Raw genomic sequence first — 57,671 nt, 5'->3', positions numbered from 1 at the left:
ATTAAAGGTCTCTTCATCATAGTTGCCCTTAATGTGGATCAACGAGGCCTGCGACAGCGCGGCCAGCATCTTATGCGTCGACTGCGTCTCGAAGATGACTTTACCGGGGATCCGCTCACCGCTCATGCCGCTTTTCCCCTGATATATCGGATGGAAATGGGTATACGGCACCCAGGCGGAATCGAAATGGATCGACGGGACGTCGAGCGTCTCTTTAAGCCAGGTGGTGTTGTAGAGCAGGCCATCGTAGGTGGAGTTGGTGATCACCGCATGCACGGGCCACTGCGCCCCGCCCGTGTCGCGCACTTTCTGCTGAATACTGTCGCGGGTAAACTCGCGCCGGGGGATACCGCCGAGGATCCCCAGCGCGTTGCGGGTCGGCTTCAGCCACAGGGGAACCACATCGCTCATCATCAGCAGGTGGGCCAGCGATTTGTGACAGTTACGGTCAATCAGCAGCGTGCTGCCGGCGGGCGCCGAGTACATGCCGACAATTTTATTGGACGTTGAGGTACCGTTGGTCACCATATAGCTTTGCTCGGCGCCAAAGGCGCGAGCGATATACTCCTCCGCCTCCAGATGCGGGCCGGTATGATCCAGCAGGGAGCCCAGCTCGGTGACCGAAATCGAGACATCCGCCTTCAGCGTATTCCCGCCAAAAAAGTCATAGAACAGGCAGCCCACTGGGCTTTTCTGATAGGCGCTGCCGCCCATATGACCCGGCGTACAAAAGGTATATTTACCCTCCTGCACATAGTTAAACAGCGCGCGGGTAAACGGCGGGGTGATATTGTCCAGGTACTCGCGGGTATACTGCCCGATGCGGGTGGCGATCTCTTCGGAGAGTCCCAGCGCATATTCGAAGAACCACAGCGTCATGCGCAGATCCTGACTGCTGACATCCATCGTCGAGTGGGCGTTAATAAAGGCGTACAGAGGCAGATATTCATTGAGCTGATTGATATCGCTGCACAGATCGACGCTGTACTCATCCCAGTCGAAGATCACGCCGCAGATGCGCGGGTTGTGCTCGATAAACTGCAGCAGGTCGGCGCTGTTTTGCGGCCAGATGGTCTGAAAGCCCTGGCGCTGCAGCGCCGCTTCCAGTTCTTTGATCGGCTCGTCTTTGTGATAGACGCCGTGAGGCCCCATGATGGCGATGATATTCACGCTTTCCTCCTGGTATTCACCTAAGTCCAGCATCATAGCAATCCCCTGGGCGCATCGCACATAAAAAAAGGGCCGGAAAATCCGGCCCTTAGTCTTTTGCGCTAGCGGAATACTTAGGCGTAACCGTAGCTCATCAGACGTTGATAGCGGCGGTTAAGCAGCTCTTCTTCGCTGAGAAGATCGAGATCGGCCAGGTCCGCCAGCAGCTGCGCTTTCAGGTTTGCCGCCATCGCTTCCGGGTTGCGGTGGGCGCCGCCCAGCGGTTCCGGAACGATAGAATCGATCAGCTTCAGCTCTTTCAGACGCGGGGCAATAATGCCCATCGCTTCCGCAGCCAGCGGCGCTTTATCCGCGCTCTTCCACAGAATGGAGGCACAGCCTTCCGGCGAAATCACCGAATAGGTGCTGTACTGCAGCATGTTGACCTTGTCGCCCACGCCGATAGCCAGCGCGCCGCCGGAGCCGCCTTCGCCGATCACGGTGCAGATCACCGGCACGCTCAGACGCGACATTTCACGCAGATTGCGAGCGATCGCTTCCGACTGGCCGCGCTCTTCCGCGCCAACGCCCGGGTAGGCGCCCGGGGTGTCGATGAAGGTGATGATCGGCATTTTAAACCGCTCAGCCATCTCCATCAGGCGCAGCGCTTTGCGGTAGCCTTCCGGGGCCGGCATACCAAAGTTGCGACGAATTTTTTCTTTGGTTTCGCGACCTTTCTGATGGCCAATGATCATCACCGGACGACCATCAAGACGCGCGATACCGCCGACAATCGCTTTATCGTCAGCGTAGGCACGGTCACCGGCCAGTTCGTCAAACTCGTCGAACGCCAGGCGGACATAATCCAGGGTGTAAGGACGGCGCGGGTGGCGCGCCAGTTGCGCAACCTGCCATGCACCGAGATCGGAGAAGATTTTGCGCGTCAGCTCTACGCTTTTCTCGCGCAGACGATGCACTTCTTCATCGATGTTAATATCCAGTTTCTCATCCTGACGGCTTACCGCAGTCAGGGAATCGATTTTCGCTTCCAGCTCTGCAATCGGCTGTTCAAAATCTAGGAAATTCAGACTCATAGTATTCCTGTATTAGTCAAACTCCAGTTCCACCTGCTCCGAGCCGATAAGGCCACGCAGATCGTTGAGTAAACGATCGCTCGGAGAGACGCGCCATGTTGCGCCGAAACGCAACCGCGCGCGTGCATCCGCCCTCTGATAGTAGAGGTGCACTGGAATGGTTCCCGAACGGTGGGGTTCCAGAGACTGACGGAGTCGGTTTAAAAGCTGGTCATCAATTTGCCTGTCCGTCAGCGAGATAGCAAGCCCGCGAGCATATTTTTCCCGGGCTTCGTCAATGTCCATGACTTCACGGGCGGTCATTTTAAGCCCCCCGCTAAAGTCATCAAAGCTGACCTGTCCGCTGACGATAAGTATGCGGTCTTTTTCCAGCAACTGCTGATATTTATCCAGCGCGTCGGTGAATAACATCACTTCCAGCCGCCCGGAACGGTCATCCAGGGTACAGATGCCGATACGATTGCCGCGCTTGGTGACCATTACCCGCGCCGCAATCACCAGCCCCGCCGCCGTGGTCACTTTTCCACGATCGGTCGGATGCATGTCTTTGAGCCTCACGCCGCCGACGTAGCGCTCAATCTCTTTCAGATACTGGTTAATCGGGTGCCCGGTCAGGTACAGCCCCAGGGTCTCCCTTTCACCATCCAGCACCACCTGCTCAGGCCACGGCTGGCAGCTGGCGTAGGACTGTTCAATCTGCTCAGGCTCTTCCGCCAGTACGCCGAACATATCAGCCTGGCCGATGGCCTCGGCTTTGGCGTGCTGGTCGGCGGCTTTCAGCGCATCGCCCAGCGAATTCATCAGCGCCGCACGGTGCGGACCGAGACGATCGAACGCCCCGGACATAATCAGCTTTTCCAGCACGCGACGGTTGAGCTTTTTAATATCGGTCCGCGCGCAGAGGTCGAACAGCTCGCGGAAATAACCGCCGTTGTTGCGCGCCTCAATGATCGCTTCGATCGGCCCTTCGCCGACGCCCTTGATGGCGCCGATACCGTAGACGATCTCGCCGTCGTCGTTGACGTGGAAATGGTACAGGCCGGAGTTAATATCCGGCGGCAAAATTTTCAGCCCCATCCGCCAGCACTCGTCCACCAGGCCAACGACCTTCTCGGTGTTATCCATATCGGCGGTCATTACCGCCGCCATAAACTCAGCCGGATAGTGCGCCTTAAGCCATAGCGTCTGGTAAGAAACCAGCGCGTACGCGGCGGAGTGCGATTTGTTAAACCCGTAACCGGCGAATTTCTCCACCAGGTCAAAGATTTTCATCGCCAGTTCGCCGTCAATGCCGTTTTTCTTCGCCCCATCCTCAAAGATAGAACGCTGCTTGGCCATCTCCTCCGGCTTTTTCTTACCCATCGCGCGACGCAGCATATCCGCGCCGCCGAGGGTATACCCGGACAGCACCTGGGCAATCTGCATGACCTGTTCCTGATACAGGATGATGCCGTAGGTCGGCTCCAGCACCGGTTTCAGGCTTTCATGCTGCCACTGCACGTCCGGATACGAGATCTCTTCTCGGCCGTGCTTACGGTCGATAAAGTTATCTACCATCCCCGACTGCAGCGGGCCCGGGCGGAACAGGGCCACCAGAGCGATCATATCTTCGAAGCAGTCCGGCTGCAGGCGTTTAATCAGATCTTTCATGCCGCGCGATTCAAGCTGGAAGACCGCAGTGGTTTCCGAGCGCTGCAGCATGTCGAAGCTTTTCTTGTCATCCAGCGGGATGGCGGCGATATCCAGCGGCCCTTCACCGTTCTTCTCACGGCGCTTATTAATCATCTCCAGCGCCCAGTTAATGATAGTGAGCGTACGCAGACCGAGGAAGTCGAATTTCACCAGCCCGGCGTATTCCACGTCGTTCTTGTCAAACTGGGTAACCGGATGCAGCCCCTGCTCATCGCAATACAGCGGGGCGAAGTCGGTGATCTTGGTCGGTGCGATAACCACGCCGCCCGCATGCTTACCGGCGTTTCGCGTCACCCCTTCCAGCTTACGCGCCATGTCGATCAGCGCTTTCACTTCTTCGTCCGCCTCGTAGATCTCCGGCAGCTGCGGCTCGGCCTCAAAGGCTTTCGCCAGCGTCATGCCCGGATCGGGCGGCACCAGTTTGGAGATGCGGTCGACAAAGCCGTACGGGTGACCCAGCACGCGGCCCACGTCGCGGATGACCGCCTTCGCCGCCATGGTACCGAAGGTGATGATCTGCGATACCGCGTCGCGGCCATACATATCCGCCACGTGCTCGATAACCTGGTCGCGTTTCTCCATGCAGAAGTCGACGTCAAAGTCGGGCATTGAGACACGCTCCGGGTTAAGGAAACGTTCGAACAGCAGGTCGAACTCCAGCGGGTCGAGATCGGTGATCTTCAGCGCGTAGGCCACCAGCGAACCGGCGCCGGAACCGCGGCCCGGGCCGACCGGCACACCGTTATCCTTCGACCACTGGATAAACTCCATCACGATCAGGAAGTAGCCGGGGAAGCCCATCTGGTTGATCACCTGCAGCTCGATATCCAGACGCTCGTCGTATTCCGGCCGGCGCTTCGCGCGCACTTCCGGATCCGGGAAGAGGAATTCCAGCCGCTCCTCCAGACCCTCTTTCGATTTCATCACCAGGAAATCTTCCGTGGTCATATCGCCGGTCGGGAACTGCGGCAGGAAATATTCGCCAAGCCGCACGGTGACGTTGCAGCGCTTGGCAATTTCAACGCTGTTTGCCAGCGCTTCCGGAATATCGGCGAACAGCTCGCACATCTCTTCCTCGCTGCGCATATATTGCTGCGGCGAGTAGTTGCGCGGCCGTTTCGGGTCGTCGAGGGTGAAGCCGTCGTGAATAGCGACGCGGATTTCATGGGCGTCAAAATCGCCTGTATCGAGGAAGCGGACATCGTTGGTCGCCACCACCGGCAGACCACGCGCTTCCGCCAGCGCCACGGCGGCATGAAGATAACTCTCTTCATCCTGACGACCGGTGCGGATCAGCTCCAGAAAATAGCGATCCGGGAAATGCTCTTCATAGAAGGCGACGCACTGCTCAACCAGCGGCATGTTGCCGCGGATCAGGCTGACGCCGACGTCGCCTTTACGGCCGCCGGAGAGCAGAATCAGCCCTTCCTGATGTTCCACCAGCCAGTCGCGATCGATCCACGGCCCCAGGGCGCCGTAGCCGCGCTGATAGGCGCGGGAAATCAGCAGAGTCAGGTTCTGGTAGCCGGTGTTGTTCGCCGCCAGCACGGTCAGCTCGGTAAATTCGTCGCCGAGCAGGTCGCACTGCACGTGGAAATCGGCGCCGACGATCGGCTTAATCCCCGCGCCGTGTCCCGTCCCGTAGAACTTCACCAGCCCGCAGAGGTTGGTGAAATCAGTGATCGCCAGCGCTGGCATGCCAAGCGAGGCCGCCTTCTTGACCAGCGGCCCGGTCTTTGCCAGCCCATCGATCATGGAATAGTCGCTGTGCACCCGCAGGTGTACGAAACGTGGTTCAGCCATCTTTAGATCCCGGTGACTTAGTTGGACGCCAGGCCCAGGGCACGCTTCACCGGGCCAAAACTGCGCCGGTGATGCTCTGTTGCGCCGTGTTCCTGCAGCTTCTGCAGGTGAACAGCGGTGGGATAGCCTTTATGCTGGGCAAATCCGTAGTGGGGAAATGCGAGGTCCAGCGTGGCCATTTCGGCGTCACGAGTGACTTTTGCCAGAATAGACGCTGCGCTGATTTCTGCCACCCGGCTGTCGCCTTTGACTACTGCCAGGGAGGGCATCGGTAGCGATGGGCAGCGGTTGCCATCGATCAGAACAAACTCGGGCACAATGCTCAGGCCGGCGACGGCGCGCTGCATCGCCAGCATAGTGGCATGCAGGATATTCAGCTCATCGATTTCGTGCGGCTCGGCGCGTCCCAGGCTCCAGCACAGCGCTTTCTCTTTAATCTCATCGAACAGCGCCAGACGACGCTTCTCGCTGAGTTTTTTGGAATCATTCAGACCCACAATCGGCTTCGCCGGATCGAGGATCACCGCCGCGGTCACCACCGCGCCAACCAGGGGGCCACGCCCGACCTCATCGACGCCGGCAACCAGATGGGTATGCGGATAGACGAACTCCATCATTGTTTTGCTAACTCCAGTACGGCATCCGCCGCCTGCTCATCGGCGTTGCAGCGGATCTGCTGATGCAGCGCGCGGAATGTCTCATGCATCTCATGACTGGTTTTGCCATCGGCCAGCAGCGGCTGCAGAGCGGCAGCCAGCGCCTGAGGCTCGCACTCATCCTGCAGCAGCTCTTTAACCAGCTCGCGCCCGGCAAGCAGGTTCGGCAACGAGACGTAGTCGGTTTTAACCAACCGCTTCGCCAGCCAGAAGGTGAACGGCTTCATGCGATAGCCAACCACCATCGGGCATTTCGCCAACATACACTCCAGCGCCGCCGTCCCGGAGGCCAGCAGCGCGGCGTCGCTGGCGATCATCGCATCGCGCGCCTGACCGTCCAGCATATGGACGATCATATCCGGCGCCGTCTCAGCTTTAATTCGCTCAAACTGCTCCCGCCGTTTGGCATTAACCAGCGGCACCACCACCTGCAGATCGGGATAGCTAGCCCGCAGAAGCTGAGCGGTTTTCAGAAAGTCCGCGCTGAGCATTTCGACTTCTGCGCCGCGGCTGCCGGGCAACAGCGCCAGGCAACGCACGTCGTGCGGGATCCCTAACCGATCGCGCGCTGCGCCTTTGTCAGGATCCAGCGGCATCGCATCCGCCATGGTATGGCCGATAAAACGGCAGGGAACGTTAAATTTGTCATAAAACGCTTTTTCGAAAGGCAGAAAGGCCAGCACCAGATCGGTGGATCTGCCGATTTTGAAAACGCGTTTTTGTCGCCAGGCCCAGACCGACGGGCTGACGTAGTGAATGGTTTTGATGCCCTGCTTTTTCAGATTCCCTTCGAGGGTAATATTGAAATCAGGGGCGTCGATGCCGACGAAGACGTCGGGACGCAGCTCGCCGAAGCGGCAGGTCAAATCGGCGCGAATATGGAGTAAGCGACGCAGGCGACCGAGCACTTCAACAATACCCATCACCGCCAGCTCTTCCATTTCGTACCAGGCTTCACACCCTTCCGCCTGCATCAGCGGTCCCGCCACGCCGACAAAGCGCGCATTCGGGATGCGTGCTTTGAGGGCGCGGATGAGGCCGGCGCCAAGAATATCGCCGGAGGTTTCTCCGGCGACCAGGGCAATCGTCAGGGGACGCTGTTCAGTCATTAACGAATCAAGCCGCGGGTAGAGCGGGCGAAGAAATCGACAAACGGCTGGACTTCAGGATGCTGAGTCGCCAGTTCGGCGATCTCCGGCTTGGCTTCTTCCAGCGTCTTGCCGCTGCGGTACAGCAGTTTATACGCGTTGCGGATCGCGGTAATCGCTTCCCGGCTGAAGCCGCGGCGTTTCAGGCCTTCGATATTGACGCCGAATGGCGTCGCATGGTTGCCCTGGGCAATCACGAACGGCGGAACGTCCTGCGCCACGCCGGAGCAGCCGCCAACCATAACATGTGAGCCAATGACGCAGAACTGGTGCACCGCGGTCATGCCGCCGATAATGACATAATCATCCAGCGAAACATGGCCCGCGAGCGTCGCGTTATTGGCCAGAATGCAGCGATCGCCAAGCGTACAATCGTGCGCCACGTGGGCGTTGATCATCAGCAGGTTATCGTTGCCCACCTTTGTTAATCCACCGCCCTGTACTGTGCCGCGATGAATGGTGACGCTTTCGCGAATGCGGTTGCGATCGCCAATTTCCACCCGGGTCGGTTCGCCAGCATATTTCAGATCCTGGTTAACTTCGCCGATGGAAGCGAACTGATAGATCTCATTGTCACGGCCGATTTTGGTGTGGCCATTAACGACAACGTGAGACTTCAGTACGGTGCCTTCGCCGATTTCGACGTTGGCGCCAACAATACAAAACGGACCAATGTGGACGTTAGCGCCAATCACGGCGCCTTCTTCTACAATGGCGGTAGGATGAACAAAAGCGGTTTTATCAATCACGTATCAGGCCTCCCGGCTACGCGCACACATCATCGTCGCTTCGCAAACCACTTTACCGTCAACCAGCGCAACGCCTTTGAAACGGGTCAGGCCGCGGCGGGTTTTCTCGAAAGTGACTTCCATAATCATCTGATCGCCTGGTACTACCGGGCGTTTGAAACGTGCTTCATCGATGCCCGCGAAGTAATACAGCTCGCCTGGTTCCAGTTTTCCAACGCTTTTGAATGCCAGAATCCCGGTGGCCTGCGCCATTGCTTCCAGAATCAGGACGCCCGGCAAAATCGGCTTACCAGGGAAATGCCCCTGGAAAAACGGCTCGTTTACAGAAACATTTTTTACTGCGCGCAGAAAACGACCTTCTTCAAAATCCAGCACGCGATCTACCAGCAGGAACGGGTAACGGTGAGGCAGAAGTTCCAGAATCTCTTCAATGTGCAGAGTATGAGTGTCAGTAGTCAAAATACTCTTCCTGTCTAAATGTACTAAAAGGCAATAATAACACGGCCTGCGGCAATCTTTTAGCGAATGCAACAGGCCGGAAATGTCATGTGACCAAATGATGAATTAGTCTTGTTGATTAACCTTGCGCTCAATCGCTTTCAGGCGCTTGCTCATCTCGTCAATATTCATCACCAGCGCAGCGGTTTTACGCCACGCCTTGTTCGGCTGCAGCGGAATACCGGAGGAGTATACGCCAGGTTCGCTGATAGGACGCATCACCATCCCCATCCCCGTGACGGTGACCTTATCGCAGATTTCCATATGGCCGTTAATCACGCTGGCGCCGCCAATCATGCAGTAGCGGCCGATTTTCAGGCTGCCTGCCATGATAACGCCGCCGGCAACCGCGGTATTGTCGCCAATCACCACGTTATGTGCAATCTGGCACTGGTTATCGATGATAACGCCGTTGCCAATCACGGTATCGTCCAGCGCGCCGCGGTCAATTGTGGTGCAGGCGCCGATCTCCACGCGATCGCCAATAATGACGCGACCCAGCTGCGGGATCTTCACCCAGTTGCCGCGATCGTTGGCGTAGCCGAAGCCATCCGCGCCGATCACCGTGCTGGACTGGATCAGGCAATTCTCGCCGATCTCAATCTCATGGTAAACGGTCACATTGGCCCACAGACGCGAGCCGGCGCCTATTTTCGTATTTTTCCCAACGAAGCAGCCTGCGCCGATGACCACGTTATCACCCAGCACTACCCCGGATTCGATAACGGCGTTGGCGCCGATGGCAACGTTGCTACCCAGCTTCGCCGTCGGATCGATAACCGCGCTCGGCGCGATATCCTGTGCCGGCTGCGGCGTGGTATCCAGAATTTGAGCCATGCGCGCATAGGTCAGGTAGGGATTACGCACTACCAGCGCGGCGCTATGGGCAAAAGGCAAATCATCCTGCGTCATCACAACGGCAGAAGCCTGGCAAGCGGCCAGGTGCTCACGGTACTTAGGGTTGACCATGAAAGTGATTTGGCCCGTTTTCGCGCTCTGCATGGACGCAACGCCGGTGATGACGATATCGCCATCACCGTGTAATTCTGCATCCAACTGCTGCGCGAGATCAGCCAGTCGAATTGAAGGCATTACTTATTTAACCTGTTTCAGCACATCAGCGGTGATGTCTTTTACATCGCTGCTGTTGTATGCAACGGCATTCGCGTCAACCACCAGATCGATGCTCTGATCTTTCGCTACGCTCTGTACGGCAGTCTGGATACGGGTCACCAGTTTGCCACGCTCTTCGTTGGAACGACGAGCGCGATCCTGTTCAAACGCCTGCGCTTTCTGGGAGAAGGTCTGGCGCTGAGCCATCACGTCTTTTTCCAGTTTGGTACGATCGGCGCCCGGCTTCATGGACTGCAGACGCTGCATTTTAGACTGCAGGTCGCCTTCCATACGCTGCAGTTCGCTAGCGCGGCCTTTGAACTCGTTTTCCAGCGTGTTGGAAACGCCAGTTTTCTGGGCAACCTGTTGGAACAGGCTGTTCATGTTCACCAGGGCAATTTTATCTGCCGCCTGAGCGGAAGTTACCATTGCCAAACCCAGACCTGCAGCTAATAACCACTTTTTCACAATAAACTCCTTACCATCCCATGAGTACCCAGGGGTACCGTTATTTGCGTGGCGAGGCGATAAACGCGTTATCGCCTACGGTCAGCGCTATACTGCACTTGCATTCCGTTGCCGCCAACAATTACCAGGTTTTACCAATGTTAAACTGGAACTGTTCGGCTTTGTCTCCATCGTACTTTTTGAACGGTTGGGCGTAGGAGAAGACCAACGGCCCCAACGGCGACATCCACTGCACGGCAATACCCGCAGACATACGGATGTTGCTCGGATCGCTGTAATCCGGATATCCAGCGTACGCGTTCGAATCCCAGTGAGTATCCCATACGGTACCCATATCCCAGAAGAAGGAAGTCCGGACCGAGTTCGCATATTTGTCACTAATAAACGGCGTCGGGGTAATCAGCTCCAGGCTGGCCACCGCCATGGCGTTACCGCCCACCGCATCATCGGATTTACACGGTGCGGATTCGGTGCTCTTACAGTCGTTGGTATAGCCGCTGTCGCCATCATGACGGCTGCTCGACGGGAAGTACACCGCCTTCGGACCAATGGTGTTCGACTGGAAGCCACGCACGGTGCTGGAGCCACCTGCATAGAAGTTCTCATAGAACGGCATCTCTTTGCCGCCGATACCATCGCCATAGCCAAAGCGGGTACGACCCAGCACCACCCATTCATGATCGTTGTCGATCGGCACATAGGTGGCGGTATCCAACGTCGCTTTGTAGTATTCGTTGTCCGAACCCGGAATGGTCACTTTACCGTTCAGGTTGACGCGCGAACCTTCGGTTGGGAAGAAGCCGCGGTCAAGCTTGTTATAGGTCCAACCGTAGTTGAAGGTGAAGTCATTCGCACTGAACGAGTTCCGGTCGTTGGTGTTGTCCGGATACTGGCCCATCGAGTTCAGGTAACGCCACATCGCCACCTGCGGCTGCATATTGGACAGGGAGTTATGCACATACCCGACGCCCGCGCGCAGCGTGTTGTATTCGTTGACCGGGAAGCCCAGCGTGACGTCTGTACCATAGCTTTTGTTGGTATAGTCAGACAGATCCGCATCGTTCGCGTCAAAGTCATTATAGAAGATACGACCGCCGAGGCTCACACCGTCTACGGTGAAGTACGGGTTGGTCACCGACAGCTCGGTATAGGTCTGGTAGTCGTTTTTGGTGCCGTTGATCCCGACAGCATAGCCAGTACCTAACCAGTTATCCTGCTGAACGCCCGCCTGGAAGCTGACGCCGCTCTCGGTACCGTAACCGATACCGAAGTTGAAGCTACCGGTGTTACGCTCTTTCACCTTGTAGACTACGTCGACCTGGTCCGGACTGCCTGGTACGCGCTGGGTATCGGTATCGACCGTTTCGAAGAAGCCTAAACGGTTGAGACGGTCTTTACCCTGATCGACGAGGTCGCTGCCCAGCCACGCGCCTTCCATCTGGCGCATTTCGCGGCGCAGAACGGCGTCTTTGGAGGTGTCATTGCCTTCGAAGCGAATTTTACGCACGTAATAGCGGTTGCCCGCGTCGACGTTGACGTGCAGCTTAACGGTTTTATCGCTGTCGTTGATCTCCGGCTGCGACTGTACGCGCGGGTAGGCGTAACCATAACGACCCAACAGTTTCTTGATGTCGTTTTCCATCTTGGTCACTTTCGCGCCGTTATACAGTTCACCCGGCTCGACTTTGGTCAGCGCTTCGATTTCCGCGGAATGGCCGGCGAGGTTGCCCGTCACCTGTACCCCGGAAAACTTGTACTGATCGCCTTCGGTGATGTTGACGGTGATATAGATCCCTTTCTTATCCGGCGTCAGGCTGACCTGGGTAGAATCAATGTTGAAACGGGCATAGCCGCGATCCAGGTAGTAGCTGCGCAGGGTTTCAAGGTCGCCCGCAAGTTTCTGCTTCTGGTATTTACGGTCGCCGACCACGTTCCACCACGGCACTTCATCGCGCAGCTGGAAGTGGGAGATCAGCTCATCAGTCGAAAACGCATGGTTGCCGACGATGTTGATCTGCTGAATTTTAGCGGAGACGCCTTCCTGGAAGACCAGTTTCAGGTCGACACGGTTACGCGGCAGCGGGGTAACGACCGCTTTGACGCTGGCGCTGTATTTACCGACGCTGTAGTAGAAATCCTCGAGGCCCTTCTCGATATCCGCGATGGTCGTGCGGTCAAGCGACTCGCCCACCCGAACGCCAGAGGCCTCAAGGTTCTGCTTGAGCATGTCATCTTTCACCGACTTGTTGCCGGAGAAGGTGATGCTGGCGATCGTCGGACGCTCTTTCACCTGCACCAGCAGGGTATCACCATCGCGCAGGACGCGGACGTCCTCGAAGTTGCCAGTGGCAAACAGCGCGCGAATAGTGTTACTGATATCATCGTCGGTCACCGTATCGCCAGGACGCACTGGCATACTGAGGAGGGCCGCACCAACAGCGACACGCTGCAAGCCTTCGAAATGAATGTCCTTCACCACGAACCCTTCAGCACCGTATACAGTCGCGCTGCTAAACAGCAGCGACGCTATGAGCAACTTTTTCATCGCCATCGTTATTATGCGTTCTTCCTAACAAACTCTCTTATAACCGAGAGAAATCATTGAAAAGTGCAAGCCCCATTAACAGCACCAGCAGTATTGAGCCAATGCGATAACTAAAGTCTTGAACTCGCTCGGATACCGGCCCGCCCTTCAGCTTTTCAATCGCCAAAAACAGCAGATGTCCCCCATCCAGTACGGGTAGTGGGAACAGGTTGATGATTCCGAGGTTCACGCTAATCAGCGCAAGGAACATCAGATAATAAATCAACCCAAACTCCGCTGACATTCCAGCCCCCTGAGCGATAGAGATCGGCCCACTGAGGTTGTTCAGTTTGACATCACCGGTTATCAATTTACCCAGCATCCTGACCGTCAGCGACATCAGCTGCCAGGTTTTATCCGTGGCTTCAGCGATGGCGGCAAACGGTCCGTACTGACGTACTGTCTTGTATTCTTCAGGCAGCGGGATGACCTTTGGCACCACCCCTGCGAACCCTTCTGCCTTACCTTTCACCGTTTTTGCATCCGGCGTCAGGGTTAACGGCAGCGCACTCCCCTGCCGTTCAATCTCCAGCGCCAGCGCTTTGCCCGGATTATCGCGCACCAGATTAACAAACGTCATCCACTGCGTTAACGGTTGACCATCGACTTTAACGATCCGGTCGCCCGCTTGCAAACCTGCTTTCTGCGCTGCCGAGCCCGCCTGGACCTCCGCCAGCACTGTATCAATCTGCGCGCTGCGCGGCTGGATCCCCAGCGACGTGACGGGATCTTGCTTGTCTGGCTCAAACGCCCAGTGCCGCAGATCGACGATTTTATCCTGGCGCTGATTAGTCCCGAAAGGGGCGACGGTAAGTATTGTTTGCGGGTTGCCGATTTTGGCCACCAGCTGCAGACGCACCGCATCCCAATCAGGCGTTTCGATACCATCTATCGCTTTAAGTTCCGTTCCTTTTGCAATTTGTGCTTGCGCGGCAACCGAATTGGGCGTTATTTCACCCACTACCGGACGGACCCCAGGAACGCCGATGATGAAGACCAGCCAGTAGGCAAAGATAGCGAAAAGGAAGTTAGCGATGGGACCGGCGGCAATCACCGCCGCGCGCTGGCCGATGGTTTTATTATTGAACGCGTAGTGGCGCATCTCCGGCGCCACCGCTTCAACACGCTCATCCAGCATCTTGACGTAGCCGCCCAGCGGGATCAGGGCAATGACGAACTCTGTACCCTGCTTATCCATCCGCCGCCACAACGCTTTGCCGAAGCCGATAGAAAAACGCTCAACCCGGATACCGCAGCGACGCGCTACCCAAAAATGGCCAAACTCATGCACCGTAATCAGTACGCCAAGCGCAATGATAAAAGCTGCCAGATTCCAGAGCACGCTCAGCATATCACCTTCCGTCAAATCGTCCTGAAGACCAACAGTAGCAGACAGGCGAAGACCGGCACCGCCGCCGTCAGGCTGTCGATACGATCGAGAATACCGCCGTGTCCGGGAATCAAGTGCCCGCTGTCCTTAATGCCGGCCTCGCGCTTAAACATACTTTCCGTCAGATCGCCCAGCACCGAAGCCAGGGCGGCTACTACCGAACAGACCAGCAGCACCGTTGGCGTAACGTCAAGATGGGCCCACACCCCGTAGGCCCAGGAGATCACCGCCGCGGTCAGCAAACCGCCAAAAAAGCCCTGCCAGGTTTTTCCCGGCGAAACCTTCGGCGCCAGCTTGTGCTTGCCAAACATTTTGCCAAACATATAGGCGCCGGAATCCGCGCCCCAGACCAGAATCATCACGTACAGGAGCCACAGCGCACCGCTGTAATGGTTATCGGTATAGTGCCAGGCGCGTAGCGCCAGCATGCCCCAGAAAAACGGGACAATGGTCAGGATACCGAAGATGAGGCGCAGCACTTTAGAGTGACGCCAGAATGCCGCCGACGCCGGATAAGAGAGCACCAGCAGCAGCGCGACGATCCACCAGGCGAAAGAGGCCCACAGCGAGCCTTCAACCATCGGTTGATGAACGTCATAATGGTATTCCGGCAGCAGAAACAGCATCGCCGCCAGCAGAAGGCCGCACAACACCGCCAGCCAGACCCGCTGCGACGTCGAGGTGAAACCACTCAGTTGCCCCCACTCCCATGCGGCGAGCATACAGACCACCAGGGTCACGATAGCAAACCCCATAGGCGGCAATAAAAACAGCGCCGCAATGACGACGGGGATTAAGACGAAAGCAGATATCAGGCGATACTTCAGCAAAAGTGACCCCCATCAGGCATGACTGCCACCCGGCTCAGTGCCGCCGAAACGACGCTCTCGATTAACAAAGGCATGGAGTGCACCTTCAAAGTCCTGTTCAGCAAAATCGGGCCAAAGAACATCCGTAAAGTAAAGTTCGGCATAGGCAATTTGCCAAATCAGAAAATTACTTATTCGGTGCTCTCCCCCGGTCCTAATAACTAAATCTACGGGAGCCAGTTCATGCATGCAGACCTGCTGACTCAGCATGTCTTCCGTGATCTGCTCAGGCAGCAGCGTCCCGTCCTGTACCTGTTTCGCCAGCAAACGAACGCCCTGGGTAATATCCCAGCGACCGCCGTAATTGGCCGCAATATTCAGCGTTAAGCCGGTATTGTTCGCGGTCAGCGCTTCCGCTTTGCGGATACGCTCCTGCAGGCGCGCATTGAAGCGCGTGGTGTCGCCAATAATCCGCAAACGCACATTGTGTCGGTGCAGGCTTTTGACTTCGCTATCCAGCGCCCAGACGAACAGCTCCATCAGCGCACTGACTTCCTGAGCCGGACGGTTCCAGTTTTCGCTGCTGAACGCGTATAACGTTAACGCCTCAATCCCATTATTCGCCGCGAAAGAGACCGCGCGACGCACGGATTTCGCACCGGCCTTATGCCCGAAAGCGCGAATTTTACCTTGCCGTTTCGCCCAACGGCCGTTGCCATCCATAATAATGGCGACATGACGGCAGCCATGTGTGGGCGATATTTCGCTGACAGTTTGATTAGCAGACAACATCACGCGTTTTAAGTCCATAATAAGGATTAACTAGCCACCAAACAGAGGCCACCGGGCCGCGCTGGATACGCATTTTTATCCGGTGCCGGGGCTGCAGCCAATCGCAGAGAACAACCAAAAGCTTTACGCAAAAAAGCCGTGTTTTGCCACGGCCACCGTAATCTTTAACAACAAAATGCAACGATCGGGTGGCGCAGACTATATCACTGAAGCTTTGCGCCCACAAATATCACCGCGTTACGCCTGGGTGACCAACCGTTTCAGCTGTTGATGAGCAACCGCGCGGGCCTCAGCGTCGATAACCAGAACGTCATCAATGCTTTGCGGCTCCTGCAGGTTCATCTTATCCAGCACAGTCTGGTTAACCGCCGCAATATCGGTAAAGCGGATATCGCCATGCAGAAACGCGGCAACCGACTCTTCATTGGCCGCATTCAGCGTGGTGGTCGCCGCCTGGCCGACGTCAAACGCCTCCATCGCCAGCTTCAGGCACGGATACCGCGTATAGTCTGGCGCGGAGAAGCTCAGATTGCTCAGTTGGCAGAAGTCCAGCGGCTTAGCGCCGGAGTTCAGCCGCTGCGGCCAGCCCATGGTATGGGCGATCGGCGTGCGCATATCCGGCTCCCCAAGCTGCGCCAGCACGCTGCCGTCCTGATAGCGAACCATCGAGTGGATCACCGACTGCGGATGGATAAGGACCTCCATCTGCCGGGCCGAGGCGTTAAACAGCCAGCGCGCTTCAATATATTCCAGGCCTTTGTTCATCATCGTGGCGGAGTCAACGGAGATCTTGCGTCCCATCGACCAGTTAGGATGACGGCAGGCCTGATCCGGCGTCATCGCCGCCAGTTCAGCTACCGCTGTCTCACGGAAAGGCCCGCCCGAGCCGGTCAGCAGGATGGATGAAACGCCATTCTGCGCCAGGTCAGCGTATCCCAGATGCTGCTGAATTGTCTCCGGCATACTCTGAAAAATCGCGTTATGTTCGCTATCGACCGGCAGCAATCGCGCCCCCGATCGTTGAACCGCCTCCATGAACAAGCGACCGCAGGTCACCAGCGACTCTTTATTCGCTAACAACACCGTTTTCCCGGCGCGGATCGCCGCCAGCGTCGGCACCAGCCCCGCCGCGCCGACGATAGCCGCCATCACCTGATCGACCTCCTCCAGCGCTGCGACCTCTGCCGCCGCCTGCTGGCCGCTCAGCACCTCGGTACGGCAGCCATGTTCCTGCAGACGGGTGCGCAATCGCTCAGCGCTTTGCGCATCGTCCATCACGGCGTAACGGGGGGTAAATTCAAGGCATTGTTCAACCATACGGTCAACGTTTTTCCCCGCGACCAGCGCGGCGACGGAAAAGCGACCGGGATTATGGCGCACCACGTCCAGCGTGCTACAGCCAATGGAGCCGGTCGAACCGAGAACGGTTAATTGCTTCATGAGACGTCCAGAAGAGTGGAAACAGAATAAAAAGCAAAACGCCGCCAGCAAGCCCCTACGCAGCAATTATCAGGGATAAGACGGCGGCATTAGGCCTTCAACTTAGCGCTAAAGGCTACAAGGCCAGCGGTCGCAACGCAATCCCGAGAATTGAGCGTACAGTCTTCTGTACGGCGTTTCGGATTTTACTCAGACCAGACGCTGTCAGGCCCGAGTAAGGGCAGAGCATCAGAACTGCATCAGTTCTGCTTCTTTGTCTGCCAGCGCCGCGTCAACTTTCTTGATGGCGGCGTCAGTCATTTTCTGCACGTCGTCCTGAGAACGGCGATCGTCATCTTCGCTGATCTCTTTCTCTTTCAGCAGCGCTTTGACTTTGTCGTTGGCGTCGCGGCGAACGTTACGTACGGCAACACGCGCCTGCTCAGCTTCACCACGCACGATCTTGGTCAGATCTTTACGACGCTCTTCGGTCAGCGGCGGCAACGGAACACGAATATCGCTGCCGGCAGAGCTTGGGTTCAGACCGAGGTCGGACGCCATGATCGCTTTTTCAACGGCCGCGGACATAGAACGGTCAAAGACGTTGATTTTCAGGGTACGGGAGTCTTCGACGGTGACGCTGGCCAGCTGGCGCAGCGGGGTCGGCGTACCGTAGTATTCAACAACAATCCCGTCCAGCAGGCTCGGAGAAGCACGACCCGTGCGAATTTTGCTGATTTGGTTTTTGAATGCTTCGACGCATTTTTCCATGCGGATTTCAGCATCTTTTCTGATATCGCTAATCACGTTACGAATCCTTGAAAGCTTGTCTCAGTCAGACCAGACGGGGCACCCGTCGGAAAATGAGCTAAGTATAGTCAGATTTAATGAAAATCACCGGGTAATATCCCCGCGAAAGTAAAGCGGAATATTACCCGGATTTGGCGCTGACGGGAATTATTCCGTGATCAATGTGCCTTCTTTTTCGCCCATCACCACGCGACGCAGGGCGCCAGGTTTGTTCATGTTGAAGACGCGAATCGGCAATTTATGGTCACGCGCCAGGGTGAAGGCCGCGAGATCCATCACTTTCAGCTCTTTTTCCAGCACTTCGCTGTAGGTCAGCTGATCGTACATCGTGGCGGAAGGATCTTTGGCCGGATCAGCGGTGAATACGCCGTCAACCTTGGTGGCTTTCAGCACCACATCGGCTTCAATTTCAATACCGCGCAGGCAGGCTGCGGAATCGGTGGTAAAGAACGGGTTGCCGGTACCCGCGGAAAGGATCACCACGCGGTTGTTGCGCAGCAGGCTGATCGCCTCTGCCCAGCTGTAGTTGTCACACACGCCGTTCAGCGGAATGGCGGACATCAGACGAGCGTTCACATAGGCGCGGTGGAGCGCATCGCGCATCGCGAGGCCATTCATAACCGTTGCCAGCATGCCCATGTGGTCGCCCACAACGCGGTTCATACCCGCTTTCGCCAGACCAGCACCACGGAACAGGTTACCGCCACCAATTACTACGCCAACCTGAATACCCAGCTCAACCAGCTCTTTGATCTCCTGAGCCATGCGGTCAAGTATGCTTGCATCAATACCGAAGCCTTCTGAGCCCTGCAGCGCTTCGCCACTTAATTTCAGCAGAATACGTTTGTAGACGGGTTTTGCATTGGTAGCCATGTTTCTTTCCTGAGACTGTCAACGAATGAGATGTGAGAATTCCGGCGACATTGTATGTCGCATTTCAGCGCGGTCACTATAAGCAGTTGGCTGAATTTACAAAATGGGCGCAAAAAGAAGCCGCCCTCAGGCGGCTCCTTGTAAAAATTAAGACTGCTTGGACATCGCAGCAACTTCTGCTGCAAAGTCAGTCTCAACTTTCTCGATGCCTTCGCCCACTTCAAAGCGGATGAAGCCAGTCACGTCAGCGTTGTGCTCTTTCAGCAGCTGACCAACAGATTTGCTCGGCTCCATGACGAAAGGCTGACCAGTCAGAGAAACTTCGCCGGTGAATTTCTTCATGCGGCCTTCAACCATTTTCTCTGCGATTTCTTTCGGCTTACCGGACTGCATCGCGATGTCCAGCTGAACCTGGTACTCTTTCTCTACCACTTCAGCAGACACGTCTTCCGGCTTAACGAATTCCGGCTTGCTTGCAGCAACGTGCATTGCCAGCTGCTTAACCAGCTCTTCGTCAGCGCCTTTAGCGGCAACCAGAACGCCGATGCGCGCACCGTGCTGGTAGCTGCCCAGAACGTCGCCTTCCAGAACAGCGATACGACGGATGTTGATGTTCTCGCCGATTTTAGCAACCAGGGCAACACGTTCTTCTTCGAACTGCGCTTTCAGAACTTCAACGTCGGAGATTTTACCCGCAACAGCGGCGTCCAGTACTTTGTCAGCAAATGCCTGGAAACCACCATCTTTAGCAACGAAGTCAGTCTGGCAGTTAACTTCCAGAATGTAACCGTAGTTGCCTTCGATTTTGGTTTTGATCACGCCGTCAGCAGCCACGTTGCCTGCTTTCTTCGCCGCTTTGATCGCGCCGGATTTACGCATGTTTTCGATTGCCAGCTCGATGTCGCCATTCGCTTCAGTCAGCGCTTTTTTGCAATCCATCATGCCTGCGCCAGTACGTTCGCGCAGCTCTTTTACCAGGGAAGCGGTAATTTCAGCCATTCTAAAATCCTCGGGAGATGTGGATACTGCCCGGCCAACGGCCAAACAGCGTAAATTGAAAAAAGGGGCCGATAATGGGCCCCTATTCATACACGGTACTAATAAGGGCTTAAACCTTATTATTCAGCTTCTACGAAGCTTTCTTCCGCCTGAGAAGCCAGGTCCTGAGAGCGACCTTCACGAACGGTAGCAGCAACAGCGCCCAGGTACAGGCTTACTGCGCGGATTGCATCGTCGTTACCCGGGATAACGAAGTCTACGCCGTCCGGATCAGAGTTGGTATCAACGATAGCAAATACCGGGATGCCCAGGTTGTTTGCTTCTTTGATAGCGATGTGCTCGTGGTCAGCGTCGATTACGAACAGTGCGTCCGGCAGGCCGCCCATGTCTTTGATACCGCCCAGGCTGTTTTCCAGCTTGTCCAGCTCACGAGTACGCATCAGCGCTTCTTTCTTGGTCAGCTTGTCGAAAGTACCGTCCTGGGACTGAGTTTCCAGGTCTTTCAGACGTTTGATGGACTGACGAACGGTTTTCCAGTTAGTCAGCATACCGCCCAGCCAGCGATGGTTCACGAAGAACTGGTCGCAGCTCAGAGCAGCGTCTTTTACCGCTTCGCTTGCAGCGCGCTTAGTACCAACGAAAAGGATTTTACCTTTACGAGCAGCGATCTTGTTCAGTTCAGCCAGAGCGTCGTTGAACATCGGTACGGTTTTCTCAAGGTTGATGATGTGAACTTTGTTACGCGCACCGAAGATGAACGGCTTCATTTTCGGGTTCCAGTAACGGGTCTGGTGACCGAAGTGAACACCAGCCTTGAGCATGTCGCGCATGGAAACAGTTGCCATGTTTAAAACCTCTATAGATTAAATTGGGGTTATGCCTCCACGTATCCCATATTACCGACCCCAAAGGGCACCCCGGAATATGTGCCGATACGTGTGTGTTGTTACACAAAGTGAGATTTGTCGCTCCCGTCCATCCTGTGTATCTGAGATGGATCGGAAGTCCGGCGCGCTTTATACCACAAAATCCACCCAGACACCAACTCTTGTTGACGTCGCGTGCTGTTAATGATTCTCAGTTTGGCACCAGCCTGCCCGGACTGTTACCATTGACAGGACTTACTCTATTATTGTCGAAAATATCGACACTGCTGGACATACTCCATGGCTATCTCTATTAAGACATCTGAAGATATTGAAAAAATGCGCGTTGCCGGTCGCCTGGCCGCTGAAGTGCTGGAAATGATCGAACCCTGGGTTAAGCCGGGCGTCAGCACTGGCGAACTGGACCGTATCTGTAACGACTATATCGTTAACGAGCAGAAGGCCATTTCCGCCTGTCTCGGCTATCACGGCTATCCGAAATCCGTCTGCATTTCGGTCAACGAAGTGGTCTGTCACGGTATCCCTGACGACGGCAAACTGCTGAAAGATGGCGATATCGTGAATATCGACGTGACCGTCATTAAAGATGATTTCCATGGCGATACCTCCAAAATGTTTATCGTCGGCAAACCGACGATTCTCGGCGAGCGCCTGTGCCGCATCACTCAGGAAAGCCTGTACCTGGCGCTGAAGATGGTGAAGCCGGGCATCAATCTGCGCACCATCGGCGCGGCGATCCAGAAATATGTGGAAGCGGAAGGATTCTCCGTGGTTCGCGAATACTGCGGTCATGGCATCGGCCGCGGCTTCCATGAAGAGCCGCAGGTGCTGCACTACGACTCGCCGGAAACCAACGTCGTGCTCAAACCAGGCATGACCTTCACCATCGAGCCGATGGTCAATGCCGGTAAAAAAGAGATCCGCAGCATGAAAGACGGCTGGACGGTGAAAACCAAAGACCGGAGCTTGTCTGCGCAGTACGAGCATACTATTGTGGTGACAGACAACGGCTGCGAAATTCTGACGCTACGTAAGGATGACACCATCCCGGCGATAATCTCGCACGATGAATGATGAAAAGCCGGCGCCCGCCGGCTTTTTTATTAGATAGTTTTTTCTTATGGTGACGCGATGAGCAACTCATTACCTGACACAGCCTCCCCTCTTCTGCCCATCCCGCCGGAACATCCGGTAAGCTGGCCGCAGGGCGATCTGAACTGTGCTGCAATAAAGGCGCACATCGATACCTTTCAGCACTGGCTGGGCGAGGCGTTTGACGCCGGTATCGCCGCGGAGCTGCTCATTGCGGCGCGCACCGAATTTATCGACCAGCTGCTGCAGCGGTTGTGGATCGCCAGTGGATTCGAATCCGTCTGCGACCTGGCGCTGGTGGCCGTCGGCGGCTACGGTCGCGGCGAGCTGCATCCGCTTTCTGACGTCGATCTGCTGATCCTCAGCCGCAAAAAGCTGCCGGACGACCAGGCGCAAAAGGTCGGCGAACTGCTGACGCTGCTGTGGGACGTCAAACTGGAGGTAGGCCATAGCGTACGCACTCTCGAAGAGTGTCTGCTGGAAGGGCTTTCAGATCTCACCGTCGCCACGAACTTAATCGAATCGCGCCTGCTGATCGGCGATGTCGCGCTGTTCCTTGAGCTGCAAAAACATATTTTTAGCGACGGCTTCTGGCCATCAGAAAAGTTCTTCGCCGCCAAGGTCGAAGAGCAGAACGTCCGTCATCAGCGTTATCACGGCACCAGCTATAACCTCGAGCCGGACGTGAAAAGCAGTCCCGGCGGCCTGCGCGATATCCATACGCTACAGTGGGTGGCTCGCCGCCATTTCGGCGCCACCTCAATGGATGAGATGGTCGGCTTCGGTTTTCTGACCGAAGCCGAGCGCAATGAGCTCAACGAGTGTCTGCATCAACTGTGGCGTATCCGCTTCGCGCTGCATCTCGAACTCACTCGCTATGACAACCGCCTGCTTTTCGACCGCCAGCTCAGCGTCGCCCGCCGGCTCCGCTATGAAGGCGACGGCAACCAGCCGATTGAGCATATGATGAAGGACTTCTTCCGCGTCACCCGCCGGGTGAGCGAGCTGAACCAGATGCTGCTACAGCTGTTTGAAGAGGCCATCCTTGCGCTGACCGAGGATGAAAAACCGCGCCCGATCGATGATGACTTCCAGCTGCGCGGCACGCTGATCGATCTGCGTGACGATACGCTGTTTATTCGCGAGCCGCAGGCCATTCTGCGCATGTTTTATATTATGGTGCGCAACAGCACCATCACCGGCATCTACTCCACGACGTTGCGCCATCTGCGCCACGCCCGCCGCCATCTGACCCAGCCGCTGTGCTATATCCCGGAGGCGCGCACGCTCTTTCTCAGCATGCTGCGCCATCAGGGAGCAGTGAGTCGCGGACTGCTGCCGATGCATCGTCACAGCGTGCTGTGGGCCTATATGCCGCAGTGGTCTCATATTGTCGGCCAGATGCAGTTCGACCTGTTTCACGCCTATACCGTCGATGAACACACCATCCGCGTGATGCTCAAGCTGGAGAGTTTTGCTAAAGAAGAGACTCGTAGCCGCCACCCGCTGTGCGTGGAGTTATGGCCGCGTTTAACGCACCCGGAGCTGATTTTAATCGCCGCCCTGTTCCACGACATCGCCAAAGGGCGCGGCGGCGACCACTCGATCCTCGGCGCGCAGGATGTGCTGAAGTTTGCCGAGCTGCACGGGCTGAACTCCCGGGAAACGCAGCTGGTCGCCTGGCTGGTGCGTCACCACTTGCTGATGTCGGTCACCGCCCAGCGGCGCGATATTCAGGATCCGGAGGTGATTAAGCAGTTCGCCGAGGAGGTGCAAACGGAAAATCGCCTGCGCTATCTGGTGTGTCTGACCGTCGCCGATATCTGCGCCACCAACGAAACCCTGTGGAACAGCTGGAAGCAGAGCCTGCTGCGCGAACTCTATTTTGCCACTGAAAAACAGCTGCGTCGCGGCATGCAAAGCACCCCGGACATGCGCGAACGCGTGCGTCACCATCAGTTGCAGGCGCTGGCCCTGCTGCGGATGGACAATATTAATGAAGAGGCGCTGCATCAGATCTGGAACCGCTGCCGCGCCAACTATTTCGTGCGACATACGCCGACGCAGCTCGCCTGGCACGCCCGCAACCTGCTGCGCCACGATCTGAATAAGCCGATGATCCTCCTGAGCTCGCAGGCCACCCGCGGCGGAACGGAGATTTTTATCTGGAGTCCGGATCGCCCTTACCTGTTCGCCGCGGTGTGTGGCGAACTGGACCGTCGCAACCTCAGCGTCCACGATGCGCAGATCTTCACCACCCGCGACGGCATGGCGATGGACACCTTTATTGTCCTCGAACCCGACGGCAGTCCGCTGTCCGCCGATCGCCACGAAGCGATCCGCCAGGGTCTGGAACAGACCATCACGCAGCGCAGTTGGGAGCCCCCGGCGCCCCGTCGTCAGGCGGCAAAACTGCGTCATTTCTCGGTGGACACCGAGGTAAATTTCCTGCCGACCCATACCGATCGGAAATCGTTTCTCGAGCTGATAGCCCTTGACCAGCCCGGGCTGCTCGCCCGTGTCGGTCAGGTATTCGCCGACCTCGGAATTTCGCTTCACGGGGCGCGAATTACGACAATTGGTGAGCGAGTAGAAGATTTATTTATAATCGCTACCGCCGACCGGCGTGCCCTTAATAATGAGCTGCAACAAGAAGTGCAACAACGGTTGACAGCGGCCCTCAATCCAAACGATAAAGGGTGACGTATTTTTTTTAGTGAATGGAAAGAAACAATGCAGCAGTTACAGAACGTTATTGAGTCCGCTTTCGAGCGTCGCGCCGACATCACGCCGGCTAATGTGGATACCGTGACCCGCGAAGCGGTTAACCAGGTTATCGCCCTTCTGGATTCCGGCGCGCTGCGCGTCGCTGAGAAGATCGACGGTCAGTGGGTGACGCATCAGTGGCTGAAGAAGGCGGTACTGCTCTCTTTCCGTATTAACGATAACCAGGTTATCGATGGTGCGGAAAGCCGCTACTTCGATAAAGTCCCGATGAAATTCGCTGACTATGACGAAGCGCGTTTCCAGAAAGAAGGTTTCCGCGTGGTGCCGCCGGCAGCGGTGCGTCAGGGCGCGTTCATCGCCCGCAACACCGTGCTGATGCCGTCCTATGTGAACATCGGCGCCTACGTTGACGAAGGCACCATGGTTGACACCTGGGCCACCGTCGGCTCCTGCGCGCAGATCGGTAAAAACGTTCACCTGTCCGGCGGCGTCGGCATTGGTGGCGTACTGGAGCCGCTGCAGGCGAACCCGACCATCATCGAAGATAACTGCTTCATCGGCGCGCGCTCTGAAGTGGTTGAAGGGGTGATTGTCGAAGAAGGCTCCGTGATCTCCATGGGCGTTTACCTCGGTCAGAGCACCAAAATCTACGATCGCGAAACCGGCGAAGTCTTCTACGGCCGCGTGCCGGCTGGCTCGGTAGTGGTATCAGGCAACCTGCCGTCGAAAGATGGTAAATACAGCCTGTACTGCGCGGTGATCGTGAAGAAAGTCGATGCCAAAACCCGCGGCAAGGTCGGCATTAACGAACTGCTGCGCACCATCGACTAAAGCAAATAAAAAGCGGGAGATATCCCGCTTTTTTTATATTTGATGCTGGCGAAAATGGATTTTTTCGTTAATTATTCAATGGTTATGATGCTATCAAAGGTACCGTTATGTACGATAATCTGAAAAGTCTTGGCATTACCAACCCTGATGAGATCGATCGCTATAGCCTGCGGCAGGAAGCTAACAATGACATTCTGAAAATTTACTTTCAGAAAGACAAAGGCGAATTCTTCGCCAAGAGCGTGAAGTTCAAATATCCGCGTCAGCGCAAAACCGTCGTCGCCGACGGCGTCGGCCAGGGCTACAAAGAGGTCCAGGAGATCAGCCCGAACCTGCGCTACGTTATCGATGAGCTGGATCAGATCTGCCAGCGCGATCGCACTGAAATCGATCTCAAGCGTAAAATCCTCGACGATTTACGCCATCTGGAAAGTGTGGTCACCAACAAGATCAGCGAAATCGAAGCCGATCTGGAAAAACTTACCCGTAAGTGACAGCGTTCCCGGCGGCGCACCGCCTGACCGGGCAACCAATATAATCTGCCGCTTACGCCATGCATCCTCCAGGCCGGGTAAGGCGAACCGCCTCCCGGCATTTTTATCTCGACGCCTTAGCGTTGTTCATCCAGCTGCAGCGCAATATACAGCAGCAGCCGGTCGTCAAAGCTGCCAAGATCCAGCCCCGTCAGCTCCGAGATACGATTCAACCGGTACTCCAGGGTATTGCGATGAATAAACAGCGCCTTTGACGTCGCCAGCGGCTGCACGTTATGGCGAAACCACGCCTGCAGCGTTCGCCGCAGCAGCCCGTTGTTGTCCATCGCCTTGAGACGCGCCAGCGGACGGGCCAGCTCATTGGCCTGCCAGCCGCCGCGCAGGCTGTCAAGCAGCACCGGCAGCATCAGATCCTGATAGAAGTAGCAGCGGCTCTCCGGCATCCGCTGCTTGCCCACCATCATCGTCGTGCGTGCGGTACGGTAAGAGCGGGCGATACTCCCGGGACCGGTGAAGAAGTTGCCCAGCGCCACGCGGAAGCGGAGCTGCCCATTCTCTTTCATCCTGGCGATAAGCTGCTCGACGCGGCGGACGTGATCGTCTGCGTCCCAGCGGCCAAAGCTGTTCAGCGCCGGTTTCAACACCACCATTTCCGTGAGCGAGACAATGGCCACCAGATTATTGCGATCGGGGGTGGTCAGCGCGTTCTGCAACTGCTGTAGCTCCGCCATCGCGCTGTCCACGCCGAGCTGGCCGCTGTCCACCTCAATCATCGCCACTACGCGCGGCTGATTCAGGTCAATTCCTAAACGCTGCGCCCATTCGTTCAGCGCCGGGGTATGCTCTTCCGCCTGAATCAGGTTCATCACCAGCTCTTCGCGCAGACGGCTGTCCTGCGCCAGGAGATGCATCAGTCGCGACTGCTCCAGCATCATCTCAGCCGTCATGCACACCAGCTCGCCATATTTTCGCAGCGACTCCGGCTCGCCGGTCAGGCCGATCACCCCGACGATCTCCCCCTCCAGGCGCAGCGGCAGGTTGATCCCTTGACGCACTCCGTGGAGATGGCGAGCGACCGCATCGTCGATATCCACCACCCGCCCCTGGGAAAGCACCAGCAGCGCGCCTTCGTGCAATTCACCAATCCTTTCCCGATCGCCGCTGCCGATAATCCGCCCGCGGGCATCCATCACGTTGATGTTGGTATCGATGATGCGCATCGTCCGCGCCACAATATCCTGCGCCATTTTGGTATCAAGATGCCAGCCAGCCATGTAATCCTCCCCTTTGCAGGGCACCAGCATAAAAGAGTCGTTGCTCTGCTGCATTGTGCATATGCCCGAAGCCCGGGTGAGATATGTGGAGTTGTGGAAGCGGTCACAGAACGAAAAAAAGCCCCTGCCCTCGGCGAGGGAAGGGGCTGGAGAGCGAGCGCTGACTATTACTGCAACAGCAGATAGATAGAGGCGTCGCCGCGCTGAATGTTCAGCGCCAGCACGGACGGTTTGGCGTCGAAGATTTTCCGCAGATCGGCGATGTTTTTCACCGGCTGCTGGTTCGCCCCGACGATGACGTCGCCTTTCTTGAGGCCAATCTGCGCCGCCGGGGTACCGGCTTTCACATTATTGACCACCACACCTTTGTCCTGACCCTTGTTGCTCATTTCCGCCCCTTCAATCCCGTTGAAGATGGTGCTGGAGTCAACCTGGGTCTGGTTGCTCTGCTGCAGTTCGACGGTCACGGTCACCGGTTTGCCGTCGCGCAGCAGACCAAGCTCAACTTTGCTGCCGATAGGCATGGTGCCGACCTGGGCACGCAGCGCGGCGAAGCTGCTGATCGCCTTCCCGTTGAGAGAGGTGATCACGTCGCCGGCTTTAATGCCCGCTTTCGCGGCCGCCGACCCCGGCATCACCTGGCTGACAAAGGCGCCGCGCTGGGCGTCGACTTTCATCGCTTTCGCCAGCTCAGAGTTCAGTTCGGTCCCCATGATGCCGAGCTCGCCGCGTTTCACCTGGCCATATTTCACCATCTGCTCGGTCAGGTTTTTCACCATGTTGCTTGGGATAGCAAAACCGATACCGATGTTGCCGCCGTCCGGCGCCAGAATGGCGGTGTTGATGCCGATCAGCTCGCCGTTGAGGTTCACCAGGGCGCCGCCGGAGTTCCCGCGGTTAATCGCCGCATCGGTCTGGATAAAGTTTTCGTAGTTTTCCACGTTCAGGCCGCTACGACCCAGCGCGGAAACAATCCCGGAGGTCACGGTTTCGCCCAGACCGAACGGGTTACCGATAGCCACGGTGTAGTCGCCAACGCGCAGCGCGTCAGAGTCGGCGAGCTTAATCGCCGTCAGGTTTTTCGGATCCTGAATCTGAATCAGCGCGATATCAGAGCGCGGATCTTTGCCAACCACTTTGGCATCAAACTTACGGCCATCGCTCAGTTGAACCTTAATTGTGGTGGCGTTGTCCACGACGTGGTTGTTGGTCACCACATACCCCTTGGCCGCATCAATGATCACGCCGGAGCCCAGCGCCATAAATTTCTGCTGCTGGCCGCCGTCAGGCTGACCGCCCTGTCCGCCGCCCTGGCAAAACGGCGAACTCTGGAAAGGAGAACCGTCCTGGCAGAACGGCGAGTTATCGCCAAAGAACTGCTGGAAGTTACGTGGCATCCGTGGGGTATTAACGGTGGTGCTACCTTCAACGTTAATGCTCACCACCGACGGCATCACCTTCTCCAGCATCGGGGCCAGGCTTGGCATCTGCTGTGCATTAGTGGCCGAAGATGCCGTTTCTGCCGCGCTCGCAGAGAGCGGGGACAACGCCAGACCTAAACTCAGAGCCAGTGCACTCATTGCTAACGTGGTTTTTTTCATCAGTTTCAATCTCAATATCAGAAAACGAAAGTTGCTGTGTACGTGACTATCAGAGTCATTTTATAGCGCTAAGTTCCGGAATTAAGTTTCTGGAAAAAGTAAAAATTTATTGTCCATCTTTACAAAACTCCAGCTTATTCCACCGCCATTAGCCGCCGATATTCATCCCACGCATACAAATCCGTCATCCCGCTGATATAATCCTGAATCAGACGGCAGCGATAATAGTATTCCATCAGCGCAAATTCAGGCGCCGTGCGCGCCAGCTTATTTACCGCTTCCACATAGGCCAGCCGGTGGCGGGTTGATAGTTTCTGATACAGCCGGGAGGCAATGGGTAAACGCCGTACCCGCTCCTGCGCCACTAATTCGCTGAAATCCTCGAGCGATAATTTCAGCAGCGGCTGATAGATATCCAGCAGGCCACTGATCACCCGGTAGCCCTGCAATTCCAGCTGCTCGACATCCGGATGGCTAAACACCTGTTTCATCGCCACATTTTTATAAAGCTCCAGCAGCTGACTGCAATCGCTGTCGTCCTCGAGCAGCGCATGATTAAAGTCGCCCGTAAAGATGGCCGGCAGGTTGTCAATAAATCGGCGCGCCGCGTAGGGCACCAGCTTATTCAGCGTGTTCACCCGCAAATACATAAAAAACTGATCTTCCGCGCTCTGTTTCAGGGAATTGGCTCGTGATTTCTCCCAGGCATTTTCCACTACCTGTGAGAATAACGATCCTTTTTCATGGCAGCCCCAGGCGTCGTAAAGATGCTGATAAAGCTGCTCAGCGCTGAAAATACGTTTTTCCACCGCGTCCTCGAGATCCGCGACGCAATATGAGATGTCATCCGCGGCTTCCATAATCCAGGTTAATGGGAACCGATTGTAAGGCGCCAGATCCAGTTCTTTACGCAGGCGCGCCACATACTCCTCTTCGGCTAAATAGTAGCCAGGCTTTTTCATTAAATAGCTGTGGCTGGCTGGCGTCGCCTCGGACCACCACGCCGGCCGAGTATATTTCAGAATACAGCCGACCTGCGCCCAGGTCAGATTCATGCGCATCAGCGTATGGACCAGACGAATGCCCTGGGCGTTGCCCTCAAAGCTGCAGAGATCCTGGCGCACTTTGCGGCGCAGCGCGTTAAGCGACGTTTCCCCTTCATGCAAGCGTAATGCCTGCACTTCACAGCGATCGTCGGTCAGCGGCTGCCCGAGCGCATCGCCGGGCGCCAGACGCTGGCGGAACCAGTCGTTAATCGCCGCCTCGCCAAAATGGCCAAACGGGGGATTGCCGATATCGTGCATCAGGCAGGCCATCTCCACCACGCTCTCGAATGGCCCGGTCAGCTCTTCCAGGCCATACTCCTCCAGTAGCCTCAGCTCTTTCAGCCGGCTCAGCACCTCTTTGGCGATATAGCGTCCCACCTGCTGCACCTCCAGCGAGTGGGTCAGGCGGGTACGCACCGCCGCGTTGCGCTCCAGCGGGAAGACCTGAGTTTTTTGCTGTAAGCGACGGATTGCCGGCGAGTTGACGATCCGTCCCCGATCGCTTTCGAAGATCCGCAGGATGTCGCGCTCCGTCTCGACACGCGGCGGCGAACGGAAGCGTCGACGCCAGTTTATCTTGTTGCGAAAATCAATCTTTGCCATAGCCTCTCCCGCGCGAGCAATACGCTTCCCCTTAAGCGCATGATAGACTATGCAACTAAACCTGACACATCGCGAGTAAATCTATGAAAATTGGCATTATTGGCGCTATGGAAGAGGAAGTTACCCTTCTGCGCGACAAAATCGAAAACCGCCAGACTATCACTATTGGCGGGAGCGAAATCTATACCGGCCAACTTCACGGCGTTGACGTCGCGCTGCTGAAGTCTGGTATCGGGAAAGTGGCGGCGGCGATGGGCGCGACCCTGCTGCTGGAGCGCTGCCAGCCTGACGTGATCATTAATACCGGCTCTGCCGGCGGCCTGGCGCCGACGCTGAAGGTCGGCGATATCGTCGTCTCCGATGAAGCGCGCTACCACGACGCCGACGTCACCGCCTTCGGCTATGAGTACGGCCAGTTGCCTGGCTGCCCTGCCGGCTTTAAAGCGGACGAAAAACTGGTGGCCGCGGCGGAGAGCTGCATTAACGCGTTAGATCTCAATGCCGTTCGCGGCCTGATCGTCAGCGGTGATGCCTTCATTAACGGCTCTGTCGGTCTGGCGAAGATCCGCCATAATTTCCCGCAGGCGATCGCTGTGGAAATGGAAGCGACCGCCATCGCTCACGTCTGCCATAACTTTAAGGTTCCTTTCGTGGTGGTTCGCGCCATCTCCGATGTGGCCGACCAGCAGTCCCACCTCAGCTTTGAGGAGTTCCTTGCGGTCGCCGCCAGACAGTCCACCCTGATGGTGGAGAATCTGGTACAGAACCTGGCACGTGGCTAAGTCGCTCTCCTTCGCGCTTGCCGCGCTGCTGTTACTCGCCCCGGCGTGGCTGCTGGCCGCGCCGCGGGTGATCACCCTCTCCCCCGCCAATACCGAACTGGCCTTTGCCGCCGGGATCACGCCGGTCGGCGTCAGCAGTTATTCCGATTATCCGCCGCAGGCCAAAACGATTGAGCAAGTTGCCAGCTGGCAGGGAATGAACCTGGAGCGCATCGTAGCGCTCAAGCCAGACCTGGTGCTGGCCTGGCGCGGGGGTAATGCCGAACGTCAGGTTAACCAGCTGCAGTCGCTGGGGATCCACGTCCTGTGGGTACAGACTTCGACCATCGAAGAGATCATCGCCACCCTGCGTCAGCTGGCGCAGTGGAGCCCACAGCCGGAAAAAGCACAGCAGGCGGCGCAGGCGATGCAGCAGGAATACGATGCGCTGAAAGCGCGCTATGCCAGCGCGCCGAAGAAACGCGTCTTCCTGCAGTTCGGTTCCGCACCGCTATTCACCAGCGGCCCCGGCTCAATTCAGGATCAGGTGCTGAGGCTGTGCGGCGGCGAGAATATCTTTGCCGCCAGCCGCGTTCCCTGGCCGCAGGTGAGCCGCGAACAGGTGCTGGCCCGTCAGCCGCAGGCGATTGTGGTGACCGGCGACGCCAGCCGCATCGCCGAAGCGCAGCGCTTTTGGCAACATCAGCTCACCATTTCGTTGATTGCGTTACACAGCGACTGGTTTGAACGCGCAAGCCCACGTATTATCCTCGCCGCCAAACAACTTTGTGCGGCGCTCGACCAGGTAAAATAACCATCCGGCATACCGGATGTTCAGTGGGAATCAACGATGCTTGTCTATTGGCTGGATATTATTGGCACAGCTGTCTTCGCGATCTCCGGCGTTCTGCTGGCGGGGAAATTGCGTATGGACCCATTCGGCGTGCTGGTGTTAGGCGTGGTGACGGCGGTGGGCGGCGGTACCATCCGCGATATGGCGCTGGCGAATGGCCCGGTATTCTGGGTCAAAGATCCCACCGATCTGGTGGTGGCAATGGTCACCAGCATGCTGACCATCCTGCTGGTCCGCCAGCCGCGCCGGCTGCCGAAATGGATCCTGCCCGTTCTTGATGCCGTCGGTCTGGCGGTGTTTGTCGGCATCGGGGTGAATAAAGCGTTTCTCGCCGGCAGCGGCCCGCTGGTCGCGGTGTGCATGGGCGTGGTGACCGGCGTTGGCGGCGGGATAATCCGCGACGTGCTGGCGCGCGAAATTCCTATGATTCTGCGCACCGAGATCTACGCCACCGCCTGTATTGTGGGCGGCATTGTCCACGCCACCGCGCACGACACCTTTCATCTCCCGCTGGAGAATTCGGCGATGATGGGGATGGTGGTGACCCTGGTGATTCGTCTGGCGGCGATCCGCTGGCACCTGAAGCTGCCGACGTTTGCGCTGGACGATAACGGACGGTCATAAAAGCAAAACGGTAACCTGAGGTTACCGTTTTTAACGTTGGCACCCTCTCGCAGAAGGGGAAGACGCCCGGTCGCACTCGCTTTACACGCTGAACGAGGATCCGCAGCCGCAGGTGCTTTTCGCGTTCGGGTTGGTCACGATAAAGCGCGAACCTTCCAGCCCTTCGGTATAGTCGACAGAGCCGCCGACCAGATACTGCAGGCTCATTGGGTCAACCACCAGGCCGACACCCTGTTTCTCAATGGTCATATCCCCTTCGTTCACCTGATCGTCGAAGGTGAAGCCATACTGGAAACCGCTGCAACCGCCGCCGGTAATATACACGCGCAGTTTCAGGTTCGGATTATCTTCATCCGCAATCAGGTGTTTTACTTTATTGGCTGCGGCTTCGGTAAACTCCAGCGGCAACGCTACGTCATCACTCATTTTTTGCTCCCATTGATACTTCCGGCCGGTTAAAGAATAACCGGGCCTTTTGAGCCATTATCTAATACCCTGGTAAATCGTTCAAGTATTCTCCCGGGGCGCCTGCTGCGCTTTTGCCGCCTGCTCGGCCTCCTGCTTCGCCAGAGTACGTTGCAGAATGGTCGAATACAAAGGCTTACCGCCGAGGAATTGCGCCAGTAGTGTTGCGCCAAGGCAGGTAATAATCATTGGCAAAATGAGCTGATAGTTATCGGTCATCTCCAGCACCAGCACAATCCCGGTCAGCGGCGCGCGCACCGAGGCGGCGAGCAGCGCGCCCATGCCGGCGATAGCGAAGGTGCCGGCATCGAGATGGTAGGACGGAAACAGCGGGATAGCCGCCATGCCGAACGCCGTGCCCAGCAGCGTGCCGAGCGCCAGCATCGGGGCGAAGATGCCCCCCGGCGCGCCGGAGGAGAAGCAGATCAGCGTGGTCACCACGCGGGCAATAAAGATAAACAGCAGCAAACCGACGGAGAAGTTACCGGCGGCGGCGATGGGGATCAGGTTAAAGCCACCGCCCACCGCGGAGGGCTGCATCAGCCCCAGCAGACCGCAAAGCCCGCCGATGATCCCGCCCATTAACACCCATTTTTTGATGTTGCCGCCGTGAATGCGCTGGAACAGATCCTGGGTGCGCAGCACCAGAAAATTAAATAGCGGGCCGAAGCAGCCAAACAGCATCCCCAGCACCAGGTACAGCCACAGCGTGTTCACCGGGGCATTGCTCAGCTTGCCCACCTCTATAATTGCCGCCTCGCCGTTAAAAATGCGAAACACAATGCTCGACATGATCACGCCGGTAAATACCGCTTTAATGGAGATCAGGTTGTAGCGGAACTGCGGGCGCATCTCTTCGATGATAAACAGGATACCAGCCAGCGGCGCGTTAAAAGCCGCTGAGAGACCCGATGCCGCGCCGGTCGCCAGCAGCGTGTGCCGCGCTTCCGGACTGCGCATGCGGAAAATATCCAACACCATGCGCCCAATGTTGCCGCCAAGCTGCACCATCGGCCCTTCGCGTCCCAGCACCATTCCGGCGCCCAGGGTCCCCATGCCACCGATGAATTTCACCGGCAGCACGCGCCACCAGCGCACCGGCCGCAGCTCCTCCAGCGCCCCTTCGATCTCCGGGATCCCCGATCCGCCAGCCTCCGGCGCAAAGCGGCGCACGAGGAAATAGCCGACCATCGCCAGCAGCGCCGACAAGATAAACGCCAGCGGCCAGACCAGATACCAGTGGTCCGCTACCTGCGCCAGCGCGCCGATCCGCTGGTTCTGCACCCAGTTCACGCTCTTTTCAAACGCCACGCCCACCAGCCCGGCCAGCGTGCCGACCACCGCCGCCATAAACAGCACCGCCAGCGGCGTTTTATCACGCTGAATTAAGCGGCGCACCGCATCGCCGCGACGCACCCGCACGAACTGATGTGCTTCAAAAGAGGGAGTTTCTGCTTTCATGCCGTTATCAATTATTGGTAATACAAATGAAGAGAGAGGCATTTTAGCCGCCCCGGCGCGCTGCGTCGTCAAAAAAATGCCCTTGCGGCACATTGTTTCAATTGGGCAAAACTTTCATAACCATCCTGGAATAACTTAGAATAGCCGATAAAACATTTTTCACGAACCAGGACCCTGGCCATGAGCAAATCTGAAAATCTGTACCATACTGCGCGCGAACTGATCCCCGGCGGCGTTAACTCGCCGGTGCGCGCCTTTACCGGCGTCGGCGGCACCCCGCTGTTTATCGAACGCGCGGATGGCGCTTACCTCTATGACGTGGATGGAAAGGCCTATATCGATTATGTCGGCTCCTGGGGTCCGATGGTGCTGGGCCACAACCATCCGGCGATCCGCAACGCGGTGATCGAGGCGGCGTCACGCGGCCTGAGCTTTGGCGCGCCGACCGAAATGGAAGTGAAAATGGCGGCGCTAGTGACCGAGCTGGTACCGACCATGGATATGGTGCGGATGGTGAACTCCGGTACCGAAGCCACCATGAGCGCGATTCGCCTGGCGCGCGGCTTCACCGGCCGCGACAAGATCATCAAGTTCGAAGGCTGCTACCACGGCCATGCCGACTGCCTGCTGGTGAAAGCCGGTTCCGGCGCGCTGACCCTCGGCCAGCCGAACTCGCCGGGCGTGCCGGCTGATTTCGCCAAACACACCCTGACCTGCACCTATAACGACCTCGCCTCGGTGCGCGCGGCGTTCGAGCAATATCCACAGGATATCGCCTGCATCATCGTCGAGCCGGTCGCCGGTAATATGAACTGTATTCCACCGCAGCCGGAGTTCCTGCCGGGCCTGCGCGCGCTGTGCGACGAATTTGGCGCCCTACTGATCATCGACGAAGTGATGACCGGCTTCCGCGTGGCGCTGGCGGGCGCGCAGGCTTATTACGGCGTGGAGCCGGATCTGACCTGTCTCGGGAAAATCATCGGCGGCGGGATGCCGGTAGGCGCTTTCGGCGGCCGTCGCGAGGTGATGGACGCTCTGGCCCCCACCGGCCCGGTTTATCAGGCCGGTACCCTCTCCGGTAACCCGATCGCCATGGCCGCCGGCTTCGCCTGCTTAAGCGAAGTGGCGCAGCCGGGCGTGCATGAAACCCTCACCGAGCTGACCAACCAGCTGGCGCAAGGTCTGCTTGATGCGGCGCGTGACGCCGGGATCCCGCTGGTGGTCAATAACGTCGGCGGTATGTTCGGCATCTTCTTTACCGATGCCGAAACTGTCACCTGCTATCAGGACGTCGTGAAGTGCGATGTCGAACGCTTCAAGCGCTTCTTCCATCTGATGCTGGAGGAAGGCGTGTACCTGGCGCCGTCAGCGTTTGAGGCTGGCTTTATGTCCGTCGCCCACAGCGAAGAAGATATCGACAATACCATCGACGCCGCGCGTCGGGTATTTGCCAAACTGTAAGGTGCTTGAATGCCTGGTGACGCAGGGATTTTCCCGGATGCGGCGCATTGCGCCTTATCCGGGCTACCAAATCGCACAGCGCTGTAGCCCCGGTAAGCGATAGCGCCACCGGGGATGTTGAGGCCATCCGGGATCGTTAGCGGCTCTGCTTCCTCAGCAAATAGATAAAGTACGGCGCGCCGATAAAGGTTGATAACAGCCCCGCCGGGATCTGGTAGGGAAACATGATCATTCGTCCGCACCAGTCTGCGAAGACCAGCAGCAGCCCGCCAGTCAGCCCGGAGATCACCATATGCGGCAGCGTGCGCCGGAAGCCCATCATCCGTGCGATATGCGGCGCCATCAGCCCGACGAAGCTCAGCGGGCCGATGGTCAGCGTCGCCGCCGCCGTCAGGCAGGCCGCCAGCAGCAGCAGAACAATCCGCGATGAGGTCAGCGCCATGCCCACCGCTCGCGCCGCCTCCCCGCCCAGCGGCAGGATGGTCAGCCAACGGCGACAGAGCGGCGCCAGCGCCAGCAGGAGCAGCATCACCGCGCCGCTGCGGACCACCCTCTCCGGCGTCGCGCTGTAGGTCGACCCTGAGATCCACGTCAGGATCTGCGCCATGCGCGGATCGCCGCTGGCCTGCAGCATCATCAGCAGCATGGTGAAGGCGGTACTGAGCGCCATCCCCGCCAGCAGCATCCGATGCGGCGAAAAGCCGCCGCGCCCGGCGGCCAGCATAATGATCAGCAAGGTGCCGGCCGCGCCAAGGCTCCCGGCCGGCAGCAGCCAGCCAAAGGCGTCGCCAGGGACGAAGAACAGCATCAGCACCACGCCAAAGGCGGCGCCGGAGCTGATGCCCAGCACTTCCGGACTGGCCATCGGGTTGCCGGTCAGGCGCTGGATAATACAGCCGGCGACCGCCAGCATCACCCCGGCGAACAGCGCCGACAGCACTCGCGGCCAGCGCCAGGGCAGCAGTTGCTCCAGCAGATCGCCGTGAGCCCACAGCCAACCGTGGGCATCGCGACCAAAGGCCAGCGCCACGCTCACCGCCAGCAGCAGCAACGCGACGCCCCCGAGAACAAACCCTTGCACGTGATAGCGCTCAGGCTGCACGTTATCGCCGCCGTTCATCACCGGGGCGCTGATGCTGCGCAGCCGCGGCAGCAGCCACAGCAGCAGCGGCGCGCCAATCAGGGCGGTGACCGAGCCGGTGGAGACTTCCCGCCATACCCTGCTCAGCCAGAGGATCACCTGATCTGAAAGCCACAGGAGCAGCGCGCCGATCAGCGCCGCCAGCAGCAGCCGGGCCAGCAGTCGACGGGCGCCGAGCATTTTCGCCAGCAGCGGCGCGAACAGGCCGATAAAGCCGATAATCCCGACCGCGTTGACCAGCAGCGCGCTCATTACGATCGCCAGCGTCAGGGCGCCGAGGCGCGCCAGAGACAGCGCCAGCCCAAGGTTGCGCGCCACTCCGTCATCGAGCCCCATCAGGGTCAGCGGACGCAGCAGCAGCAGCGTGAGTACTGCGCCGCCCAGCAGCTGCGGCCACAGGCGCTGCGCCACGCTCCAGTCGGTTTGCGTCAGCGTCCCGGTGCTCCACAGGAACATGCTCTGCAGCTGGTCGTGATGGAAAATCACCATCAGCTGGTTAAGCGCCCCGCAGTAGAGGCTGACCACCAGGCCCGCCAGGATCAGCGTTACCGGCGACAGGCGCTTGCCCCAGGAGACGCCAAACACCAGCGCTCCCACCAGACAGGCTCCGGCCAGCGCGGCAAACTGCGACGCCAGCACGCCGGGGATGGCCCACAGCGTAGTGACTGTGATCCCCAGTTGCGCGCCGGTGGCGACGCCAAGGGTGGTTGGCTCCGCCAGCGGATTGCGCAGCACCTGCTGGAACAGTACGCCGACCAGTCCCAGCCCGGCCCCCACCAGCAGTGAAACGGTCACCCGCGGCAGCAGGCTGTAATGAAACAGCATCTGGGCAATCCGATCGCTATCCGGCTGCCACAGCGCCTGCCGCCATTGCGCATAGGGCAAGGCGACGTTGAGATTGACGATGCTCAACGCGAAGGCGGCAACCAACAGCCCGGCCAGCAGGATAATGGCTAACGGTGAAATACGCCTATTCATGCCGGATTCCCCTGGGCCTCGGCCAGCACGCGGGCAAAATGCATCGCCGACAGCGTCGCGCCATAGAACCACACCGCCGGAACGCGCTGGAAGCGCCCCGCGCGCACGAACGGCATCGCCTGCCACAGCGGGGTCGCCAGCAGTTGGGTCATCTCCCGCTCGTTACCATGATCGAAACAGATCACATCGGCCTCGTTAAATTCCGCCAGCCGGTCGATGCCAACGCTGACGCTGCCCCAGAACGCCGCTTCGCCGCGCCAGGCGTTTTTGATGCCAAAGCGATCGAGCACTTCCTGGAACAGGCAGTTTTCGCCAAAAACCAGTACATGGCGCGGATCGAGCAGGGAGATCATCAACAGCGGACGGTCGCCGCGCCCGGCAAAACGCGGCTTCAGGCTCGCCATCAGCGCCTCAAACTCCGCCAGGTGGTGCTGAGCCTGTTGTGTTTTGCCCAGCAGGTCAGCCATCTCCAGCAGCGAGCGCTGAGCCATCGCCAGCGGACGTTTGCCATCGCTGAAGGTAAATCCGCGGCCGGGGGCGATACGCGCCAGCTTCTCCGGCGACGGGCCGTAGCCTGCCGACCAGACGATAAATGACGGTTTCATCTGCGTCAGCAGTTCAAGATTGGGTTCGGTACGCAAACCGACATCGATCACCGAGTCGGGCAGCGCGGGTTCGTTCACCCACAGGCGATAGTTGGGGATATCGGCCACGCCGTAAGGCGTGACGCCCAGCGCCAGCAGCAGCTCCGCCGGCAGCCACTCCAGGGCGACCACGCGCTGCGGGTCAACGTTCGCCGCCTGCGCGCCGCGCATCTGCCACAGCAGCGGCGAGAGCACCATCGCGGTCAGCAGGCGGCGTCGGGTTATCTGAGTCGGGGTCATCATCAATAGACAAAGCTTACCGGCGCCGCGCCGGCCGGGTGCGGCAGGATCCCCATCGGGATGCCGTAGATTTGTTCCAGGGTGTCGCTGCGCATCAGTTCCGCCGGCGTCCCCTGGGCGATCATTTCTCCGCCGCGCAGGGCCACCAGATAGTCGCAGTAGCGGGCCGCCATATTAATGTCGTGCAGGACGGCGATCACCGTCAGGCCGCGGTGCTGGCTGAGACGATGCACCAGCGCGAGGACATCAACCTGATGGGCGATATCCAGCGCCGAGGTGGGTTCATCGAGCAGCAGACAGCGGCTATCCTGCGCCACCAGCATGGCGATCCACGCCCGCTGGCGTTCGCCGCCGGAGAGGCTGTCCACCAGGCGATGGGCGAGCGGCTTCAGCCCCACCAGCGCAATCGCCTCTTCCACTTTCTCGCGGTCCGCCGCGCCAAAGCGACCCAGCGCGCCGTGCCATGGGTAGCGGCCGATGGCCACCAGCTCACGCACCGTCATACCCTCGGCCGGCGGCAGCTGCTGCGGCAGATAGGCCACTTTGCGGGCAAAGGCTTTGCTGCCCCAGCTCTCCAGCGGCTGGCCGTCCAGCAGCACATCGCCTGCGGAAGGCGGCTGATGACGGCCAAGCATTTTCAGTAACGTCGACTTGCCGGAGCCATTATGACCGATCAGGCCTGTGACTTTTCCAGCCGGGAAGGTGAGCGAGAGCGGATGGAGCAACGTGCGGCCAGGCACACGGAAAGTGACGCGATCCAACGCGAAGGTGGTTTCTGCGTGCGGAGTCTGTTCCTGCATAGCGATAACCTGATAAAGGGCGCGGCGAACCGCGCCCGTAGGTGGTTAGAAACGGAAGGTGGCGGTGGCGACGACCTGACGTCCGGCCCCCCAGTAGCAAGCGTATTCGCTGTAGCAACTGGAGACATATTCGCGGTCGAACAGGTTGTTGACGTTGACGCCGACCGACGATCCCGGCAGGCCAAAGCGCGCCAGATCGTATTTCACCGTCGCATCCATCAGCGCATAACCGGCCACACTAAAGGAGTCATTTTTCTTACCGGTGCTGGTGTCATTTTTGTAGTAGCTGACCGTTGAACCGATATAGCGCGCCCCGGCCCCAATCGTCAGACCGCTGAGCGCGGTTTCGTGGAAGGTATAATCCGCCCACAGGGAGGCCATATTACGCGGCACTTCCGCCGGACGTTTGCCGTTGAACACCGTATCGTGAGTGTATTCCGCATCGGTATAGCTGTAGGCTGCGGTCAGGTTGATATTGGCGTTAACTGCCGCTTTCGCCTCCAGCTCAAGGCCGCGGGAGCGGATCTCGCCGGTCTGGATGCTGAACGCCTGGTTAGCCGGATCCGCCGTCAGGTTCTTATCTTTGGTCAGCTGATAGACCGCCGCGGTGACCACCACCGGCATATCTTTCGGCACATATTTCACGCCGGCTTCATACTGCTTACCGCGCGACGGATCGAACGGCTTGCCGCTGCTGCTGGAGCCCGATACCGGTTCAAACGATTCGCTGTAGCTGAAGTACGGAGAGATACCGTTATCGAACAGGTAGTTGATGCCGCCGCGCCAGCTGAACTGCTGGTCGTGGTTCTCCGCCAGGCTGTTGGTGGCGCGGGTTAACGTTGAGGTGGTGGCGTAGTCGTAACGACCGCCCAGGGTCATGACCCACTTATCCCACTCCATCTGATCCTGCGCGTACAGGCCGGTCTGTTCCATCCGGTTGAGCACCGCGTACGGGAAGGTAACCTGAATATTCGGGTTGCCGTACTGCGGATTATTCATGCTGATAGGATCCGCCGTCCCGTAGTCGGCATCCACATCATTACGCATCCGCGAGTAGTCCACGCCGGTCAGCAGCGTATGGCTGACCGCGCCGGTGGCGAAATCAGACTGCAGCTGGGTATCGACGGTAAAGGTGTTCAGGTGCTCGTCGGAGCGCACATAGGCGCGATTCATGTAGCCCGGCGCGACATAGCCATTGCCGTACACCGAGCGATACAGGGTATCGACCTCGGCATAGCGCAGGTTCTGCCGCACGGTAAAGGTGTCATCGAACTGATGGGAGAAGCTGTAGCCCACCATCTTCTGGCGGCGGGAGATTTTATTATCCGCTTCGCCTTCATTGAAATCGGTTGGCAGCTTGTGCGCCTTACCATTGGCGTCGTAATACGGCACCACGGTGCCTTCACGCGGCAGCCAGCCGTAGTAGCCCGCATCCGGGTCATTCTGGAAGTTGCTCAGGAATGTGAAGTCGGTTTTATCGTCCGGACGCCAGCTAAAGGAGGGCGCCACCGCGTAGCGGGTCGATTTCGCCATCTGCTGCTGGGCATCCTGGCTGCGGCCCTGGCCGGTCAGGCGGTAAGACCAGACGCCGGCATCATCAATGGCGTCGCTGAAGTCAAACCCGGTCTGCCACAGATTGTCGGTGCCCATTTTAAACTGCACTTCTTTCAGCGGCTCGGTGGTCGGGCGTTTGCTGACCATGCTGACGATACCGCCCGGGTTGCTGTTGCCGTACAGCACCGAAGTTGGCCCGCGCATCACTTCCACGCGCTCCAGGAAGTAAGGATCCATGGAGACTTCAGAGTAGTTATTCCCCTGCAGCTTCATGCCGTCCAGATACTGGTTGGTGTTGACGGTCGTCGAGGTGGTGAAGCCGCGAATGGTGACCACGTCATAAGTGGTCGAACTGCCGCGGGTGGAGAAGACGCTTGGCGTATAGGAGAGCGCCTCTTTTACCGTCGTCGGCTGGCGCATCTCCATCTCCTGGCGCGTCACCACCGACACAGACTGCGGCGTTTTTTCAATCGGGGTATCGGTTTTCGTCGCCGTGGCGGAGCGTTTCGCCGCGATGGTCGGCGCCGGTCCCCAGGCGCTTTCCTGGGCGGCCGGAGCGGCAACGACGGTGATGGTTTCTTCTTGCTTCGGTTGTTCTGCTGCCTGTGCGTAGACAGACATGCCGCTAACCGCCGTGGCTACTACAGCTGCGACTTTACGCAGCGAGTGGTTTGGCTGAGCAGTTTTTGGACGCGCCATGGGTATATCTCTGATGAAAGTGAATGATAACGTAAACGAGAATTATTATTATGACGGGCGATATAATAGGCGAAACGTCGAAGGCAAGGCAAGCGATATGCCTGTCGCTGCGGGTCGAGGGCTGAATTAATAACCAGATAGTTATTATGGAGTTAAAGAGCCGTTAACTTTTTTACAGACGTAAAAAAACCCCTTAATACTTTCGTCTTAAGGGGTCTGGTCTTATGGCGTAGATCAGTTACTGCCGAACATATCCTTGATCCAGCCCGCGACGCCGTCGCTCTTCTCCTGCTGCTTCGGCGGCTGTTGCTGCGGTTGCTGTTGCTGCTGAGGCTGCTGCTGCCCGGACTGATTGAACGGGTTGTTCGCTTCCTGCTGCTGCAACTGCTGCTGCTGCATCATCTCGCCCTGGCGGCACAGCGCATCCGGCTGCGTCGTCCACACCGGCAGCGAACGCATCCCGCCGCTGCAGACGAAGTTGCCGTTGCTGTCCACGCCCATGTCGACCACATCTTCCGGCGGCGTCAGCACCAGCGGCGTTGGCGTCTGGTTCGCCAGATAACGCTGATAAATCGACATCGCACCGCTGGCACCGTACAGTTTGGTTGGCTGGTTATTGTCGCGACCCACCCAGGTGATGGTCACCTGGCTACCGTCGATCCCGGCAAACCAGGTATCGACGTTATTGTTGGTGGTCCCGGTTTTCCCCGCCAGATGGAGGCCCGGATACTTCGCCCCCAGCTGACGCCCCGTCCCGCGCTGCACTACCTGCTGCATGGTCCACAGCGTCATGTAGGCCGCCTGGGCAGGCACCGCGCGCTCCGCCTGCGGGTAGCTCTGATACAGCACCGTGCCATCTTCCGCAATCACTGACCGCAGGGCGGAGAGTGGTGCACGGTTGCCGCCGCTGGCGATGGTCTGGAAGGCCTGGGCCACTTCAATCGGCGTCAGGTTCAGCGCGCCAAGCAGCATCGCCGGCACGGCGTTGAGCTGATTCTTCGGCGCCCCCAGTTTGGTCCAGGTATCGACCACCGCCGGCAAGCCCAGCGCCATCCCGAGGTTAACCGTCGGCACGTTCATCGAACGAGTCAGGGCATCTACCAGCATCACCTGGCCGCTGAAGCGACGATCGTCGTTCTGCGGCGACCAGGTCTGGCCATTGGACAGGCGAATGGTCACTGGCGCATCGGCGATCCACGTATTCAGGCGATACTGATTCGGCTGGCTCAGCGCGGTCAGATAGGTCGCCGGCTTGGCCAGAGAACCAATCGACCGGCGGGCCTGCATCGCGCGGTTGTAGCCGGCGAACTGCGGCTCCGCGCCGCCGACCATCGCCCGCACTTCACCGGTAAAACGGTCCACCACCACCATGGCAGTTTCCAGATCTGCCAGCTTGCGCTGTTTCTTCAGTACCGGGATCCCTTCAGTAGCCGCTTTTTCCGCGGCATCCTGCGCCACCGAGTCGAAGGTAGTGAAGATCTTCACGCCGGAGAGATCTTTTACTTTATCGCCCAGCTTCGCCTGCAGCTCCTGACGCACCATCTGCATGAACGCCGGCTGTGGTGAAATCACCCCGCCGCGCGGCTGCACGCCCAGCGGACGCGCGCTCAGCATGTCGTACAGCTCCTGGTCGATGACCTGCTGCTGCTGCAGCAGACGCAGCACCAGATTGCGTCGCTCAAGGGCCAGCTTCGGGTTGCGCCACGGGTTATACACCGAGGCCCCTTTCACCATCCCCACCAGCAGCGCCTGCTGGTCGAGGCTCAGCTCTTCCACCGGACGGCCAAAGTAGTACAGGCTGGCCAGCGGGAAGCCGCGAATTTCGTTATCGCCGCTCTGACCGAGGTACACCTCGTTCATGTACAGCTCAAGGATGCGATCCTTGCTGTAGCGGGCGTCGACGATCAGCGCCATGTACGCTTCGTTGGCTTTACGCCAGTAGGAGCGCTCGCTGGAGAGGAACAGGTTTTTCACCAACTGCTGGGTCAGGGTACTTGCCCCTTGCACCGTCCGGCCTGCCGTCAGGTTCGCCAGCACCGCACGGCCGATGGAATAGAGGCTGATGCCATCGTGCTCGTAGAAGTGGCGGTCTTCGGTCGCCAGCAGTGTATCCACCAGCAGGTCAGGGAAGCCGCTGCGCTTCACGAACAGACGCTGCTCGCCGTTCGGCGACTGCAGCATGGTAATAAGCCGCGGATCGAGGCGGAAGAAACCGAACTGGCGGTTGTTATCCATATTCTCGATGGTTTCCAGATGGTCGCCGTCGAAGGTCAGACGCGCGCGCACCTGTCCTTCTTTACTGTCCGGGAAATCGAACGGACGGCGGATCATCTCGATGCTGTTGGCCTGCACCGTATATTCGCCGGGACGCGTCATCGCGCTAACCTGACGATACTGGGTGGCGTTCAGCAGACGCACCATCTCGTTTTTGCTGATCTGCATGTCCGGCTCAAGGTTCACCATCCGGCCATAGACCGCAGCCGGCAGCTCCCAAACTTTACCGTCGATGCGGCTGCGGATTTTCTGGTCGAGGTAGACGCCATAGGCGGCAATCAGCACCGCGAAGACAATCCCCAGCTTGACCAGCAGCCACAGCCAGCTGCGCTTACGACGAGGCTTGCCACCTTTGCCTTTGGCTTTTCTCGGCACCGGTTTCTCATCCTCATAATCATCGTCATCATACTCGTCGTCGTAGTCCTCTTCCCGGACCCGGCGACGGGTGACTTTCTGTTTTGTCGGACGTGAGGGTCTTCCCTTACGTCCGATAGGCTCGCGGTCATCTCCCGCCATGCTTTTTCTCCGCAACGTTCAGGCGCAAAGGCCTGATTCTCAATACTTCCTCCGTTCAGAGGAAGAAGAAATCTCTCAAATTAACGTTCAGGCTGCTCATCCTCAGGACGACAACCTGCTGGCGGGCAGAACGCGCCGCCCACCTTTCAAAGGGTTGCTTTGCTTCGCTTCACATGATACTAACAATAGAAATTCACCATAAAATCAATGTGTTAAACGCATCACTGGCAGAATAAGTCAGAACATAGCACGTAATGTTCAGGGCATACAGGATAGCACTAAAATGCGACATTCTTAACCAGCATTTTACCTCGTGCTTACGTAACAAGATGGGAAAGAGTATGTTTTTTAATAACATAAAAAATGACGCTCGCCCTGATGCCAAATGCGGCGGCATCGCCTCAGACTGAAAATATATTTCCTGGACGACAGCATTTATTATTGAGAGAAGTAAAGGGGATGAATCGAGTTTCTGCCAATAAAAATGAGAGGCTGTTAACATTTATGTAGAATAATATTTTATGATGACACCAGGGAAATATTTGTTAAACTAGCGGCCAGTGATTCATTATTTTGATTACTCTACTATGCGCATTCCACTTATATTCCCGCTTTGCGTGGTGGCCTTACTCTCTGGCTGCCAACAGAAACCCGCCTCAACGCTCAGTCCGGCCATCAGTAGCCAGGCACAGCTCGAGCAGCTCTCGTCCGTGGCGGCAGGAACGCGCTATCTCAAGAATAAATGTAATCGTAGCGATCTGCCCGCCGATGAAACTATTTATCGGGCGGTGGTGAATGTCGGCAAAGCGCGCGGATGGGGAAATATTGACCCGGCAACGTTAAGTCAAAATAGCGACCGGCTTTACCAACAGCTTTTACAGGACAGCACCCCGGAAGCCACACAGTGCAGTCAATTTAATCGCCAGCTTGCTCCCTTTATTGCCAGCCTACGCGGCGACTAAGCAAAATATCTTCAACGCGCATTGAATTGCGCTTGCTCCTTATTCGCCTTTCGGCTCCTCGTCAATTTTCCCGCCGGGCCAGTCCTCCAGCGCCGCGAGGGTAAAGGTCGTGCCATTGAAGCTAAAGATCGTCACATCCTGCTGGATCTGCTCCACCACCAGATTGGGCAGCGGGGAATCGCCCTCGGTCCACGCTTTGCCGTTTAACACAATGCTGCGCTTTTCCGCTAACGAGGCGTAGACATGGGCGCTGTAGCGCAGAGGCGGCAGCGTATCGCTGTCCACCACCGGCGCGGCGGGCGCGCTGGCTTTTGCCGCCGGCGGCGGCGTCTTTGGCGCGGCCTCTCCGGCAGCGGTTAACGGCAGAAGCGCCGCATGCGCCACCGGCAAGGGCAGCGTTTGCGGCGGTGCCGGGTGACGCCACTGTTCGCCGCCAAACCAGCCGAGCGCGATAAATAATCCGGCGTATAGCGGGATAATCCAGCCAGGGATCTGCACCATCCGGCCGCGGACCACCGGCGCGTCCGCCAGTGCGGTGGGCGGCTGATGCGCCACCAGCGGGGGGATCCCTCTTTCACTGTCATCACGAACAATCACAACGGTCTCCTGTTCCCTCATGATAACGAGAAGGCGCCCTTACGGGCGCCCCACGTCACCTTATTTACTGCTCACCGGCAGGCCGGCGCCCTGCGATTCGCCCTGCGGCAATTCGAGGACGGCAACCGACCAGGCCGGCAGCGTGACCGAGCCGTCAGCGGCAACCTGCACGCCGCTGGCCAGCGACCGGTCGCCCGCCGCCTGCTGAATAGCGCTCAGCTGGAGCGATGTGCCGGCGAAATCCTGCAGCGTCCGGCTTTCCGGGGCAGCGTTGATCGCCACCACGATGCCGTCGACGCGGCTGTCCAGGCTGGCGCCAGCCTGGATCCCGTCATCGATGGTCATCACCAGCAGACCAGTCTGCTGATCGGCGCCGGTATTGCGGAAGTCCACGCGCTGCATCACCGTCGCGCCGTCGCCGAGGGTAAACAGCGGCGACGATTTACGCAGCGCGGTCAGCTCCTGATAAAACGCGGTCATCTGCTTGAGCTCGGCTTCGCCCGGGGTGGCCACCCAGTCCTTCACGCGGGCGATGATGTCATAGTTGCTGCCATCATCGCTGCTGCGTGGCATACCGACGTTGTAGTTGTTGTCCTGCAGGGAGTAGTCCACGCGGTTAAACCAGTCGCCGGAATCATACGAGTCGCGGGTAAAGGATTTAGAGCGCAGCAGCTCTGAGCCCTGCTGGTCAAAGGCGATCCCCTGGCCGAGCATCACCGTCGCCAGCGACACCGCCTGCATCCGGACGCGGGTATCGAGATCTGCCTCCTGAGCGGCTTTATAGCTGATCATGTCCCACAGCGTCTGGTTATCGTGTTTTGACACATAGTTCACGACTTCCGTCGGATCAGCCGCGTAGCCGCCTGGCGCGCCGTTATAGTCAATCTCGCTGCCTCTCTTCACCGCGCCGTCTTTGTCGATCAGCACGAAGTCCGCAAGGTTACCGGCCATGCCGAGACGGGTCAGATCGGCGAGGTGACGCGCCTGATCGTCGGTCAGGGTGGTCAGCTCATTCGGCAGAACGCCGGCCCCGCTGCCCACGCCCTGGTTCTGGCGCAATGCATCACCGGAGTCGAACGGCCCACCGCCGCGCACGGCGTCGCGCAGACGATCGGAGAACGTGCCGATCCCGGTGCCTTTGAGATTGATTTGCGAGGCAATTTCAAAGCGATCGCTCTGGTTGGAATCCCAGCCTTCGCCAAAGAAGTAGATATCCGGGTTCAGCGCTTTAATGCGTTCCCAGGCCGAGAGGATCTGCGCTTTCGGGTGGTAGCCCATCAGGTCGAAGCGGAAGCCATCGATCTTATAATCGGTGGTCCATACCGCCAGTGAATCGGCGATAAGCTTGGCGAACATCCGGTGCTCTGGCGCCGAGTCGGAGCAACAGGTAGCCGATTCCACGCTGCCGGTAGTTTCGTTCAGACGCTGATAGTACCAGGGGACGATCTTATCCAGTACCGAAGTGCGGTCGGTCGGGCCGGCGGCGTTGGTGTGGTTGTACACCACGTCCATAATGACGTTCATTCCCAGATCCTGCTTGATCGCCTGAATCATGGTGCGGAACTCTTTAATGCGCGCCGTGCCTTCCGGATCGGTGGCGTAGGATCCTTCCGGTACCGTGTAGTGGAACGGATCGTAGCCCCAGTTATAGGAGTCGGTCTGCGCCACCAGCGTATTCAACGCCTGCACCTGCGGGTTATCCTTGCTGTCGTTCTGCTTCAGCTGAGTCAGCACCTCTTCAACCGTCGAACCGCTGTCGCAATAGCCCGCGAACTCGCTGCTCTTCACCGCGCTGTTGACCTCGCACAGGCGACTGAACGGCTGCTGAATATCGGCGACTTTGTCGCTGAACTCATTGACCGTCGCCAGATCGAAGACCGGCAACAGCTCAATATGGGTCACGCCCGAGGCCGACAGCTGTTTCAGATGCTGGACCATATTGCTCTCCTGGGCGGTGAGCGCCAGATACTTACCGCGCAGCTCCGCAGGAACGGTTTGATCCCAGGCGGAGAGATCGCGAATATGCGATTCGTGGATCGTCATTTTCGCCAGGTCGGCTTTGGTTTTCTGCGCGTGCGGCATCGTCAGCCCGTCCCAGCCTTCCGGCTTCAGCGCGCTGTCGTTCAGATCGACCACCTGGCTGTACTCCGAGTTGGTCGACAAACTATGGGCGTAGGGATCGGTCACTTCGTACTGCTCGACTTTACGCGACTGCGGGTGGTAGACCGTCATCGCGTAGCGGTAGAACGCGCCTTTCAGGTCGCTCCCGCCCTGCCAGGACCAGGCGCCGGAGGCGCTGTCGCGGGTCATCGGGTGACTGGCTATCACTTTCTTGTCCGCGCTATAGATCACCAGCTCGACCTGCTGCGCCGTGGGCGCCCAGACGCGGAAGGTCACGCCGCTATCGGTTAGCTGGGCGCCATAGCTCAGCGCCTCGGCGGCGGCGGCATAGGTATCGTCCAGTACGCCGGCGGTCTGCACCTGGGTGGCGGAGCTCAGGATCCCGTCGCTTTCGGCGGATATCGCCACCGTCTCGCCCTGCAGCAATTCATCGACGTTAACGTCATCCGGCAGCTTAAAGGCAGGATAGCTAGCGAGATGCGGGAAGCGCATGCTCACCTGCTGGCTGACGGTGGTGGGGGTCAGCTTGACATATTTATCGGTAAATTCGCCGTTACTGTCGGCAGCCACCTTACTGCTGTGGCTGTAATAGAGGCGCACAATGGGTTTATTTTCCCCGCCCGGCCACAGCAGAGTGGTCTTATCGACCCAGTGCGCATCGGCCAGCGCCACGCCAAAGGCGGCGCGGAAGGCGTCGGCGCGGGAGTCATAGACCGCGCTGTTGCCGGCGATGACCGATACCGTCCGATCGGTGAAATCGCTGAAAGAGACGCGCAGGTCGCTGTCGATAAGCTTATTGGTGCCATCGCGGACGATAACGTTGATACATCCGCTCTCTTTGGTCAACGGGATAACCCAGTAAGGGCCATATTTGTCGCTGCCGGTCGGCGTGGTGCTGACATCATTCCAGTCCGCCACCGGCGCGCTCAGCGCATCGCAGGTTTCATTATTCCACAGATAGAGGTTTTTGCTGGCATAGTCGGCCGGCGTGCTGCTGGTGATGCCGGCGATATCGACGAGATGAATGACAGCCTGGTTGGCAGAGGCCTGTACCGCTTCGCCAGGGACGGCAACGTCCGGTAAACGGACGACGACATCCTGCGGGTCGGGCGTGCCGGGATTACCTGGGTCGCCAGGTGAGCCAGAGGAAGAGGAGGAAGAGCTGTTATCACAGCCACTCAATAATACTAACGATCCAATAAATAGGGCATGACAGGTATATCTGAGCATTCGATAGTCCCTAATATGCTTATTAAATTATAAAAGGTAAGAAAGGATGAATATCTTTACAGCGCGCTAATTAGATATTTTTGCTTTCCCAGGCGCAATCATCCCCCACAAATGAGAGGGGGGCGTAGGAAGCCGGGGGAGTAAATGAATAAAGGGAATGACGACCGCAAACCGCAAACTGATTATGATTCGCCACGCTTATCGCCACTCTCCGGCAATAATTCATTCAAAAGCCAATAATCACCTACCTGTTTCGGTAGGGTATTACGCCAGCGTGCAGAAAAATAAATTAGCAAAGGAATTAAAATGCCAGTTTCTGTGATGGGGTTAACAAATATAAATAAAGGGACAATTAAATTATTACCCCAAATTGTGACGCTCATCATATTAATAACCGCCATTCCGCAGCTGGCGAAATTAACCTGGCGGGTGGTATTCCCTGTCAGTTCTGAGGATATTTCCGCCCTGCCGTTAACCGCACCTCCGGCAGCGGAACCGGAATTAAAAAACGTGCGGCCCGCATTTACCCTGTTTGGCCTGGCGGCTAAAAACCCCCCCGCGCCAGCGGCGGCCAACAGCCTCAATCAGGTGCCGGTTTCCAGCCTGAAGCTACGTCTGGCCGGGCTGCTCGCCAGCAGCAACCCGGCGCGATCCATCGCGATTATTGAAAAGGGAAATCAGCAGGTTAGCCTTAGCGTCGGCGATACCACCCCGGGGTACGATGCGCAGATCGCTGCCATCCTGCCAGACCGGATCATCGTCAACTATCAGGGGCGCCAGGAGGCCATTTTATTATTTAACGATACCCGCGCGCCGTCGTCATCGCCCGCCGCCGCGCCCCGTCCGCCCCTGATGAAGCGACTCCGCGAGCAGCCGCAAAATATCCTCACGTATTTAACGATTTCGCCGGTACTCAGCGGCGACAAACTGCAGGGCTATCGACTTAATCCTGGCAAAGACCCCTCGCTGTTTCGCCAGGCCGGCCTACAGGCAAATGATTTGGCGATTGCCTTAAATGGCATCGATTTACGCGATCAGGAACAAGCGCAACAGGCGCTGCAGAATTTGGCCGACATGACCGAAATAACGCTAACCGTTGAGCGGGAAGGCCAACGACACGATATTGTTTTCGCCCTGGGGGATGAATAATTGCCAACCATGAAACGCCTGCGAAAAATGCTGCCTGCGCTGCTGATATTAACCCCGCTGCTATTTTCCCCGGCCGCCGCGGAGGAATTTTCCGCCAGTTTTAAAGGCACCGATATCCAGGAATTTATCAATACCGTCAGCAAAAACCTGAATAAAACGGTGATTATCGATCCCAGCGTACGCGGTACTATCACCGTGCGCAGTTACGATATGCTCAATGAAGAGCAATATTATCAATTCTTCCTCAGCGTGCTGGATGTATACGGCTTCGCCGTGATTAATATGAATAACGGCGTGCTGAAGGTGGTCCGCGCTAAAGACGCCAAGACCTCGGCCGTTCCGGTCGCCAGCGAGGCCGCGCCGGGCGAAGGCGATGAGGTCGTCACCCGGGTGGTGCCCCTGACCAACGTCGCCGCCCGCGATCTCGCGCCGCTGCTCCGCCAGCTGAACGATAACGCTGGCGCCGGCAGCGTGGTCCATTATGAACCCTCCAACGTCCTGCTGATGACCGGCCGCGCGGCGGTGATCAAACGCCTGCTGACTATTGTCGAACGCGTCGACAACGCCGGGGATCGCAGCGTGGTGACCGTGCCTCTCTCCTGGGCCTCCGCCGCGGAGGTGGTCAAACTGGTTACCGAACTCAATAAAGACACCAGCAAATCGGCGCTGCCGGGATCGATGGTGGCGAACGTGGTGGCCGATGAGCGTACCAACTCGGTGCTGGTGAGCGGCGAGCCAAACTCGCGCCAACGCATTATCGCCATGATCAAACAGCTCGACCGCCAGCAGGCGGTGCAGGGCAACACCAAAGTGATCTACCTGAAGTACGCCAAAGCCGCCGATCTGGTGGAGGTCCTGACCGGGATCAGCAGCTCGTTGCAGAACGATAAGCAAAGCGCCAAACCGGTGGCCGCGATCGATAAAAATATCATTATCAAAGCCCACGGCCAGACCAACGCCCTGATCGTCACCGCCGCGCCGGACGTGATGAACGATCTGGAGCGAGTGATCGCCCAGCTGGATATCCGCCGCCCGCAGGTGCTGGTGGAGGCGATTATCGCCGAAGTGCAGGATGCCGACGGCCTCAATCTCGGTATCCAGTGGGCCAATAAAAACGCCGGCATGACCCAGTTCACCAACAGCGGTTTGCCGATATCCAGCGTCATCGCCGGCGCCAACCAGTACAACAAAGACGGCACCATCAGCAGCTCGCTGGCCAGCGCCCTCGGCTCGTTTAACGGTATCGCCGCCGGTTTCTATCAGGGGAACTGGGCGATGCTGCTGACCGCCCTCTCCAGCAGTACCAAGAACGATATTCTGGCCACCCCCAGCATCGTCACTCTCGACAATATGCAAGCCACCTTCAACGTCGGCCAGGAAGTCCCGGTGTTAACCGGCTCGCAAACCACCTCCGGCGACAACATCTTTAATACCGTCGAGCGCAAAACCGTGGGCATTAAGCTGAAGGTGAAGCCGCAGATTAACGAAGGCGATGCCGTGCTGCTGGAGATTGAGCAGGAAGTATCGAGCGTCGCCGATTCGGCCTCCAGCACCAGCAGCGATCTCGGAGCGACCTTTAATACCCGGACGGTGAATAACGCCGTGCTGGTCGGCAGCGGCGAAACGGTGGTGGTTGGCGGGCTGCTGGATAAAAGCGTCACCGATACCGCCGACAAAGTGCCGCTGCTCGGCGACATCCCGGTGATCGGCGCGCTGTTCCGCTCCGACAGCAAGAAAGTGTCGAAGCGCAACCTGATGCTGTTTATCCGCCCGACCATTATTCGCGACCGCGATGAGTACCGCCAGGCCTCTTCCGGCCAGTACTCCGCCTTCAACGATGCGCAAACCAAACAGCGGGGCAAAGAGAGCAGCGAAGCATCGCTCAGCAACGATCTGTTGCACATCTACCCGCAGCAGGAGACCCAGGCCTTCCGCCAGGTCAGCGCCGCCATTGACGCTTTTAACCTCGGAGGCCGCCTATGACGCCAGCCGCCGAACGCCGTCCGCTGCTGCCCTTCGCCTGGGCCCGCGCGCACCATCTGGTGCTGCTGAGCGACGGCGAACGCTGCGAAGCGCTGTGCCGCGCGGACACCGCCGCCCGGGCGCTGCTGGAAGCGCGCCGCCTGGCGGACGGGCCGATGAGCATCAGCCGTCTGGCGCCGGACGCGTTCGAGAAAGCGCTGGTGCTCAGCTATCAGCGCGACTCGGCGGAAGCGCACCGGATGATGGCCGACATCGGCAATGAGCTTGACCTCTATACCCTCGCCGAAGAGCTGCCGGATACCGACGATCTGCTCGACAGCGAGGACGATGCGCCGATTATCCGTCTGATCAACGCCATGCTCACCGAGGCTATCAAAGAGAAAGCCTCCGATATCCATATCGAAACCTATGAGCGCCATCTGCAGATCCGCTTTCGCGTCGACGGCGTGCTGCGGGAAATTCTCCGCCCGCAGCGGCGGCTGGCCGCGCTGTTAATTTCGCGTATCAAGGTGATGGCGAGCCTGGACATTGCGGAAAAACGGGTTCCCCAGGATGGCCGTATGGCGCTGCGCATCGGCGGGCGGGCGATAGACGTGCGCGTCTCCACCCTGCCCTCCAGCCATGGGGAACGCGTGGTGCTGCGCCTGCTGGACAAAAACAGCGTCAACCTGGATCTGCTGACGCTGGGCATGCCCCCCGCCCTGCTCGACCAGGTCGACGCGCTGATCGCCCGGCCACACGGCATCATTCTGGTCACCGGGCCGACCGGATCCGGGAAAAGCACAACGCTCTACGCCGCCCTCAGCCGCCTCGACGCCCGGGAGCGCAACATCATGACCATTGAAGATCCGGTGGAGTATGAGCTGGAGGGCATCGGCCAGACTCAGGTCAACGCCAAAGTCGAGATGACCTTCGCCCGCGGCCTGCGCGCCATCCTGCGCCAGGATCCGGACGTGGTGCTGGTGGGCGAAATCCGCGATGGCGAAACCGCCCAGATCGCCGTTCAGGCCTCGCTCACCGGCCACCTGGTGCTGTCGACCCTGCACACCAACAGCGCGCTGGGCGCTATTTCCCGTCTGCAGGATATGGGCGTGGAGCCTTTTTTACTCTCCACGTCGCTGCTGGCGGTGATGTCGCAGCGGCTGGTGCGCCAACTGTGCCCGCACTGCCGTCAGCCCACGCAGGCGGATGCCGATACCGCCCGGCAGATGGCGGTCCCGGCCGGCACGCCGCTGTGGCAGCCAAAAGGCTGCGCCCGGTGTAATTTCACCGGCTATCGCGGACGCACCGGCATTCACGAGCTGCTGCCGATCGACCACCGCGTCCGCGCCGCCATCCACCGCGGCGAAAATGAGATCACCCTGATCCAGCAGCTGGGGCCGGCCTGGCAGACCCTGCGCCATGCCGGGCGCGATAAAGCGCTGGCGGGGATCACCAGCTGGGAGGAGGTGATGCGGGTCACCGAACAGCAAACGGCGGATAGCGTCTGAGATGGCCCTGTTTCGCTATCAGGCGCTGGACGCGCAGGGCAAAACCCGCCGCGGCGTTCAACAGGCCGACTCCGCCCGCCACGCCCGCCAGCTGCTGCGGGACAAAGGCTGGCTGGCGCTGGAAGTGGCCGCCGCCGACCCGGCGAGCCGGCTGTGGCGCGGCGGGCTCCTTACCCGGCGCACCAGCGCCGGTGATTTAGCCCTGCTCACTCGCCAGCTGGCCACCCTGGTCGCCGCCGGCATTCCGCTGGAGAAAGCGCTCGATGCCGTCGCCCAACAGTGCGAAAAGGCGCCGCTGAGAACGTTAATGGCCGGGGTGCGGAGCAAAGTGCTCGAAGGCCATTCGCTGGCGGAGGCGATGCGCGGCTATCCCGCCTGCTTCGACGGCCTGTTCTGCGCCATGGTGGCGGCTGGCGAAACCTCCGGCCATCTCGACGGCGTGCTGAATCGGCTGGCGGACTATACCGAGCAGCGCCAGCAGCTTCGCGCCCGCCTGCTGCAGGCGATGATCTACCCCATCGTGCTGACGCTGGTCGCCATCAGCGTGATCGCCATTCTGCTCTCCACCGTGGTGCCGAAAGTCGTCGAGCAGTTTGTCCATCTTAAACAGGCACTGCCCTTCTCTACCCGGCTGCTGATGAGCCTGAGCGACATGGTGCGCAGCGCGGGCCCCTGGCTGATGCTGCTGTCGTTACTGGCGCTGCTGGGGCTGCGCTATCTGCTGCGCCAGCCTGCCCGGCGGCTCGCCTGGGACCGGGCGCTGCTGCGCCTGCCGGTCATCGGCCGCGTGACGCGCAGCGTCAACAGCGCGCGCTACGCCCGCACCTTAAGTATTCTCAACGCTAGCGCGGTGCCGCTGCTGCTGTCGATGCGCATCAGCGCGGGCGTTCTCAGCAATGCCTGGGCGCGCAGCCAGCTGGAGACCGCCAGCGAGTCGGTGCGCGAAGGCGTCAGCCTGCATCGCGCGCTGGAGGCCACGGCGCTGTTTCCGCCGATGATGCGCTACATGATCGCCAGCGGCGAACAGAGCGGTGAGCTGACCGCCATGCTGGAGCGCGCGGCGGAGAACCAGGACCGGGAACTGAGCGCGCAGATCCAGATGTCCCTCAGCCTGTTTGAACCCCTGCTGGTGGTCACCATGGCCGGCATGGTGCTGTTTATCGTGCTGGCCATCCTGCAGCCGATCCTGCAACTGAATACCCTTATGAGTATGTGACTGTATTAATGGAGAAAACTATGCAACGGCAACGCGGCTTCACGTTACTGGAAATTATGGTGGTGATCGTCATTCTCGGTATCCTCGCCAGCCTGGTGGTACCTAACCTGATGGGCAACAAGGAGAAAGCGGACCGCCAGAAGGTGGTCAGCGATCTGGTGGCGCTCGAGGGGGCGCTGGACATGTATAAGCTGGACAACAGCCGCTACCCGAATACCGAACAGGGTCTGCAGGCGCTGGTGACCGCCCCGGCCGTCGAGCCGCATGCCCGCAACTACCCGGAAGGCGGCTATATCCGCCGCCTGCCGCAGGACCCATGGGGAAATGAGTATCAGCTGTTAAGCCCCGGTCAGCATGGCGCCATCGACGTCTTCAGCGTCGGCCCGGACGGGATGCCCGACACCAATGACGACATCGGCAACTGGACCCTCGGGAAGAAATAGTGTCTCAGCGCGGTTTCACCCTCCTGGAAATGATGCTGGTCCTGCTGCTGATCGGCGTCAGCGCCAGCATGGTGCTGCTGGCGTTTCCCTCCGCCCGCACCCAGGAGGCCACGCAGATCCTGGCGCGCTTTCAGGCGCAGCTGGATTTTGTCCGCGAGCGCGGGCAGCAAACCGGCCAGCTCTTCGGGATCGTTATCCACCCTGACCGCTGGCAGTTTATGCGCCTGCAGCCTGCCGACGAAGGCGCCCCGGCGGCGGCTGACGACCGCTGGGGCAACGCGCAGTGGCTGCCGCTGCAGGCCGGGCGCGCCACCACGGCGGAAACCCTCCCGCGGGCCAGGCTGACGCTGCGCTTTCCTAACGGCCAGGCGTGGACGCCGGGCGAGCAGCCCGACGTGCTCATCTTTCCCGGCGGCGAAGTCACCCCGTTTCAGCTGCGGATTGACGCCGCGACGGGCATCAACATCGACGCCCAGGGCGACAGTCAGCCGCTGGCGGCGCGGGAGCAGCCATGAAACGCGAGAGCGGAATGACGCTTATCGAAGTGATGGTCGCGCTGGTGATTTTCGCCCTCGCCGGCCTGGCGGTGATGCAATCCACCCTGCAGCAGACGCGGCAGCTCGGGCGTATGGAAGAGAAAATCCTTGCCAGCTGGCTGGCGGATAATCAGCTGGTGCAGCTGCGGCTGGAGAAACGCTGGCCTGCCCTCAGCTGGTCTGAAACCACCGTGGAGGCCGCCGGGGCGCGCTGGTTCGTCCGCTGGCAGGGGGTGGAAACCGCGCTGCCGCAGCTGCGGGCGCTGGACGTGGAGGTCCGGCGGCAAAAAAGCGATCCCGCGCCGCTGGCGACTCTGCGCACCTGGGTGACGCCGCCATGATAACGAAAATGCGCGGTTTCACCCTGATTGAAACGCTGCTGGCGCTGGCTATCCTCGCCGTCCTCAGCGCCGCCGCCGTGATGGTGCTGCAGAACGTCATCCGCGCCGATGGCCTCACCCGTGAGAAGAGCCAGCAGATCGCCGCCCTCCAGCGCGCTTTTCGCCAGATAGCCGACGATGTCACGCACATCATTCCCCGTCGCGCCAGAAACAGCGACACGCTTTTCTTTGCCGGACGTTTTCAGTTGCAGAGCGATGACTGGGGGCTGGCCTTCAGCCGCAGCGGCTGGCCGAATCCGCTGGGGATCCTCCCGCGCTCGGAGATCCAGAACGTCAGCTACCGCCTGCGCCAGCAGCAGCTTGAAAGGCTGAGCTTCGATCAGCAGGATCCGCTGACCGGCAGCCAGCCGACGGTCCGGGTGCTGCTGCGCGAGGTGACGGCGTTTCGCCTGCGGTTTTATGCCGACGGGCGCTGGCAGGAGACCTGGGACCGCCCTCAGACGCTGCCGCAGGGGCTGGAGATCACCCTGA

48 protein-coding genes (2 of these 48 only partly in view) are annotated in these 57,671 nt (G+C 58.6%); 18 read left to right on the top strand and 30 right to left on the bottom strand.

The features are described from left to right. From ACLEXF_RS19940 to rpsB, 18 genes are all read right to left on the bottom strand, one after another. Positions 1-1,170, bottom strand: the 5' portion of a protein-coding gene (locus ACLEXF_RS19940; protein ID WP_004204462.1) for a lysine decarboxylase LdcC. 984 nt of this gene lie to the left of the window's left edge; the window shows 1,170 of its 2,154 coding nt (coding positions 1-1,170); it begins with the start codon at positions 1,168-1,170; its stop codon lies off the left edge, out of view. A 113-nt stretch (positions 1,171-1,283) separates the two neighbouring features. After that, positions 1,284-2,243, bottom strand: coding sequence for an acetyl-CoA carboxylase carboxyl transferase subunit alpha (gene accA / locus ACLEXF_RS19935; protein WP_004204460.1), 960 nt, complete (start codon positions 2,241-2,243; stop codon positions 1,284-1,286). A 12-nt stretch (positions 2,244-2,255) separates the two neighbouring features. Further along, a complete protein-coding gene (dnaE, locus tag ACLEXF_RS19930) occupies positions 2,256-5,738 on the bottom strand; it encodes a DNA polymerase III subunit alpha (protein WP_017900653.1) in 3,483 nt (1,160 codons plus the stop codon). A gap of 17 nt (positions 5,739-5,755) precedes the next feature. Further along, complete coding sequence (gene rnhB / locus ACLEXF_RS19925; RefSeq protein WP_004204458.1) at positions 5,756-6,355, bottom strand: ribonuclease HII; 600 nt, start codon at positions 6,353-6,355, stop codon at positions 5,756-5,758. Continuing rightward, the gene (gene lpxB / locus ACLEXF_RS19920) at positions 6,352-7,503 is read right to left on the bottom strand and encodes a lipid-A-disaccharide synthase (RefSeq protein WP_048323046.1); all 1,152 of its coding nucleotides are present in this window, start codon (positions 7,501-7,503) and stop codon (positions 6,352-6,354) included. The genes rnhB and lpxB overlap by 4 nt, the downstream gene beginning before the upstream one ends. Continuing rightward, positions 7,503-8,291, bottom strand: coding sequence for an acyl-ACP--UDP-N-acetylglucosamine O-acyltransferase (gene lpxA, locus ACLEXF_RS19915; protein WP_004204455.1), 789 nt, complete (start codon positions 8,289-8,291; stop codon positions 7,503-7,505). Before lpxA ends, lpxB begins: the two co-directional genes overlap by 1 nt. A 3-nt stretch (positions 8,292-8,294) precedes the next feature. After that, the gene (gene fabZ / locus ACLEXF_RS19910; RefSeq protein ID WP_004145858.1) at positions 8,295-8,750 is read right to left on the bottom strand and encodes a 3-hydroxyacyl-ACP dehydratase FabZ; all 456 of its coding nucleotides are present in this window, start codon (positions 8,748-8,750) and stop codon (positions 8,295-8,297) included. A 105-nt stretch (positions 8,751-8,855) separates the two neighbouring features. Continuing rightward, on the bottom strand, positions 8,856-9,881 hold the full coding sequence (gene lpxD, locus ACLEXF_RS19905) for a UDP-3-O-(3-hydroxymyristoyl)glucosamine N-acyltransferase (RefSeq protein ID WP_004204453.1): 1,026 nt from the start codon (positions 9,879-9,881) through the stop codon (positions 8,856-8,858). Positions 9,882-9,884: 3 nt separating this feature from the next. Next, entirely contained in the window at positions 9,885-10,370 is a 486-nt protein-coding gene (gene skp / locus ACLEXF_RS19900; protein ID WP_002889325.1) for a molecular chaperone Skp, read from the bottom strand. A gap of 121 nt (positions 10,371-10,491) precedes the next feature. Continuing rightward, positions 10,492-12,921: an outer membrane protein assembly factor BamA gene (gene bamA / locus ACLEXF_RS19895; protein ID WP_004204452.1), complete on the bottom strand. Its 2,430-nt coding sequence runs from the start codon at positions 12,919-12,921 to the stop codon at positions 10,492-10,494. A gap of 31 nt (positions 12,922-12,952) precedes the next feature. Then, complete coding sequence (gene rseP / locus ACLEXF_RS19890) at positions 12,953-14,305, bottom strand: sigma E protease regulator RseP (RefSeq protein WP_049092268.1); 1,353 nt, start codon at positions 14,303-14,305, stop codon at positions 12,953-12,955. A gap of 11 nt (positions 14,306-14,316) precedes the next feature. After that, complete coding sequence (gene cdsA, locus ACLEXF_RS19885) at positions 14,317-15,174, bottom strand: phosphatidate cytidylyltransferase (RefSeq protein ID WP_023292047.1); 858 nt, start codon at positions 15,172-15,174, stop codon at positions 14,317-14,319. 12 nt (positions 15,175-15,186) lie between these two features. Beyond that, positions 15,187-15,945: a (2E,6E)-farnesyl-diphosphate-specific ditrans,polycis-undecaprenyl-diphosphate synthase gene (gene ispU, locus ACLEXF_RS19880; RefSeq protein WP_002889316.1), complete on the bottom strand. Its 759-nt coding sequence runs from the start codon at positions 15,943-15,945 to the stop codon at positions 15,187-15,189. 237 nt (positions 15,946-16,182) lie between these two features. After that, positions 16,183-17,385, bottom strand: coding sequence for a 1-deoxy-D-xylulose-5-phosphate reductoisomerase (gene ispC / locus ACLEXF_RS19875; RefSeq protein WP_048294195.1), 1,203 nt, complete (start codon positions 17,383-17,385; stop codon positions 16,183-16,185). A 228-nt stretch (positions 17,386-17,613) separates the two neighbouring features. Continuing rightward, complete coding sequence (gene frr / locus ACLEXF_RS19870; RefSeq protein ID WP_002889308.1) at positions 17,614-18,171, bottom strand: ribosome recycling factor; 558 nt, start codon at positions 18,169-18,171, stop codon at positions 17,614-17,616. 150 nt (positions 18,172-18,321) lie between these two features. Next, a complete protein-coding gene (pyrH, locus tag ACLEXF_RS19865; protein ID WP_002889306.1) occupies positions 18,322-19,047 on the bottom strand; it encodes a UMP kinase in 726 nt (241 codons plus the stop codon). 147 nt (positions 19,048-19,194) lie between these two features. Continuing rightward, positions 19,195-20,046, bottom strand: coding sequence for a translation elongation factor Ts (tsf, locus tag ACLEXF_RS19860; protein ID WP_004151930.1), 852 nt, complete (start codon positions 20,044-20,046; stop codon positions 19,195-19,197). Between the two features lie 119 nt (positions 20,047-20,165). Continuing rightward, positions 20,166-20,891, bottom strand: a complete 726-nt coding sequence (rpsB, locus tag ACLEXF_RS19855) for a 30S ribosomal protein S2 (protein ID WP_004204447.1) — start codon at positions 20,889-20,891, stop codon at positions 20,166-20,168. A 321-nt stretch (positions 20,892-21,212) separates the two neighbouring features. Between rpsB and map the strand changes: the two genes are divergently transcribed. From map to ACLEXF_RS19835, 4 genes are all read left to right on the top strand, one after another. Beyond that, positions 21,213-22,007, top strand: coding sequence for a type I methionyl aminopeptidase (gene map / locus ACLEXF_RS19850; protein ID WP_004204446.1), 795 nt, complete (start codon positions 21,213-21,215; stop codon positions 22,005-22,007). A 57-nt stretch (positions 22,008-22,064) separates the two neighbouring features. Continuing rightward, positions 22,065-24,728 carry a bifunctional uridylyltransferase/uridylyl-removing protein GlnD gene (glnD, locus tag ACLEXF_RS19845; RefSeq protein WP_151629172.1) on the top strand — a complete coding sequence of 888 codons (2,664 nt, stop codon included), beginning with the start codon at positions 22,065-22,067 and terminating at the stop codon, positions 24,726-24,728. 30 nt (positions 24,729-24,758) lie between these two features. Further along, complete coding sequence (dapD, locus tag ACLEXF_RS19840) at positions 24,759-25,583, top strand: 2,3,4,5-tetrahydropyridine-2,6-dicarboxylate N-succinyltransferase (protein ID WP_002889295.1); 825 nt, start codon at positions 24,759-24,761, stop codon at positions 25,581-25,583. A 107-nt stretch (positions 25,584-25,690) separates the two neighbouring features. Next, complete coding sequence (locus ACLEXF_RS19835) at positions 25,691-26,077, top strand: DUF3461 family protein (RefSeq protein ID WP_002889292.1); 387 nt, start codon at positions 25,691-25,693, stop codon at positions 26,075-26,077. Between the two features lie 116 nt (positions 26,078-26,193). On the opposite strand, the gene cdaR is transcribed toward ACLEXF_RS19835, so the two are convergent. The 3 genes from cdaR to dgt form a co-directional block, all read right to left on the bottom strand. Further along, the gene (gene cdaR / locus ACLEXF_RS19830; protein WP_004204443.1) at positions 26,194-27,351 is read right to left on the bottom strand and encodes a DNA-binding transcriptional regulator CdaR; all 1,158 of its coding nucleotides are present in this window, start codon (positions 27,349-27,351) and stop codon (positions 26,194-26,196) included. Positions 27,352-27,518: 167 nt separating this feature from the next. Continuing rightward, positions 27,519-28,952, bottom strand: coding sequence for a serine endoprotease DegP (gene degP / locus ACLEXF_RS19825; RefSeq protein WP_004145870.1), 1,434 nt, complete (start codon positions 28,950-28,952; stop codon positions 27,519-27,521). A 134-nt stretch (positions 28,953-29,086) separates the two neighbouring features. After that, positions 29,087-30,601 carry a dGTPase gene (dgt, locus tag ACLEXF_RS19820; protein WP_004204441.1) on the bottom strand — a complete coding sequence of 505 codons (1,515 nt, stop codon included), beginning with the start codon at positions 30,599-30,601 and terminating at the stop codon, positions 29,087-29,089. Positions 30,602-30,684: 83 nt separating this feature from the next. On the opposite strand from dgt, the gene mtnN reads away from it, so the two are divergent. Genes mtnN through ACLEXF_RS19805 form a run of 3 tightly spaced genes read left to right on the top strand, consistent with a single transcriptional unit; the run spans position 30,685 to position 32,839 of the window. Further along, a complete protein-coding gene (gene mtnN, locus ACLEXF_RS19815; RefSeq protein WP_004204440.1) occupies positions 30,685-31,383 on the top strand; it encodes a 5'-methylthioadenosine/S-adenosylhomocysteine nucleosidase in 699 nt (232 codons plus the stop codon). Next, complete coding sequence (gene btuF / locus ACLEXF_RS19810) at positions 31,376-32,176, top strand: vitamin B12 ABC transporter substrate-binding protein BtuF (RefSeq protein ID WP_004204438.1); 801 nt, start codon at positions 31,376-31,378, stop codon at positions 32,174-32,176. The genes mtnN and btuF overlap by 8 nt, the downstream gene beginning before the upstream one ends. A 36-nt stretch (positions 32,177-32,212) precedes the next feature. Further along, positions 32,213-32,839: a TRIC cation channel family protein gene (locus ACLEXF_RS19805; RefSeq protein WP_004204437.1), complete on the top strand. Its 627-nt coding sequence runs from the start codon at positions 32,213-32,215 to the stop codon at positions 32,837-32,839. An 81-nt stretch (positions 32,840-32,920) separates the two neighbouring features. Here the strand turns inward: ACLEXF_RS19805 and erpA are convergent, their stop codons facing one another. Continuing rightward, positions 32,921-33,265: an iron-sulfur cluster insertion protein ErpA gene (gene erpA, locus ACLEXF_RS19800; protein WP_002889275.1), complete on the bottom strand. Its 345-nt coding sequence runs from the start codon at positions 33,263-33,265 to the stop codon at positions 32,921-32,923. An 81-nt stretch (positions 33,266-33,346) separates the two neighbouring features. Further along, positions 33,347-34,765, bottom strand: coding sequence for a H(+)/Cl(-) exchange transporter ClcA (gene clcA / locus ACLEXF_RS19795; protein WP_004204436.1), 1,419 nt, complete (start codon positions 34,763-34,765; stop codon positions 33,347-33,349). 180 nt (positions 34,766-34,945) lie between these two features. Between clcA and hemL the strand changes: the two genes are divergently transcribed. Beyond that, a complete protein-coding gene (gene hemL / locus ACLEXF_RS19790) occupies positions 34,946-36,226 on the top strand; it encodes a glutamate-1-semialdehyde 2,1-aminomutase (RefSeq protein ID WP_004204435.1) in 1,281 nt (426 codons plus the stop codon). A 136-nt stretch (positions 36,227-36,362) separates the two neighbouring features. Here hemL and fhuB read toward each other — a convergent pair whose 3' ends face one another. From fhuB to mrcB, 5 genes are all read right to left on the bottom strand, one after another. Next, positions 36,363-38,345: a Fe(3+)-hydroxamate ABC transporter permease FhuB gene (gene fhuB / locus ACLEXF_RS19785; RefSeq protein WP_049003563.1), complete on the bottom strand. Its 1,983-nt coding sequence runs from the start codon at positions 38,343-38,345 to the stop codon at positions 36,363-36,365. Then, the gene (gene fhuD / locus ACLEXF_RS19780; RefSeq protein WP_043521974.1) at positions 38,342-39,232 is read right to left on the bottom strand and encodes a Fe(3+)-hydroxamate ABC transporter substrate-binding protein FhuD; all 891 of its coding nucleotides are present in this window, start codon (positions 39,230-39,232) and stop codon (positions 38,342-38,344) included. The genes fhuB and fhuD overlap by 4 nt, the downstream gene beginning before the upstream one ends. Beyond that, the gene (fhuC, locus tag ACLEXF_RS19775) at positions 39,232-40,029 is read right to left on the bottom strand and encodes a Fe3+-hydroxamate ABC transporter ATP-binding protein FhuC (RefSeq protein WP_057213484.1); all 798 of its coding nucleotides are present in this window, start codon (positions 40,027-40,029) and stop codon (positions 39,232-39,234) included. The genes fhuD and fhuC overlap by 1 nt, the downstream gene beginning before the upstream one ends. Positions 40,030-40,074: 45 nt before the next feature. Beyond that, positions 40,075-42,282, bottom strand: coding sequence for a ferrichrome porin FhuA (fhuA, locus tag ACLEXF_RS19770; protein ID WP_407259922.1), 2,208 nt, complete (start codon positions 42,280-42,282; stop codon positions 40,075-40,077). Positions 42,283-42,516: 234 nt separating this feature from the next. Next, on the bottom strand, positions 42,517-45,072 hold the full coding sequence (gene mrcB / locus ACLEXF_RS19765; RefSeq protein ID WP_023319766.1) for a bifunctional glycosyl transferase/transpeptidase: 2,556 nt from the start codon (positions 45,070-45,072) through the stop codon (positions 42,517-42,519). Positions 45,073-45,659: 587 nt separating this feature from the next. On the opposite strand from mrcB, the gene gspS reads away from it, so the two are divergent. Next, on the top strand, positions 45,660-46,034 hold the full coding sequence (gene gspS / locus ACLEXF_RS19760) for a type II secretion system pilot lipoprotein GspS (RefSeq protein ID WP_023319765.1): 375 nt from the start codon (positions 45,660-45,662) through the stop codon (positions 46,032-46,034). Between the two features lie 39 nt (positions 46,035-46,073). Here the strand turns inward: gspS and gspB are convergent, their stop codons facing one another. Together gspB and pulA are read right to left on the bottom strand one after the other, a co-directional pair. Beyond that, entirely contained in the window at positions 46,074-46,631 is a 558-nt protein-coding gene (gspB, locus tag ACLEXF_RS19755; protein ID WP_048323025.1) for a type II secretion system assembly factor GspB, read from the bottom strand. A gap of 60 nt (positions 46,632-46,691) precedes the next feature. Then, on the bottom strand, positions 46,692-49,982 hold the full coding sequence (gene pulA / locus ACLEXF_RS19750) for a pullulanase-type alpha-1,6-glucosidase (RefSeq protein WP_043521982.1): 3,291 nt from the start codon (positions 49,980-49,982) through the stop codon (positions 46,692-46,694). A gap of 184 nt (positions 49,983-50,166) precedes the next feature. Here pulA and ACLEXF_RS19745 point away from each other — a divergent pair, with 184 nt between their 5' ends. The 9 genes in view from ACLEXF_RS19745 to gspJ are tightly spaced (at most 20 nt apart) and all read left to right on the top strand, a layout consistent with a single transcriptional unit that may run on beyond the window. Beyond that, a complete protein-coding gene (locus tag ACLEXF_RS19745; protein ID WP_032426032.1) occupies positions 50,167-50,304 on the top strand; it encodes a hypothetical protein in 138 nt (45 codons plus the stop codon). Next, positions 50,289-51,131, top strand: a complete 843-nt coding sequence (gspC, locus tag ACLEXF_RS19740) for a type II secretion system protein GspC (protein WP_135730109.1) — start codon at positions 50,289-50,291, stop codon at positions 51,129-51,131. Before ACLEXF_RS19745 ends, gspC begins: the two co-directional genes overlap by 16 nt. A gap of 9 nt (positions 51,132-51,140) precedes the next feature. Further along, positions 51,141-53,114 (top strand): GspD family T2SS secretin variant PulD, encoded by a 1,974-nt coding sequence (gene pulD / locus ACLEXF_RS19735; RefSeq protein ID WP_032455571.1) that lies wholly within the window; start codon positions 51,141-51,143, stop codon positions 53,112-53,114. After that, a complete protein-coding gene (gspE, locus tag ACLEXF_RS19730; protein WP_423265807.1) occupies positions 53,111-54,604 on the top strand; it encodes a type II secretion system ATPase GspE in 1,494 nt (497 codons plus the stop codon). Before pulD ends, gspE begins: the two co-directional genes overlap by 4 nt. A gap of 1 nt (position 54,605) precedes the next feature. Further along, on the top strand, positions 54,606-55,820 hold the full coding sequence (gene gspF / locus ACLEXF_RS19725) for a type II secretion system inner membrane protein GspF (RefSeq protein ID WP_094311823.1): 1,215 nt from the start codon (positions 54,606-54,608) through the stop codon (positions 55,818-55,820). A gap of 20 nt (positions 55,821-55,840) precedes the next feature. Then, on the top strand, positions 55,841-56,263 hold the full coding sequence (gene gspG, locus ACLEXF_RS19720; protein ID WP_004204417.1) for a type II secretion system major pseudopilin GspG: 423 nt from the start codon (positions 55,841-55,843) through the stop codon (positions 56,261-56,263). Continuing rightward, positions 56,263-56,778, top strand: a complete 516-nt coding sequence (gene gspH, locus ACLEXF_RS19715) for a type II secretion system minor pseudopilin GspH (protein ID WP_064187722.1) — start codon at positions 56,263-56,265, stop codon at positions 56,776-56,778. Before gspG ends, gspH begins: the two co-directional genes overlap by 1 nt. Then, positions 56,775-57,140 carry a type II secretion system minor pseudopilin GspI gene (gspI, locus tag ACLEXF_RS19710; RefSeq protein ID WP_064187721.1) on the top strand — a complete coding sequence of 122 codons (366 nt, stop codon included), beginning with the start codon at positions 56,775-56,777 and terminating at the stop codon, positions 57,138-57,140. The genes gspH and gspI overlap by 4 nt, the downstream gene beginning before the upstream one ends. Next, on the top strand, positions 57,137-57,671 hold the 5' portion of the coding sequence (gene gspJ / locus ACLEXF_RS19705; RefSeq protein WP_048323018.1) for a type II secretion system minor pseudopilin GspJ. The gene runs 62 nt beyond the window's last position; the window shows 535 of its 597 coding nt (coding positions 1-535); its start codon is at positions 57,137-57,139; its stop codon lies off the right edge, out of view. The genes gspI and gspJ overlap by 4 nt, the downstream gene beginning before the upstream one ends.

This window comes from Klebsiella pneumoniae complex sp. WS1778, assembly GCF_049472055.1.
Taxonomy (GTDB): domain Bacteria; phylum Pseudomonadota; class Gammaproteobacteria; order Enterobacterales; family Enterobacteriaceae; genus Klebsiella; species Klebsiella quasipneumoniae.
Note: the sequence above shows the minus strand (reverse complement) of the source record. Positions and strands in the feature narration are given on the sequence as shown.

What these genes read in the sequence shown, in the direction of transcription:
- fhuB (WP_049003563.1), bottom strand. Translation starts at nt 38,345, where the DNA reads ATGAATAGGCGTATTTCACCGTTAGCCATTATCCTGCTGGCCGGGCTG.
- gspI (WP_064187721.1), top strand. Translation starts at nt 56,775, where the DNA reads ATGAAACGCGAGAGCGGAATGACGCTTATCGAAGTGATGGTCGCGCTG.
- ACLEXF_RS19805 (WP_004204437.1), top strand. Translation starts at nt 32,213, where the DNA reads ATGCTTGTCTATTGGCTGGATATTATTGGCACAGCTGTCTTCGCGATC.
- mrcB (WP_023319766.1), bottom strand. Translation starts at nt 45,072, where the DNA reads ATGGCGGGAGATGACCGCGAGCCTATCGGACGTAAGGGAAGACCCTCA.
- gspS (WP_023319765.1), top strand. Translation starts at nt 45,660, where the DNA reads ATGCGCATTCCACTTATATTCCCGCTTTGCGTGGTGGCCTTACTCTCT.
- bamA (WP_004204452.1), bottom strand. Translation starts at nt 12,921, where the DNA reads ATGGCGATGAAAAAGTTGCTCATAGCGTCGCTGCTGTTTAGCAGCGCG.
- clcA (WP_004204436.1), bottom strand. Translation starts at nt 34,765, where the DNA reads ATGAAAGCAGAAACTCCCTCTTTTGAAGCACATCAGTTCGTGCGGGTG.
- lpxD (WP_004204453.1), bottom strand. Translation starts at nt 9,881, where the DNA reads ATGCCTTCAATTCGACTGGCTGATCTCGCGCAGCAGTTGGATGCAGAA.
- dnaE (WP_017900653.1), bottom strand. Translation starts at nt 5,738, where the DNA reads ATGGCTGAACCACGTTTCGTACACCTGCGGGTGCACAGCGACTATTCC.
- cdaR (WP_004204443.1), bottom strand. Translation starts at nt 27,351, where the DNA reads ATGGCTGGCTGGCATCTTGATACCAAAATGGCGCAGGATATTGTGGCG.
- hemL (WP_004204435.1), top strand. Translation starts at nt 34,946, where the DNA reads ATGAGCAAATCTGAAAATCTGTACCATACTGCGCGCGAACTGATCCCC.
- fhuA (WP_407259922.1), bottom strand. Translation starts at nt 42,282, where the DNA reads ATGGCGCGTCCAAAAACTGCTCAGCCAAACCACTCGCTGCGTAAAGTC.
- ACLEXF_RS19835 (WP_002889292.1), top strand. Translation starts at nt 25,691, where the DNA reads ATGTACGATAATCTGAAAAGTCTTGGCATTACCAACCCTGATGAGATC.
- dapD (WP_002889295.1), top strand. Translation starts at nt 24,759, where the DNA reads ATGCAGCAGTTACAGAACGTTATTGAGTCCGCTTTCGAGCGTCGCGCC.
- gspC (WP_135730109.1), top strand. Translation starts at nt 50,289, where the DNA reads ATGCCAGTTTCTGTGATGGGGTTAACAAATATAAATAAAGGGACAATT.
- gspE (WP_423265807.1), top strand. Translation starts at nt 53,111, where the DNA reads ATGACGCCAGCCGCCGAACGCCGTCCGCTGCTGCCCTTCGCCTGGGCC.
- ACLEXF_RS19745 (WP_032426032.1), top strand. Translation starts at nt 50,167, where the DNA reads ATGATTCGCCACGCTTATCGCCACTCTCCGGCAATAATTCATTCAAAA.
- dgt (WP_004204441.1), bottom strand. Translation starts at nt 30,601, where the DNA reads ATGGCAAAGATTGATTTTCGCAACAAGATAAACTGGCGTCGACGCTTC.
- degP (WP_004145870.1), bottom strand. Translation starts at nt 28,952, where the DNA reads ATGAAAAAAACCACGTTAGCAATGAGTGCACTGGCTCTGAGTTTAGGT.
- fhuD (WP_043521974.1), bottom strand. Translation starts at nt 39,232, where the DNA reads ATGATGACCCCGACTCAGATAACCCGACGCCGCCTGCTGACCGCGATG.
- lpxB (WP_048323046.1), bottom strand. Translation starts at nt 7,503, where the DNA reads ATGACTGAACAGCGTCCCCTGACGATTGCCCTGGTCGCCGGAGAAACC.
- rseP (WP_049092268.1), bottom strand. Translation starts at nt 14,305, where the DNA reads ATGCTGAGCGTGCTCTGGAATCTGGCAGCTTTTATCATTGCGCTTGGC.
- map (WP_004204446.1), top strand. Translation starts at nt 21,213, where the DNA reads ATGGCTATCTCTATTAAGACATCTGAAGATATTGAAAAAATGCGCGTT.
- mtnN (WP_004204440.1), top strand. Translation starts at nt 30,685, where the DNA reads ATGAAAATTGGCATTATTGGCGCTATGGAAGAGGAAGTTACCCTTCTG.
- gspF (WP_094311823.1), top strand. Translation starts at nt 54,606, where the DNA reads ATGGCCCTGTTTCGCTATCAGGCGCTGGACGCGCAGGGCAAAACCCGC.
- tsf (WP_004151930.1), bottom strand. Translation starts at nt 20,046, where the DNA reads ATGGCTGAAATTACCGCTTCCCTGGTAAAAGAGCTGCGCGAACGTACT.
- pyrH (WP_002889306.1), bottom strand. Translation starts at nt 19,047, where the DNA reads ATGGCTACCAATGCAAAACCCGTCTACAAACGTATTCTGCTGAAATTA.
- erpA (WP_002889275.1), bottom strand. Translation starts at nt 33,265, where the DNA reads ATGAGTGATGACGTAGCGTTGCCGCTGGAGTTTACCGAAGCCGCAGCC.
- rpsB (WP_004204447.1), bottom strand. Translation starts at nt 20,891, where the DNA reads ATGGCAACTGTTTCCATGCGCGACATGCTCAAGGCTGGTGTTCACTTC.
- fhuC (WP_057213484.1), bottom strand. Translation starts at nt 40,029, where the DNA reads ATGCAGGAACAGACTCCGCACGCAGAAACCACCTTCGCGTTGGATCGC.
- pulD (WP_032455571.1), top strand. Translation starts at nt 51,141, where the DNA reads ATGAAACGCCTGCGAAAAATGCTGCCTGCGCTGCTGATATTAACCCCG.
- pulA (WP_043521982.1), bottom strand. Translation starts at nt 49,982, where the DNA reads ATGCTCAGATATACCTGTCATGCCCTATTTATTGGATCGTTAGTATTA.
- rnhB (WP_004204458.1), bottom strand. Translation starts at nt 6,355, where the DNA reads ATGATGGAGTTCGTCTATCCGCATACCCATCTGGTTGCCGGCGTCGAT.
- ispC (WP_048294195.1), bottom strand. Translation starts at nt 17,385, where the DNA reads ATGAAGCAATTAACCGTTCTCGGTTCGACCGGCTCCATTGGCTGTAGC.
- gspG (WP_004204417.1), top strand. Translation starts at nt 55,841, where the DNA reads ATGCAACGGCAACGCGGCTTCACGTTACTGGAAATTATGGTGGTGATC.
- accA (WP_004204460.1), bottom strand. Translation starts at nt 2,243, where the DNA reads ATGAGTCTGAATTTCCTAGATTTTGAACAGCCGATTGCAGAGCTGGAA.
- glnD (WP_151629172.1), top strand. Translation starts at nt 22,065, where the DNA reads ATGAGCAACTCATTACCTGACACAGCCTCCCCTCTTCTGCCCATCCCG.
- ispU (WP_002889316.1), bottom strand. Translation starts at nt 15,945, where the DNA reads ATGTTGTCTGCTAATCAAACTGTCAGCGAAATATCGCCCACACATGGC.